Here is a 57,671-nt window from a genome sequence, read left to right as displayed (position 1 = left end):
ATTCCAAGAAGCGCCATCACAGGCAGACTGATGGCCTGACGGGGTAATACCCAACCAAAATGGTTTTGCCACCAATCGAAAAACGGCGAAAAAGCCTCGGTGAAAGCAATAACATAGAATGCGACAGAAATGGCCTGTGATGAGTAAAGTGCCAGTCCAATGGTTGCACCGATATTGAGCCCGAAACTTCTTGAAATGATGAAATACTCACCTCCTCCTTCTACTTTCCGGTTCGTCGCAATCTCGGATAAAGAAAGCGCTGTAGGAATGGTTACCAGGTGCCCGATAATGATAATACCGATAACACCGAAGAAACCAACTGTTCCGACGGCATATCCAAAACGGAGAAACAGAATAGCTCCCAAAATGGTACAAATAGCCGTAATAAAAACAGGAGCTGTACCGAAGCCTTTCCTGTTGGCCGATTGAGAGTTTTGAGTCGAGCTCATACAAGGATAAAATTTAGTTTGCCTTAACCAATGTCACCTCTTTTACAACAAAAAATCCGCGATGAAAGAAGATTTTTCAGGCTAAGCCGAATATCTTAATTTTACGCCCAATTTGGTCAGTCATGGAAAAGCAAGATATTGAATCGGGAGATGTTTACAAAGAACTTTGTGAAAAGTTTGAACAGGGAAAATCGAAACGGAATGTAGAGGTTCTGCGATCTTTTCTGAACGATGACCGCATCATCGATTTTCGGGGAAAGCACGCTGAATATCTGCATTTACGTTCACTTCGCGCGAAAGCATTCACCCTGTTTGGACAATACCTGAAAGCTTCGCGGGAATATCAATTGGCCGTTAACTATGCTCCTTCTAACAAAAAATGGGAATTCCTTCTTCAACAAAGCGAGATGCTGTTGTGGTATATAATCACTGCTCAATCAACCGATGAATCATCAGATATTTTTCTAAAATGTGAAAAAACGCTGAACAAGACGCTGGAGAATATCCCGGCAGGAAAAGACAAAATTTTTCAGCAAATAACCGTAGCCGGATTGAACGCTTTTCTGAAAGGGCTGAACCAACAAACCAGCGAAGGCGTCAGCCTATTGAAGAAGATGAATTTTCTGCCGGTTCCGATTCCTCAGTACAACGATAAAAATGAGTTGGTAATTCTATTCCGGCATTTTTTCATGGGCATGGCCGTTGCCATTGAGGCAAAGGATCGCCAGTTGCTCCTTCAAATGCTGAAAGTAATCTCTATAGATGATCAGACATTGTATGGGGAGAAAAATCTGTTCCGGTTACTTTGGGAAACCATGGACCAGACATTTGATATGAGGCCGGAGTTTGCCGAAGGTTTCAACCAATTGTTTAACCACCGGACTCATTTATCGCCTGCTTACCCCAATCTTCGGTATTTCCTGGATAGTGTAGGAGCCGGCATGCACACCGCGCTCGATCTTTTCTTCAGCGAATTCAAATAAGAAGAGAGTTTTACAGCGCAATCACACCTTTTATCTCGGCTGCTTTTTCGTACACATCGATGATGGAATCGGCGTCGGGCATCACTTCCTTACTGCTGATAGCAATGTAGCGGATATCGCGACTCGTTCGAAATGACAGGTTATCCCGGGTAGGAAGAAGTTCTTTTACTTTTTCGATTTTATCCGAATCGTTCGGGACGATAAACTTGAAAAAGTAAAGCAAAGGCCACTTTTCCTGCTCCAGCAAAGTTGTTTTCAGTTTCCGAAATTTTTCATCCATGATTGCACGCTTTTTTGGGTACAAAATTAACGTCAAAGTCTTTTTTATCAAGTTCTGCCGATATTCTTAACCCAAACCTTTTTCACGGCAGGGCGAACAAACACCTTTCAAATAGTAATGGTACTCATCAACGGAAAATCCTTTGAAAGGTATTTCCGGTAGCTGGTCACGCTCCAGCGAGAAATCAAATACACCATCACAAACGCGGCATTTAAAGTGGCCGTGGGTAGCTGTGTCGGCATCGTACCTGATTTCGTTATCTTCAATATTCAAGGCTACCGCGACGCGCTTGCTTGTAAACAGTTTCAACGTGTTGTAAACGGTCGTCTTCGACAATCCCGGAATCTCGTGTAACAGCTCAGAGTAAATCATATCCACGGTCGGATGGTTATGCTTCTCGATGAGATATTGCATAATCTTCACCCGTTTGGGTAACGGACTGATTCCGTTTTGTCCCAGGAAAGATTTTATTTTCGTATCGTCAATCATAATTTCTGAAATAATTACAAATTTAAATATTTTTGTTTACATCCTATCATGCCTATCTTTCTCGACAACAGAAGAAAAAACGACCACCAGCTTAATCCCAATAAAATATGCGGATTTCTACATATAAATTATCTCTATTACCCCATCAATATTATTCATAAAAATCTCCTTTCAAATTTAAAATTTATACATAATTTTGTAATCGTTACAAATTTTGAAAAACAGTTTATACACATAAAAAAAGAACATTATGAGTTTAGTAGGAAAAAAAGCACCTGTATTCAATGCAAAAGCCGTAGTAAACGGAAATGACATTGTAGAAAATTTCTCACTGGAGCAATTCGTTGGTAAGAAAGACGTTGTATTTTTCTTCTATCCACTCGACTTCACCTTTGTTTGCCCGACAGAGCTTCATGCTTTCCAGGCTAAAATCGATGAATTCAAAAAACGCGATGTTGAAGTAGTTGCCTGCTCTATCGATTCAGAATTCTCACACTGGGCATGGTTGAACACTGAAAAGAACAACGGTGGTATTAAAGGTGTAAAATATCCTATCGTAGCCGACTTGTCAAAAACCATTTCTGAAGCATATGGCGTACTGGCCGGAGAATACGACCTGGATGAAGAAGGAAATTCAGTATTCAAAGGCGAGCCGGTAGCTTACCGCGGACTGTTCCTGATTGACAAGGAAGGCGTTGTTCGTCACGAAGTGATCAACGACATGCCGCTTGGCCGTAACGTAGACGAAACTCTGCGTATGGTAGATGCATTGCACCACTTCCAGCAATACGGCGAAGTATGCCCGGCTAACTGGACCGAAGGTCAGGATGCAATGAAAGAATCAGCCGACAGCGTTGCTTCTTACCTGTCTAATCACTAATTGGGGGAATAACCAAATAAGACGTTACTGCAGCTCTTGAGCTTTATCAACCAAATCAACATCAATCTGCAAACAACAATCGTTGTTTAACACAAACGTCAAGAACTCCATATTTTCGATGAAAGCTGTTCCCGTTTTGGGGGCAGCTTTTTTATTTCCGCAGCGCTCTTTTAGCAGAATTTTGTATTTCGGACTGCTTTATTGCTGTTTTTAACAATACTGCTCATAATAAGCCTAATTCCTTAATATTCTTTAACCTCCGTTAGTTCGGCTTAACCAAAATCCGCTGCATATTTGTAGTGTAACAAGAGCAAGTTTTTTTCATAGAATTAGGTTAGTTAGGTTAAGCAGAAAAAGGATGCACGCACCATGCATCCTTTTTTCTTTTTAAAAGCAAGCATCAGGTAAGATAGTCCGAAAACTATCTATTAAACTTATTTAACCTCGCTTAAAACGAGTTCACACAAAAAGGTGCCACCTTTACAAGTGAAAAGCAGAAACAATTTTTTCATAAATGTAGGTTTGGTTAGATTGAATCGTAAAGAGAAAGGATGTCAGTTTTGGCATCCTTTCTCATTTTTATCTCGCGGTGTCCCGAAAAGGAAAAAAAGGAGCGCCGGAAATGGTTTTAGTTTTTATTAGCACACCTTACAACGAGTTAACGCTATCGATTGCTATCTTGCAAACAACAGGGACAATTTCATAGGATTAGTTGGATTAGTGAAAACAGGGAAAAGAGGCAGTTTGAAAAAAGCTGTCTCTTTTTTATTCTCCCCCGTTTTAAGGCACGAAGTTCGACGATTTCAATTTCCTTAACTTCGGTTATAATAAGCTAACACAATAATGACGCACCTTTGAAGGCGAGATAAGAGTTGTTTTTTTCATAGGAATGATTGATTAGGTTAGGTAAAGCTGAAAGGGAGAATCATCGGATTCTCCCTTTTTTAATGGCCCTACGGGCAAAATAATTTAGTATGCGGTTCAGTTCGAAAAAATTCGTCTTTTTATACTTTTTAACGCACATTGGCTATAATCAGATAGATTATTAAAACTCTTTAACCTCGCTTAAAACGAGCTAACACAATTTCGATGCATCTTTGTAATGAAAACAAGGAGCAAGTTTTTTTCATAGGACTAGTTAGTTAGATTAGGTTAGGTTAAGCAGGTTAAAGGATGTCCACCCGGACATCCTTTTTCTTTGTTACTGTTTCGTGTCCATCGGGTGTTTGGCCTGCTCGTAGAACTTGTTCTGCATCTCGAGAATCGTGTTATCGGCCTTCACTTGCTTCAGCATGGTAACCAATTCATCCACTTGCGCATTCAGAATCTTTTCACCCAGCTCTTTTGTGGCCAATGAGCCATCGCCGCAATAGTGATTCGGATATTTGGCGTACCACCAAATACCTTCGTAGTCGGAGTCGATTCCTTTAATCCTATCCTGATCTTTCCCCGATTGAGAAGTCGCTTTGTCCATGTGTACCAAATCGGGACGATGAGCCAACATCACCGAAGTTTCCGACTGTCCTGCATGTCCCGAACCACCGGGAACCAGTTCCTTATTTATTTCTTTATACGCCTCTGCATTTCTGCTGGATTGGAATAACACGACAGCATAATCCTTTTCCGATGCCAACTGGCTTTGGCAGAAAAACGGAAGAAAACTGCTGTTACCTCCATGTCCGCTTACCAAAATAATTTTCTTAATGCCGTTTCGGCCTAATTCGTCGCAGGTTTCCTGCAGCACATTCCAAATCAATTTCTGACTGTAGGCAATGGTCCCCGGCTGATGCCGTGCCTCAAAAATCTGGGAAAAGTAATAGGGCGGAAAAACAATCGCGTACTCTTTAGCGGCAGCACGCAAAACCACTTCCCGCACATCAATCAAATCCGTTCCCAACGGAAGATGCGGACCGTGTTTTTCCAATACGCCTATCGGGATAATACAGGTAGCATTCGACTGGTCTACCGCGTTAACATATTGGGGTGCGGTCATCTCTTCCATTTTCACCGGAAGGTTTTGAGCATACAATGAGAAAGTCAAGGCGCAGAGAAGCACCATCAAAAAAACCTTTTTCATGGTTCAGTTATTTAGTTAGTTTACGGGAATGAAAATACCAATTATTTTGAATAACGCCATGAACATAAAGCGAATAAAAAACCCCGACCATCCAAGGCCGGGGCAAGCTAAAACAATCCTATGAAAAAAACTATCTTTTGATAAACTGCCCGGCAAACCGTTTATCCCCCACCTGAATCGAGAGGAAATAAACACCGGAGGCAAAATCACTAAGATTCAATTGCAAAGGTCCGCCCAACGATTCGGTATTGAATCGTCTCAACAGACGGCCATTCATATCGTGAATGCTAATAATAGAAGCGCCATAGCTTTCCTGAGGCAGTTGAACCGATAAAATATCTTTTACCGGATTTGGAAACAGCGTAAGCCGATGACTTTTCAGGTCAGTAATGCCTGTCGTTATGTCTTCGCTGGTCAGTTCTACCGGCTTAATCCAGAATTTACCTGCACCAACAGTTCCCAGCACTCCATAATTGAAATAAAGGCGCATTCCCTTAATCTGGTCGAGCTTGAAGATATTATCCGGATTCTGACCAAAAATATGGGCATGAATGTGATACGCACCATCATCGTTGGGTGAATCAATCTTCAGCAAGTCGGCTGTATTCACGTTGCCGTTTACATCCACTAGTTCGAAACGCATGTTCGAAGGTGCGTTTCCCGCCTCGGTTTTCAACTCCAGCACAGCCGTCGACGAGGTTGTCAAATTGTAAACTCCATCGAACGGATAATAAATGGCCGGCGATGCACTGGGATTCTGCACGTCATAATCCACTTCCAACTCCTCGCCTGCCATCGAAAGCGATATCGTATTGTTGTTGGTCTGAACAACCTCCCAGTTGACCGACCCACCAACCGTGTGCGGCACATACCACGGATCGCTGGGTGGTAGTTTAACAACAGCCACAGTCAGCTTATTCGAATCATATGTTCCACAACTGGTTGTTACCGAAACCGAAACATCTCCCGAGGTATTTCCCCACTGAACAGAGATACTGTTGGTTCCGTCGCCTGAAACAATCGTTGCATCTGCCGGAATCGTCCAGGTATAAGTAGCATTGGGAATATCCTGAGTCGAAAACTGAACGGTAGCATCTGCTGTAGCGGTTGACGGCCCCGTAACCGTTGGATTGGGAGGCGTCCCGCTGTACACCCGTACATAATCCACTTCCATGGTTTGCGGGAAAACAGTTGTCGCGTCAGGATTACCCGGCCAGTTACCGCCCACAGCAATATTCAGAATAATAAAAAACGGATTATGGAAGGCAGACAACGAGGCAGGTGTAATATCCAGCGTGCAATATAAATTATTATCGAAGTACCACTTAATCGACTGGCTGTCCCATTCGATAGCGTAAACGTGGAAAGCATTGGCCAGTTTATCCGGATTGGTGTACGACAAACCATAATCTGCATTACCATTGTTATACCAGTGTGCCGTTCCATAAACCGTATTGTCATTATCACCACCACCAATCATCTCCATGATGTCCAACTCACCGCAGGCTGGCCACGAAGTACCCTCGAAGAAACTCTTGCCCAGCATCCAGAATGCGGGCCAGATTCCCTGTCCGTAAGGCAATTTCATTCGGGCTTCGATACGTCCGTAGGTCCAATACCCTCCTGTTTCGTAGGTAATTAAACGGGCCGATGTATAATCGCTCCCCTGATAGCTCTCTTTCCGGGCAGTAATGACCAAATTGCCATTTTTTACCTCAGCATTGGAAAGCCGGTCGGTGTAATACTGAAGTTCGTTATTTCCCCATCCACCAGCACCAGTTTCAAAGCTCCACTTTTGCTGATCGGGAGTACCAGTATAGTTGAACTCGTCGCTCCAAACCAACTGTTCACATCCCTGCGCTTCAACGCGCGCAGAAAACCAAGCCATCAGAAGGATTATGCCGAACAGGTACCTCATCATCTTGTTTCTCTCCGTTATTTACTTTTCTGATAGACTCTCACATAGTCTACATCCATCGATTGCGGGAATACCGAATCGTCAATTCCGTATTTTCCGCCCCAGTCACCACCAACCGCAACATTCAAAATAAGATGAAACGGCTGATCAAACGGCCAGGCTTCGAAGCCGGTATGTTCGTTATTAAAGGTAAAGTATTTCTGATCATCAACAAACATACTCATCTCATTTGCATTCCATTCCAGAGCATACACATGGAACTTTTCATGGCAATCGGGCACTGAAATGGTTTTCCCGACCTGCGTTCCGATGACGTGATTATACGCTTTGGTATGAACGGTGCCGTGAATGGAATCCGGATCATAACCCACATTTTCCATGATATCAATCTCACCACTTTCGGGCCAGCCTCCATATTTCCAATCGGTGGATAACATCCAGATTGCAGGCCACAAACCTTTACCATTCGCCAGTCTGGCCCGCACTTCGATGCGGCCATACCGCCAATCACCCTTGTGAATCGTCCGGATACGAGCCGAAGTGTATTTTTTCCCACCAAAATCTTCCTTCCGGGCCGTGATTGTCAACATTCCGTTGGCCACCTGCGCATTCGCCAATCGCCTGTCAGTATAAAATTCCGCTTCGTGGTTTCCCCAGCCGGTCTCATTGCCCTGGGTATCGAAGCTCCATTTCGTCGAATCGGGCAAACCGTTGTAATTAAATTCATCATCCCAAACCAGGTTCCAGTCACCTTTCTTTTGCGGAACAACATCCGCTTTGGTTTCAGCTTTTTTAGTTGTTGTTTGGCAGGCTACAACCACTAAAAGCAAGAGAATTCCTGAAAAAATCCTTTTCATTTTCCTTTATAAATAATATCGTTTAACGATCGAAAGTTTGTGTTTCATTCACTGAAAACGGCACCGTCAGATTTGCTACCGAAGCGACAAATTTTCCTTCTTCCACCACATATTTCAACTGATGATTGACAAATGCCAAATCACGGGTAGTCAAATGGAAAGTAACCGTTTTCGCTTCTCCCGGTTTCAGGTCCACTTTTTCGAATCCGCGTAAGCGTTTTACGTCAGGCGTAATCGACGCATACAAATCGGAAATATATAGTTGAACCGCTTCCTTTCCTTCCCGGTCGCCTGTATTCTTCACGGTTACCGAGATGGTAAAATCGTCCTTTCCATCCAGCTCGGACTTGTTAATCTTTAAATCTGAGTAAGTGAAATCCGTATAGCTTAAGCCGGCACCAAACGGGAATTGCGAAACAACATCACCTTCGTAGTTGTACATTCCTTCCATCTTCTTCTGTGACTCGGAGGGCTTATGATTGTATACCACAAGCGAGTTTGGATAGCGGGGATAGGTGTAAGGCAGTTTTCCACTGGGATTCACCTTCCCGTAAAGGACATCGGCCAGGGCATCACCACCGAAATTTCCCGGAAGGTAGATCTGTAGAATGGCCTGCATCTGGTCGGCGAATTTGCTAATCAAACGCGGACGACCTTCGTTCAGCACCAGAATCACCGGTTTCCCTGTAGCAGACAGGGCTTTTGCCAAAGCAGTCTGGTTATCCGAAATGTACAAATCGTTCAGGTCACCAGGCTTTTCGGTGTATGTATTTTCGCCCAAACAAAGAACAACCGCATCAACGTTAGCAGCTGCTTTCACTGCTGCATCGATATCCACATTTTGCTCTTCATTATAAGTACCATCCATTTTGTATTCCACACCGGGCACATACGTCACGTTCGATGCGTGTTTTTTAATGGCTTCAAGAATGGTGTTGTATTTCCCAGCAAACTCGTCCACTTTTTCGCCCTGCCAACTGTAGGTCCAACCACCATTCAGGGTACGCATTGAGTTAGCATTCGGGCCAGTCACCAAAATTTTCGCATTCGCGGAAAGAGGAAGAATCTGGTTCTTGTTGCGCAACAAAGTGATGGCTTCGGCAGCAGCTTCGTAAGCATCATTCTCAAATTTCTTTGAAGCAAAATCGGGATAGTCGGCCATCCGGGTAACCGGCGTTTTGAAGAGTCCCAACTCATATTTCACACGCAAAATACGCCGTACAGCATCGTCGATGCGCGACATAGGAACTTCGCCTTCTTTCACCAATTCGGTCAGGTAATCGCAGAAATCGAAGTTGTAAGGAACCATCGACATGTCGATTCCGGCATTGATGGCCATCTTAACGGCTTCTTTTTGCGTTTTGGCTACTTTATCGCGGTTGTGCAGGTTTTCGATATCGGCCCAGTCAGTAACAACCAGTCCGTTGAATCCTAATTCCTGTTTGAGCAATGTGGTGATAATATCATAGCTGGCGTGCACCGGAACACCGTTGATAATGCCCGAATTAATCATGACCGTGTGAGCACCTGCATTAATCGCTTTCTTAAACGAAACCAGGTGACGCTCCCGCAAATCGATTTCCGGAAGCCAGGCCGGTGTGCGGTCCTTTCCTGATTTGGCTGCTGAGTAGCCCAGGAAATGCTTCATACACGAAGCTACGTGCACCGAATTATCAATATCGTTGTTTTCTCCTTCATATCCTTTAATCATCTGGTATCCCATCTGGGCCACCAGGTACGGATCTTCTCCAAAAGTTTCCCACATCCGAGGCCAGCGGGGATCAATGCCTAAGTCGAGGACCGGAGAAAAAGTCCAGGGAATACCGCATGCGCGGGTTTCGTAGGCACTTACTTCAGCTTCTTTACGCACGAGCGTGCGGTTGCGGGTAGCAGCCATGGCAATTTCCTGAGGGAAAATGGTTGCCCCGGCGGTATACGTAGCTCCATGAATTCCATCAATCCCGTATATAATCGGAATACCCAGGCGGGTTTCTTTGGTAGCTACTTCTTGCAGTTGAGAGATAATTTCGTTCCACTTTTGTGGAGTGCGGGCGCGGTTGTTCGCCGTATTCAATATGGAACCGACTTTGTAATCGACCAATGCTTTATGAACCAGGCTTGTGTCCAGTTGTAAAGGTTCGTCGGACGAAAACTGATTGGGACCTTTGGTGATGACGTCGAGTGTAACCTGACACATCTGCCCCACTTTTTCCTCCAGGGTCATTTTCGACAACAACTTGTCGACTTTAGCCTCCACTTTCGGATCTACTTTCTGAGCGGCAGATACATAGTGCTGTGCCTGAATCGAATTCAGCCCACCCAGCACAAACAACAAAATCACCAACAACCACTTAAATCTCATAGCCAATATCCTTAAAAATTTAAACCACTAAAAAATTGCGTATAAAAAGGTCCCAAAATTTTAGAAATCCGGAGATGTACGATGACACCTCCGGATATTATTAATCACAAATCCAAATGTTAGAACTGTGCGGATTTAATTCCCTCTACTGACGGCCCCTGCAATTCATCGAAATAGAAATCGAAATCACCGGTGCCATTTCCCGGGTTCAGCATAATACGAACAACGTTGTAGTAATCATTGCTGTATGTTGGGTCAGTCGTCACATCGCCTGTCTGGCCTTGTGCTGTACCAGCTCCGGCAAACTCGAATGTAACTTTCTCCCAGGTGTTATCATTTTGAATGGTATAAGTTGGAGCCTCAACACCAGTTGTCCATGCATTACCCCCCAAGTCGGTATTCTCGAGTTTCAGCAGAACAACGTCTCCGGCTTTACCATAAACCATTAACGAGAAGGTGTGAACCGTGCGCAAATCGAAACGATAACCGGCAGGCAACTGCAGGTATGCGTTGGCCCATTGCTGATTTGATTTACTGTAATGGGCTACGTAAGCCGATTTGTTCGGGTAGATTTTCGATGGGTTAGCAACCACGTCAACCGAGCAATCCTGCCCAAGAACCGGCTCCATCTGTACTTCACTGAAATCGTTGTACATCACCATCACATTCGGCTGGAACGGCACATAATCCGGAGAATTCTGGGCCACGTCAACGGTACTGGTTTTTACTTGTTGCTCATTCGCTTCGAGCGTTGCTGTCACCGTATAGGTTCCTTGCCGCATGTAGGTATGAGATACCGACTGTGTATAATCACTTACGGTAACCGGATCACTTCCGTCGCCAAAATCATAGGTTACCTGGCTGATGCTGATTCCTGAAGGAATATCCACGTTAGCCAAAGAAATATCAAAGGTATTGGCGTCTGCTCCGGCTGCTACATTTAAATCCCATTTTACGGTGGGTTTCACGTATCCTTTGGGGATCAACAGGTAATGCCATGCATTACCATCACCTCCGGTAGCAACCAACTCAAGTTTATTCTCTGAAATGTTCAGAATTTCATACTTCCCGTCTACCGCACCTACGTCGAAGGTTGGGAAAATGGGAGTAGGACCGCTTAAAATCAGGTACTGCTTTCCATTCTCGGTAGAAATAGACCAGCTACCCGGCTCGGATGTGTAATCAACTGTCAGGTCGCCACCCGCATCAACAGGATTTGAATAAAATGAGACACCTGACTGATAGCTTTTGACAAAAGACTTTCCATGGTTCGTATAAGTAACCACAAATCCGTTCAGTTTGAAATTCAGCTCATCGTCATAGGCACCAAAACCACTTTTATCCATAGGAGCTGCACTCCACCAAGCAGTACCGTCGCTTCCGGCCGGACCGACACCGTAATGGCCCTGAGCCAGTGAATCGGCTACCCAGGTTTTACCGTTCAGGTTATCAACACCTCCGGAAAGAGCAATGATAGCCGGATCCTGGAAGTATGAATAATCGGTTACATCCTGCGAATATTCTTTTGTTACAGATGCAGAACCACCCGACGTATAAAGCGTCATTGTCACTGTATATTTTCCCGATAGAGGATAATACGGAGTAACAGATTCTCCTGTTCCCTTATTTCCGTTACCAAAATCCCATTTGGCAATTCCGGTAATATTGGAAGTATTGGCAATTACCGGATGAAAGTCATCCGCTCCCTGGGCAATTGTGAAAGACAACTGATCAGCCGAGGGCTTGGGCCCGAGTTGCGGACCGTCTACAACCTGAGGGTCGCATGACGTAAATGCCAGTGCAATAGCTCCCAGGATGAATATATAATTGAATATCTTATTGATTTTCATTTCAAATCAGTATTAATATTTCAAATAAGAATCGATAAATCAGAACACTGCTTAGTAGCCCGGATTCTGTTCCAGGGTTCTATTGGTGTTGTCAATTTCAGACTGCGGAATAGGCAGATACTCGTTACGGCCCGATTGCCAGTTACGATCACCCAGTACAGATGATGCACGTCCGGTACGAACCAGATCCCAGTAACGCTGACCTTCGAACGCCAGTTCGAAGCGACGCTCTTTCCAGATAGCCTGTACCAAATCAGTTCCGGTTGCTGTTACAGCAGGGAGTCCAACGCGGTCACGAACCTCGTTCAGGTAAGTCTGAGCTTTGCCGTCGTTACCACTGCGGGCATAAGCTTCTGCTCCCATCAGCAGTACATCCGAGTACCGAATGACGCGAACGTTGTTTGGGTAGTTGATCATCGGTTCACCGTCAGGAGCTACATTTTCCTTCAGCGGCGCATTTTTCCGGACAAAGTACCCGGTGTTCTGATAACCCGGCTTGTACTTAATCTGCTCACCACCGTCAAGCGTTGCGTTCATCATACCGGTTTCATCCATGGTACCGTCCGATACATCGATGATAGAGTATTGGAAACGCGGGTCGCCTTTCATATCGTTAGCCAGTTTTTCGGTTACAGGAGAGAATCCCCAACCAGCCTGGAAAGTAGGTCCGTTATAGTCGCGCATACCAATCATTACAGTAGCGATGTTTCCTTCGCCGCCTGGCAGCCACCCCCAGTCTCCCCACTTGGAGTTGTATGAGTGCTGAATTTCAAATACTGACTCAATATTGTTACGTCCTGCGTTGGTAAAGATCTGGCCATAATCCGGTACCAAATCGTATACGCCAGAGTTCACAACATCGTCAATCAGGTTAGCCACTTCCCCCATGCGGGCATCATCGTTTTCGAATAAGATAACGCGGGCCAGCAACGATTCAGCGGCACCTTTGGTGATACGTCCTTTCTCGCTATCCGATACCGTTAAAGGAAGATCAGGAATCGCTTCAGTCAAATCTTTTTCAATCTGAGCATAAATATCTGCGGGCGCGCTCTGCGGATAGTCATATTCCGATGGCTTCAGCGTTTTCAGAATCAATGGAAGATTTCCGAACCAACGCTCCAGCTGGAAGTAATAGAAAGCTCTCAGGAACTTAACCTCAGCAGTCGAACGCTTGGCAAAATCGTCAGAAACGGTTGCTCCGGGAAGCTTTTCCATGAACAGGTTAGCACGATAAATACCACTGTAATAGCGTCCCCAGATACTTGCCTGCGGACCCAGTGTTGGGGTCAGGCTGAAATTATCGAGCGCTACCCAAGCAGGCTGGTCACCAGCGTTGGCACCGCCGGCATATGCGTCGTCAGAAGCAACATTTGCGAGTGTTTCTTCAGGGATATAGCCCTGGTAACCGCCCCACTGCAATACATCGTATACAGCGACCATTGCATCATACATGTCCTGTTGATTCTGGTAAAAGTTCTCTTCAACCCGTGTGTTGAGCGGCTTCATGTCCAGGTAATCGGAACATGACGTAGAGAACAGGATCACCAGGGAGAAAAGGGCAACTTTGAGAATATTTTGAATTTTCATCTTTCTTGTCATTTTCCTGTTAAGCATTAGAAAGTAAGGTTTACACCCATCATGTAGGTACGCGGCTGCGGATAGATACCGCGGTCAATACCTCCGTTGATTTCCGGGTCAAAACCTTTGTAGCCGGTAATGGTGTAGAGGTTCTGTGCTGAACCATAGATTCTCAGTCTGGAGATATGCATCCAGTTGGTAGCACTCGTTGGCAATGAATAACCAATCTGCAGGTTTTTGATGCGCACGTAGTTTCCACTATGAACGTACAGATCCGACGAACGGTAGTTACGGTTCGTATCGTTCAGGGTAACACGAGCGTGAGATGTAGAAGTTCCCTCACCTGTCCAGCGATCCAGTACTTCAGTTGTGTAGTTGGCGTTAGCCAGATCATAACGATGAGAAGCATCGTAGATATCGTTTCCGGTAACACCCTGCAGGAAGAGGTTGAAATCCCACTGACGGTAGTTTGCTCCAATATTCAGTCCATATGTCCAACTTGGAGTCGGGTCACCAATCATGGTGCGGTCCAAATCGCTGATAGTTCCGTCGTTGTTGACGTCAACAAAACGAACATCGCCCGGAACAGCGCTTTGGCCGTAGGTTGAGTTATAAGCATCAGCTTCTGCCTGGTTTTGCAGAATACCGTCGGTTTTGTAGCCATAGAAATAGTTCATTGGCTTACCTTCTTCGATGCGGGTAATCTGCATGCCTTCCGGTCCCCAGGTTGCACCAGTAATATAACCAGATTCGTTACCGATTTTCTGAACCTCATTCTTCAGGTATGAAACTGTCAGTCGGGTGTCCAGACTCACTTCACCAATCTTGGCTTTGTAGCTGAATTCACCGTCAAAACCAGTGTTCAACATATCGCCCAGGTTAGTCAGCGGAGCAGCATTACCTACAAGTGCAGGAATCGGTGCAGTCACCAACATATCGCGGGTTAACTTATGATAATAGTCGAGTGCAAAACGGAATTTATTTTTCAGCAAACCGATATCCATACCAATGTCAGTCTGCTCAACAGTTTCCCATTTCAGGTCGGGGTTCGAAATTTTCGTAGGACTTGCCCCTGGAGTCAGTGTCTGATCAACACCGAAAGTGTAACGACTACCGCTACCAATCAACGAAGTATACGCATAATCGTCGATCTGCTGGTTACCGTTTTGTCCCCAGCTGGCACGAATCTTCAGGAAATTCACAACACTGCTTCCAGCCATGAAATCTTCCTGCGAAAGCACCCACCCAGCAGAGAATGAAGGGAATATTGCATAACGATTGTTCGGTCCGAACTTCGATGAACCATCCATACGAACCGTACCGGTAAACAGGTACTTGTCTTTGTAGCTGTAGTTCATACGGCCAAAGTACGACAGCAACGATGAGTGCCATGCGTAACCGTACAGATTTTCACTCTCTTCGTTCTGTGCATAGTCGAAATAGTTCATCGACGGATCGTAGAAGGGCATTCCCTGCTTTGAACCGCCCATGGTGTTTCCTTCGGCTTTGTAAATGGTATTACCCAACAGGAACGTGAAATCGTGCGTATCATTCCATAGGTTATGGTAAGTAATCGTGTTCTCCCAGTTAAAGTTCAACGCCTTACTGGTTTCACGGTGCATACTGTTGTAATCCTGGTAATTGGTTGCATTCAGATAATGAACCGGTGATGAACCATCATTTCCCCAGAAAGCGATATCAGCACCAAAGGTCGAACGCAACTTGATATTCTTCAGAATCGTCAATTCAGCATAGAGGTTTCCTACGAATTTATCGGAATAACCTTTATTGTGCAGAATGGCCAGTGCAGCCACCGGATTCACAATCTCGGAAGTCACGTAAGGAGAAATTCCGTAAGGTTGTCCTTTGGCGTTGGTCACTGCATTAGGATAGTTCGACAGCAAGGCTGCAGCGGCAGTTGAATCGGTTACTACGACCGGCGTAATCGGGTCCATGTTCAGTGCACGGCCCAGCGGAGAACCCCATTCCGTATTTTCATCAACGCCTTCGCTTTTGGTACGCGAGTAACCAAAGTTGTGACCAAATTTGAAAATCCTGGAAACATTGTGATCGGCATTGAAACGAAGGGTCATACGCTCATAATTTGAATGTCCCTTGGCAACAATACCCTGCTGATTGAAGTATGAGATAGAAGTCAGATACTTCGACTTCTCGTTTCCACCGGAAATAGTTACCTGGTGATTCTGAATCGGTGCATCGTAGTTAAAGACCTCATCCTGCCAGTCAGTTCCTTTTCCATAAGAATATGGGTCAGAGAAAATCGGCTGGCCACCACCATTCACAGAGGCTTCGTTCATAATCACCGCATACTGCGTTGCATCTAACACCGACAGCTTCTTCCACGGATTCTGAACACCATAATAACCATCGTATGAGACGGTCATTTTGCCGGCTTTACCATTCTTGGTGGTAATCAGCACAACACCATTCGCACCACGAGAACCATAGATAGCAGCAGAAGCAGCATCTTTCAGCACTTCGATGGATGCGATATCACCGGGGTTCAGGTAGTCAATTCCACCGTCAACCGGAACACCATCGACAACATACAACGGCTGTGTACCCGAGTTGATGGATGAAGTACCGCGAACTTTCACGTCCAGTCCGGCACCGGGTTGACCAGAGTTGCTGGTGATAGTCACACCGGCAGTACGTCCCTGAAGGGCTTGTTCGGTCCGAAGATTAGCTGTTTTATTGATATCAGAAGAGTTTACTTTGGCAATGGAACCGGTTACAACACTTTTCTTTTGTGTACCGTAACCAACAACCACTACTTCGTCAACGCCCATGGTCTCGCTTTGCATGCTGACGTTGATTTGCGATTGTCCCTGAACCGGAACTTCCTGCGTTTTCAATCCAATAAACGAAAACACCAGGGTGGCGTTATCGCCCACCTTAATTAAATAGTTACCGTTAACATCGGTAATGGTTCCTGTTGTGGTACCTTTTACCGAAATACTAACGCCCGGAATCGGCGAACCATCTTCAGCGCTGGTTACCGTTCCTTGTACATTCCGTTCCTGAGCAAATCCCAGTGTTGCCACCAGAACCAGAAACGTTAAAATGAAGACTTTTTTCATAGAGTAGGATCAAAGTTTAAAACAACATCGATTTAACATTGACTTTACAAATACAGTCACAAAAGAAGTCTTCATATAGTGTTCAGAAGAATTTCACCACCCAACAAAAACTCATCAAACACTTTTTAACAATACATCATTTTTTCATCATTCAATTTCTTATTTACTCATTTTCAATTCAATAAAATTTAAAAAACTAAAAAATTGCAATATCTCACACTGATTTTGACTACATCAAATTAAAAAATGGGGAAGGTTGACAGAGGTATGACCAATATTAAGCAAATGTGAACTACCAGGATTGTAGGAAACGCTGGCTTTTTGTTCAAAACACAAGTAAGATTCTCTCCAACAGCTAATCCGGATAAAGCGTATAGAGTAGGAAAGAAATGTATTGTCTTACAGTGAGAAAGAAATAAAAAGAAAGAGGCAGATTTTTCTGGTACGATTCTAAAAACGAAGAATAAAGTCGGTGAGATTATCGTGACGTTGCAGGCCTAGTTTTTTACGCAACCGGTATCGACTTATTTCGACTCCTCTGACGGAGATATTCATCAAGGCAGCAATTTCCTTACTGGAAATATTCATTCGCAGATAGGCACACAACTTCAGTTCTTTGGGTGAAAGCTCTGGAAACTGCTCTTTTATACGTGTCAGAAAATCTTCATGAACAGTTTCGAAATGTGTTTCGAATATCTGCCATTGCTTTTCGTTGTCTACCTGGCGGTCGATTCGTCTCAGAATGCTCCTTAGCCGGGCCTGTAAACTTTCGTCAGTTATATTCTCCGTCGCTTTCTTGAGATCGTTTTTGATTTTGTTGAGCATCTTGTTCTTCTGGATCATCTCCATCGAAGCATTTGCCAACTCTTTCTCTTTATGAACCATCTCATTGCGCAACTTATCGTTCCGTAAACGAATAATTTCTTTATCAGCTTCCAACTGTTTTCGTCCCAGTTCTTCTTCCCGTCGGGCATAGAGTTCCCGTTGCCGGTTAGCTTCCTTCTCTTTGGAACGTTTCATTTTCCAGCGAATGAAATAATAAATTCCCCACACGAGTAGTAAGAACAAAAAGCCATAAACAAGATATGCCCACACACTCCGGTACCAAGGAGGCAATATGGTAAAACGATAGGTAGCCGGAGCACTCTCAACTCCGTAGCGGTTGATTCCTCTTACCATGAAGGTATAGTCCCCCTCCGGCAGGTTGGTATAATCACGCATGGTACGCCCCGACCAATTATTCCAGTCGTCATCAAATCCCTCTAACTTCAATTGGTATGTCACATGCCCGATGTTTTCCATATCGGCAGCAGCAAAATAAAAACGAAGATCGTTTTCCCGGTAGGGAATAGACGAAACCTGCTTTTGCAGGCCGTTGCCGTAAAAAATCACCGAATCAGTTTTAATCACCGACACTTTACTGATCAACGTGTAAAACTTGTTATTCCACGATTTAATGAAAGTCGGGTCGTAATGAGCCACGCCGTCGTCATAACCGATAAAAACATCCTGCTCATCGACGGGCAAAACAAACTCGAACGTAGGAAGAAACCTTCCGGACAAACTCCTAAAAGGCATCTCAACACCACGGTAAGTTCCATCGGGTTGCTTCTGCATCACTCCGGCCTGATTATTCCGGAAATACCAGATATTACCTCTTTTGTCTTCCCGGATATAGCTTAATCCCTTCAATTTCCCGAATAGCTCGGAATAGGTCTGACTTTTACGGAAACTATTGGTACTTGGGAAATATTGGTATACACCATCGGTAGTCAGAAAAACCAGTCTTCCTTTCAAGCGATAAATTCCCACATTAGTGGCCTGAGGCAAACCTTCTTTCTTTCCGTATAGTTCGGTGCGAATGACATGCGTGTAATCCTCGCTGATTTCTATCCGGAAAACCCCGCGATAACCGTGTTCCATCCAGATATTTCCCTTGTCATCAAACTCGAACTGCCGCGATGACTCTTTAAACCCTTCAATTTCGCGCACATATTTCCAGCCTTTCGGACCTCTTTTAAAAAGCGACAAACCATTATAATGTCCTCCAATCAGCAGGTCAGGATGTCCCGGAACTTGCCTGAACCCCCAATATCCGATGACAGAAGAAATCTGCTGCGGCTTTCCGTTAACTATTTGAAACGCACCTGCATTGTGCCCAACAAGCAAAATATTATCGAACACTTCCAACGACCAGGCCTGGCCACGAGTCGCGTTCAGCATGGTAAATCGTCCCAAACGCTTAATTTTCTTATTCGGGTCCCAACTGTGGTACACCACTCCCTGGTTAGTAGCAAGATATATTTTCCCTTTATAAATTGCCGCGGAATAGGTTGCACCGACACCATTATTAAACCCGATGAGCGAAAGCGGAGAGTTTATTTTTATCTGTGAAATACCATTATCGAGTCCAAGCCAGAGATTGTGATCGTTGTCGACGAAAACGGAAAGAACCGTATTATTCTGTAATCCTTCTTCACGACTGATATTCTGAACAACATTTCCTTTCGAATCGGTAATGACAACTCCATGAGAAATAGTTCCAAACGCATAATGGTCACCATCAATCTGAGCAATCCCCATCACACGATTTGCTTTCAAAAGCTGGTCAGCTTCATTATCCCATGCCACCATCTCTTTGCCATCATACAGAAATACGCCTTTGTTCTGTGTCGCAATCATAAACCGGTTTCCCGGAAACGGTAATATTCCCCAGATTTCCTGTCCACGTATTTTCTCCGTACCCGGAAGAGCAACCAGTCTCCCGTTAACCAGCTCCTGCAATCCCTCAGCGCGATTGTCTATCCACAGTCGGTCATTCACTTTAAATGAAAAATGGAACAGCTCATCTTTCCCAGGATGCAAAATCCGGAACGTTTTGCCATCCCACAGCATTAGGCTGGTATATGACTGAAAAACCAGTTGCCCTTTAAATTTGTATATACGCCAAACCTCGCCAAAGTTTTTTTCGTCGTCCGGAAGATGAGAAGACAGAGAATGATAGACCATACGTCCCTGTTGGTCGGGATGGAAATAACCAAACTCATTGAACCCACCAACGTAAATCCGGTTTTCATCGCCAACCAATAACGAACGCACAATGGATGAGTTGGGTAACGGATAGGTGTTCCAATTGACGCCATCGAACTGTAAGAGCCCGTTATTATTGGCAAAATACAGTTTGTCATCCCTACCCTGGGCGATAGCCCAGCTTTGCGTGCCGGCGCTATAATCCTGCTTAGTGAAATTCTTGATGACGGGCAGACCAATGCTCTTTATCGCTCCCTGAAGCGATTCACCTAAAAATAAAAGCAATATGAAAAAAACGGATACTATCCTTCTATCCATTGTAAGCCTCCCATCATTCCCGACTTTTGCAAACGGGTTCTTTTCTTCAAGCTGGTTATTCGAAAAGTCCTTCATCCCTCACCAGCATCAGAATTGCTGAGTGCGGGAGAATCACGTACTTTTCCTGGTTAAATTCGATTTCGTAACCTGATTGACTAAGGTAAATGGCCAAATCGCCGGCTTGCGCCTGAAGCGGAACGTACTTCACCTCTTCGTGCTTCTCCTTCCACGGCTCATCTTCATCCGTCATGGCGGGAATAGGAAAACCCGGACCGACCTTGATGACATAGCCGGTCTGCACTTTTTCTTTCTCTACGGCCGCGGGGGGAAGATATAACCCGGATTTTGTCTGTGTATTCGGATTCTTGGGCTTTACCAAAACCCGATCTCCCACAAGGATAAATTTGGCAATATCCTTCTTATCAATATCCAGTGTCATGTCAAGTTAAATCGTTTATCAGCACAAATATAGCATTTTGCAAAAAACTATATCTGTGTATTCTTTTCTGTATGGCAGGAATGAAATATGGAATGAGCTTATACAGGCACTCCCAAAACAAGAAAGCCCCGCATAAATGCGAGGCTTATTCCGTTAATCAATGCGGAGAGTGAGGGATTCGAACCCCCGGTACCCCGAAGGGTACAACAGATTTCGAGTCTGCCCCGTTCGACCACTCCGGCAACTCTCCAAAAGCGGTGGCAAAGTTAAAAATATTCGACAATAACAGACAAATTCATCTCAAAAAATCGGCATCTTTCATCAGGCCGCTTTTCGCTCTGTCCATCGATGAAATTTAGGCCCGCTGAACGAAACCAGTTTGCTGAAATAGCATAAAAAAAGAGGTAACTTTCATGATTGATATCCGGAAAAACCGTTATTTCGCAACAAATATTTCCTCAAATGGAGTCCATCAAAGAAATTTTCCGAATTGGTAATGGCCCCTCATCCAGTCACACGATGGGACCGAAAAAAGCGGCCGAACGTTTTCTGGCTCAAACCCCCAATTCATCAAGCTATCAGGTCACGTTATACGGAAGTCTGGCTGCCACAGGCAGAGGCCACTTAACCGACGTCGCCATTCAAAATACATTAGGTCCCGACCGAGTTACCATATTGTGGGAGCGGGAGACGTTTTTAAAACGCCATCCAAACGCTCTTAAGCTGGAAGCTCTCGACGGTGACGGAAAGGTCACCGACAGCTGGACGGCATACTCGGTTGGTGGTGGAGCCATTGTTGATGATCAAACAGAGTTGGAAACCGTTTCCATTTACCAAGATTCCAAAATGGATGCCATCCTGAACTGGTGCTACGAAAACGGAAAAAGCATTTGGGAATATGTGGAAGTAAACGAAGGTCCCGAAATCTGGGATTACCTGGCAAACGTGTGGCATGTAATGGAAGCCGCCGTTAAACGGGGGCTCGATACCGAAGGAACGCTTCCCGGTGTACTGAAGTATCCGCGAAAAGCTGCCGGTTATTACGCAAAAGCGAGAAATTTCAAACCGGCTATCAAGAAACGTTCGTTGCTGTATGCTTATGCTTTAGCTGTTTCAGAGGAAAATGCTGCGGGTGGTGAGATTGTAACCGCTCCAACATGTGGCGCCAGCGGTGTTTTGCCGGCCGTCCTTTATTACATGAAGAAATACCACAAAAGTTCGGAGCAAAAAATTCTGCATGCACTGGCTACCGCGGGATTAATTGGGACATTGGTGAAAACCAACGCTTCCATTTCCGGTGCTGAAGTGGGGTGTCAGGGCGAAGTAGGAACAGCCTGCGCCATGGCATCGGCTGCTGTGACGCAACTCAGCGGTGGCAGCATATTCCAGATTGAATATGCAGCGGAAATGGGGCTGGAACATCATCTCGGCCTCACCTGTGACCCGATCGCCGGTTTGGTTCAGGTTCCTTGCATCGAGCGAAATGCTTTTGCCGCTGCCCGTGCGTTAAACCACAAAAACTACGCTCTACTTTCCGACGGACGTCATCTCATCAGCTTTGATAAGGTAGTACAAACCATGAAACAAACCGGCCACGATTTGCCTCATCTCTACAAAGAAACATCTGAAGGAGGATTAGCTCACTTCCATGGCTTGAAATTGTAGCAAACCGTCATCTGAAAACATCCACAAAAGGATATCTACATATCTCGATTCATCTATCTAAAAATCAATTGCTTCTTTAAATTGATTTTGAATTAGTGACATGACATAGATTTATATGTTATAAAACATATAAGCCTGAGAAAAAGTATATTTTTGCCGCCGAAATCAAACTTTAATCAGGCTTTAATCAATGGCATACGTCAATAATACCATGATCGTCAGGCGGGAGCTCCTTTCCCGATTGGCGGGACTTATCAAAGAAGACCAGTTAGAGAACCAGATTGACCGGATTCCGGTGGAAATGTCACCACGGGAACGGGGAGCCCAGCGTCGTTGCTGTATCTATAAAGAGCGGGCTGTTTTGAAATACAAACTGATGCCGATTCTGGGTCTCCTTCCGGAAGAAGAAACGGATGAACTGATGCCACTCGCCGATTATGCGAACGAGGCACGTCAACGCACAGCTCCCCGCAAGGAAATCCTCACGGTAGTGGACGAAGCCTGCACAGCATGTGTAAAGGTGAATTATGTGGTTTCCAATCTTTGTCGTGGTTGTGTGGCCAGTCCTTGTAAAATGAACTGTCCGAAGAATGCCATTACCTTCAACTGCAACGGACAAGCTCAGATTGACCCAAAAAAATGTGTCAACTGCGGTATTTGTAAGAATGCCTGCCCGTATCACTCCATCGTACACGTGCCCGTTCCGTGCGAAGAAGCCTGCCCGGTTGGCGCCATTTCCAAAGACGAACAAGGTGTTGAGCACATTGACGACGCAAAATGCATCTACTGCGGAAAATGCCTGAATGCCTGCCCGTTTGGTTCTATTTTCGAAATTTCACACATCATCGATATTTTCAAAGCCATTCAGGCCGGTGAACAGGTAATTGCCCTGCCGGCTCCATCCATACTGGGACAGTACAATTACGAAGCAGGAAAAGTATTTGCTGCCATTAAAGAACTGGGCTTTTATGACGTAATGGAAGTAGCGCAGGGTGCGATGATTACGACCACCAACGAAGCAGCTGAGCTAAAAGAAAAGCTGGAAAGCGGCCAGTCGTTTATGACCACCTCTTGCTGTCCGGGGTACGTACAAGCCGTCGAGAAGCATGTTTCGAACATGAAATCATACGTTTCGCATACCAAAACACCGATGTACTATGCGGCAGAACTGGCCCGGGAAAAGTATCCTGATGCCAAACTGGTATTTATCGGGCCATGTATCGCCAAGCGGAAAGAAGCGATGATCGATCCGAATGTTGATTATGTGATGACGTTTGAAGAACTGGATTCCTTCTTCACAGGATTTGAAATTGACATTGAGAACTGTGAGCCGGTCGAACTAACCTACAGCACACCTGAAAGTCGCGGATTTGCTCAATCGGGAGGTGTGGTTGAAGCAGTGAAGGCCGAAGGCCTGGCCGTCGATGTCCGTGCCATCGAAGTGAATGGCATCAACAAAAAATCAATTGGTTTGCTGAAAGCGTACAGTAGAGGAAAAGCGCCGGGTAACTTTATTGAGGTGATGGCTTGCGAGGGTGGATGTATTGCCGGACCGAGCGCACATGTCGATACCGGCCAGGGGAAAAAACAACTGAAAGCGACGTTGGAATCGCTTCAGGCATAACGAAAACGAATCAAACTACAGCCAGAACAATCACGAGCCGGAATCTTGACAGGAATTCCGGCTCTTTTGTTATCTCTTATCAACTCGTCAATCAATAAATTTCGCTTCCACCAATACGGGAAGATGATCGGAAGGATAGTGTTGATCCTTTGAATCGGAGAGAACACCGTAGCGCAACACCCTCACCTTATCGTTGACAAAAATATAGTCAATCCGGTTTTTTAACGGAGAGTTGAAATCAAATCCCTCGAACGTACCAACCGGTCCGTAAGGTGGCGAAAGTGTCGCCAGACGAGAGTCTTTCCACTGACTGCGAATCAAAGCAATGGCATTCGCTTCGGGTGTCAGGTTAAAATCGCCGGTCAGGAAAACCGGTAGACGGTCGCCTCCAAGCTCCTGCACTTTTTTATAAATCAGTTTTGCTGACTCTTCGCGGGCTTTTACCCCGACATGATCGAAGTGGGTCGTGAAAACGAAGAATGATTGGTTGCTCTCCTGATCTCTCAACTTCGCCCACGAGCAAATCCGTACACAGGCTGCATCCCATCCTAAACCAGGTTTGTCCGGAGTTTCCGACAACCAGAAATGTCCCTGCTCCTGCAACCGGTAACGACGTATATCATAAAAAATAGCTGAATATTCGCCAGCTTCCTTGCCATCATCGCGACCGACGCCCACATAATCGAACGTCGGCATTCCCTCTTTCAGATCGATAATCTGATCGTGCAAAGCCTCCTGTACACAGAAAACGTCAGCTTTATGAAATTTCAAGAGAGCAATAACATCTGCTTTTCGGTTGGGCCAGGCATTCACTCCGTCATCAGGATTATTATACCGGATATTGTAGGTGATGATGTTCATGTTTTCCTGCCCGAAAACCGGTGTGGTCAGTAAAAATAAAAGAAAGTAAGTCAGGAGTTTTCGCATGATAAAATGGATTTTTATTAGGAAACTATACAATGATCGCGGTTTTCATCCATTTTTCATAATACTTTAAAAACTAAAATCGATATCGTCGCAAAACAAAAAAGGAAGAACTACCGTACGGCAATCCTCCCTCTCTCAACATCTCGAATATACACTTGTGGACTAATCAAGTTTTCTTTTTATACTACATCCAACCGGTGGTGTTTCATTTTTTGCCACCATTTTTCCGGCTGCCAGTTGTGAGATCGCATTTTTCAGGTATGGATTTTTCACATTATCAGCACTTCGATAGCTATCATCAATTGCGCCTTTATACACTAACGTGAAGTCTTTGTCAAAAAGAAAAACATGCGGTGTGGTCTTCGCATCGAAAGCATTGGCCAACCGGCTGTCTTTATCGACCACGTACGGCATTGTATAGTTATGTTCCTTTGCGTGTTTCTTCATGGCTTCGAAGGAATCGACACCATCCCGTTTTTGGTAGTTGGAATTTACCAACACCATTCCAACCTGGTGTTCATCGGCCCACTTTTTAATTTCCGGGTACCGACCTTCCCACATTTTCACAAACGGGCAGGTATTGCAGGAAAATATCACAACAAGGCCATTGGCCTTTTTCAGATCATTCAGACTGTATTCATTACCCGAAACAGCTTTCATTTTCACATCCGTGAGAACAGCTTTGGAGCCCACCTTCATATCCGGCAAACGAACCTGCGCTGAAGCATACAATAACGCAGTAAAAATCAGGGTTACAAGCAAAATCACTCTCTTCATAAGCGTCAATTAAGAATTTATACTACAAGCGTTTACGGCTATCTATTTAAAATGTTTCCGAATAAGAAAACAAAAAAGCAGCCTCCGTTTCCGAGAGACTGCCTTGCTTATGCCTTGCTATTTGTCTGCTTAATTGTCGCAAAAATCATAAAGGGAATCACCCTTTTTGTAATTCGGGCTCTTGTCGATGGTATGAATCTGCGCTTTCTTGCCCAGGATGATGTAGTTGTAAGCAAAATCGACAATGTCACCCACCGATTGTGTCATAGGCAGGCCCGACATTTCGTGTCCGGCACCGCAGCGTGTTTCCAGCCAATAGGTTTTTCCCAGCTTTCGCAAACGGTTAGCAATGGTGTACGAGCCATCCAGCATCATGTATCCGGGACTGTCGATGCCGCAATAGTGGTGAGGCGCTGTAGCATACGGCACCAATTTATCAGCCGTTCCGTGGAACATCATCGTCGGGATGGCGGTTTCGGCCGTGATGTTGGCAGCATTTACCATCGCTCCCGCGAAGGAAATAACTCCGGCGTAACGGAAACCGGTAGGCAATTCCTGTTTTCCTTCTACCCACTGCGTTACCGGACGGTAGGCTGCATCTAAAACCGTTTCCGCCCCGGCACTGCTACCGGAAATAATGATCCGGCTGGTATCGATACCAAATTCTGTATGATTTTTCAGCATGAAAGCCGTAGCACTACGCAAATCGCTGACTGCTTTTCGGAAAGTATCCATCTTCTTATCGGCCGGAACATCGCACCCGAAACCATCCTTCTTCCGGGTTAACCGGTACGAAATAGAAGCCGTTACATATCCCTTCTTCGCCAGATGAGTACACAGGTTCACATCGGCTTTCGCATCCCGTGTTCCTCCTGAAAATCCACCTCCATGAACATGAATCCAGGCAACCCGGTCAGGCGCTTTATCTCCTTCCGGGAAGTAGATATCCATTTTCAAATCCTCACCATCTTTCACGGCATAGGTGTAAGTTTTCTTGACAAACCCACTCGCGATATCGTCTTTGTAGCGGGTTTGTGCCGATACACCAACAGCGATGAACAACGTTAGCAATAGTGCAAATACTTTTCTCTTCATGCTTCGATACTTTATCTGATTTATGATTGGATTCAACGTTTTTCGATACGGATGCCGCTAAGCAGCGTTTTTCCCTGCTCAGGCAGAAACTCAACTGAAAGTCCTTCGCCTTTGTTTACATTTACCACGAAAGTTTTTTCCACCGCCCACAGTGCACCGCAGTCACGTGCCAGATTGAAATGACTGATTTCTTTCTTTCCGTTGATCGAAATCCCAAAACTCCTGACGTTAGCCTCTTGCTCGTTCTCTTCGTTGCTCAGATTATAAATCAGCTTCGGCTGCCCCGCTTTCGAATTGGGCTCGGCAAACAACAATGTCACCTTGTAACAACCATCCGGCACATCGAACCGATAGCTCTTCACCCCTTCGCGCATCGTTTGATACAGCGGATCATCATCAGTCCCTTTAATGTTCGATTGTGTACTCAATGCTTTCCAGGAAACTGAATGATAGATATCGCCTCCAACGTATCCAAAGCTTCCCTGCTGATAAGGTTGGTCGGGAATCCAGTTTTCACCGGTCAACTCATCGTGGAAATTGCAATTGCTGCCCACGTTGACCCGGATGGTATGAAATTCGCCGGTTGTCAACTTTCGAGGAATCATTTTCACATTAACCACCAGCGAATCTTCTGCCATGTCAGTCACCGCCAAAAGCTTATTAGGCCCCGAAACGAAAGGAACCTCCATCTTAACGATGCCGTCGACCGGTTTTTGCGAGTTGATCCACTCTCCATTTCGGTACAGCGTCACCTGGCCTGAGTTGGTGAACATCCAAACCTCATGTTTCGATTTTTCGTTCTCATCCGCCACGTACGTCCGGTTGGTGTAATTGGTCCCGGCAATAGCGATGTTCGGCATTTTATCGTTCATCACCTGGTAGTAGTCGTAAACATCTTTCGGTTTCCGGTCGTAAGTCACCAACCCTTTCTGGTTGATGTGCGGAATGGCATCAGCACGTCCTTCGGAGCCAAAATCGGCGAAAATCCATGCAGCCATTCCCATCACATATGGGCGTTCGTCAACCTGAAAGCGATAGCTGGCATGGGAAAGGAATTGATATTCTTCCGAATAATCCCACACTTCCGGATGATCGGTATGCAGCCTGACATCGCTTCCGGGACCATATTCCGAAAGCATGATGCAGCGGTTAGGATGTTCAGCGTGCTGTTTGTCGAGAAAAGCGCCCAAATCAGAGTATTTTCCACCGTACCACCCCATGTAGAGATTCCAGCCAATTACCTGTGGAATGTCGGCAATTCCTGTTTTATTGTAGATTGGATTCTGATGCAACGCCATCACGGTTAGCCGGCCCGGCGCCTCGCTTCGGGTTAACGAATCCAGTTCTCGCGCTAGTTTTAGGGTACTTTCGATTTTCCGGTTACGTACGCTGTCGGAAAGTTGCTTTGCATAGGCCAACCGGATAAACACTTCATTCATGTAACCATACATCACCACCGAGGGATGGTTGTAGGTTTGATGAATCTGCTCCCGCTGCATATTCAGACAGTTCTCTGTAAAATCTTTCGATTCGGTAATTTCGTTCACCACCGGAATTTCGCTCCACACAAGCACCCCCAGCCGGTCACATTCACGGTATACTTCCGGTGCTTGCGGGTAGTGCGCCAAGCGGACGAAGTTGGCCCCCATTTTTTTAATGAGTTCAAAATCCTTTTTATGCAAAGCGTTGGGCAAGGCATTTCCCAATCCCGAATAATCCTGATGACGGTTCAGTCCGTGCAGTTTTATTGATTTTCCATTCAGGAAAAATCCCAAATTCGGATCGGCTTTGAACCAACGAAATCCGAGCGGACTCTCCACCCGATCGAGAATGCTGTCGCGGTGGTAAAACTGCAACGTAGTTTTTACGGTGTATAAGTTGGGAGCGTCAGGAGACCAAAGCTGCGGTTTATTGATGGTCTTTGATGCCATCTCAAAATCGCGGTCGCTATTTCGTCTTACAGTAAACACCTTATTCAGCACTTCTACAAGTTTCCCTTCCGGTGAAAAAATCTCAGAACGAATGAGCAAGCGATCGGTTTTTCCGGTCTCATTTCGAACGGTTCCCCGAACCTTCACCTGGGCAGATTCAGCAGAAACCTGTGGCGTGTTCACATAAACCGCGGGCGTCGCATATTTCGCGAAAGCAAAATGAATGGGATTCTCAACTTTGAGCCAAACATCCCGGTAAATTCCTCCGTAAAAAGTAAAATCGGCATCCAGCGGTGGGATTTCCGGATCGGGCGCATTGCTCACTTCTACACGCAAGTCGTTAACCGAACCATATTGAACATACGGAGAAATGTCGAAACTAAAGGCTGTGTAACCGCCTTTGTGTACACCAATTTTCTTTCCATTGATAAAGACGGTTGCTGTTTTGTTGACTCCTTCAAAATCGAGAAAAAGCTTCTGTCCTTTCCATCCCGCATCCACGTATAAATTTCGCCGGTACCAACCCGTTCCCCGGTAATAGCCCCGCTGATCGTCAAAGGCATCTCTCGCATTCCAGGTATGAGGTACATTGACCGGTTCCCATTTTGTACTGTCGGGATGATCGGTTTGTTGGAAAAACCAACCACTATTCAAGCTGGTTTTGATGATGGGAGCAGCCCAAATTGAAGCGCTCAGAAACAGGAAAAAAGCTAGACCTAGCAGTCGTCGGCTCATGGTTTAAGTTGATTTTATTGAAGGTCTGAATTTAACAAGAACGGGGTTTCCCGGCAAAAAAAATCCCCCATAATGCGTTCCATGGGGGAATTGAAATTGTAAACGTCAATGCGACTATCGGGTTTTACTTATCACTGTTGGTAAAGGCCACCTCTACAAAAACCGGAAAATGGTCGGACGGGAATCGATGATCGCGGCTATCGCGCAAAACGGCGTATTTCTTCACAGCAATCGGAGCCTCCTTTTTGACAAAGATGTAATCGATGCGGTTGGCCGGCTTCACATCCCACTGAAAACCATTGAACGTGGCATCAGGACCAAACGGCTTGATTTCGCTGAGCGACTTGGATTGGTTGAAGCTCTTGTCGATTTCCTGAATAACATCACTTTCCGGCGTTGAATTCAGGTCGCCCATTAAAATCACGGGCAGATTGGCAGTGTTGACTTCATTTACTTTTTTCAGCACCAATGCTACGCCATTTTTACGAGCCAGCTCCCCTTTATTGTCCAAATGGGTATTGAAAACCCAGAACGATTCATGCGTCAACTTATCGTAGAAAAGGCCATATGTACAAATCCGAAGGTAAGCAGCATCCCAGCCTTTCGACACTTTATCGGGGGTTTCCGACAACCAGAAAGTGTGATGCACCAATACCTTAAAACGGTTCGTATTGTAAAACACAGCGACATGTTCTCCTTTGCTACCACCTTCGCGACCCTGACCAATCGACCGATACCCTTTCAATTCTTTATTCAGGTATTCAATCTGATTGGGCAATCCTTCCTGCGTACCAAATATATCGGGTGCATAAAAATTGAGCTGGTCGACCATAAAATCCTTCCGGTTTTCCCAGGAATTCAATCCATCGGACGCCAGTGCTAACCGGAGATTGTAGGTCATCAATTTCACATCCTGAGCCTGGACCAAAGTTGCCAGGCATATGAATGCTGTTAATAAGAAAATACGTTTCATCGATCTTGATTTTGGTAAACTCATAGAAAACAAAGAACAAGTTGCCGTCATTTGGCCAGTTCAAAACTGTCTTTCAGCCGAATATCTCTCGATGAAGCTCCGATCATCAGATCGAATTTTCCGGGTTCGGCTACCCATTGTAAATCATGGTTATAAAACGACAGCTTATCTTTGTCAATCGTAAAATGGATGGTTTTCGATTCACCCGCTTTCAGAAAAATCTTTTTGAAATCCTTCAGTTCCTCAACAGGACGGGACAGCGAGGCGACCAAATCTCTCAAATAAAGTTGAACAATCTCTTCTCCATCGTATTTTCCGGTATTGGTAATCGTTGCGCTGACTTCGATGGATGAGTCAGGTTTCATCTCCTTACTACTCAGCTTCAGGTTACTGTACTTGAATGTGGTGTAACTCAACCCGTAACCGAATTCGTATTTGGGATAAATGGACAAATCCAGATAGGAAGACCGGTAGTTCTTGTCTTTATCACTTGTTGCCGGCCGGCCCGTGTTTAAGTGGTTGTAATAAATTGGTATCTGTCCAACGCTTCTCGGAAAAGTCATCGTCAGTTTGGCTGAGGGATTATAATCTCCGAACAAAACATCTGCAATGGCATTTCCGGCCTGATTGCCCAACCACCAGGTATATAGAATAGCAGAAGCGTGATCGGCCGTGTAGTTGAAGACCAGTGGTCGCCCGGCATTGATTAACACCACGACGGGTTTGCCGGTCGCCAGCAATGTTTTCTCCAACTCTTCCTGAACACCCGGAATATCAATATTGCTCCGGCTCTTGGCTTCTCCACTCATGTCTCTTTTTTCGCCGATGCTCAGAATAACTACGTCGGCTTTTTTGGCAACGGCGACCGCTTCGGCAAATCCCGCCTTACTATCACCTTCAATATCACAGCCCTTTGCATATAGCAATTTGGTATGCTTACCTACTTTATTCTTCAATCCCTGCCATTGAGAAACGATGAACGTCGAATCAACTCCGGGAACATCAACATCCCAGAATCCTTTGTTTTGCTTTAGCGACTTCACCAATGGACCAATAAACGCAATGGTCTTTACATCCTTCGACAAAGGCAGTAAATTATTTTCATTCTTCAGTAAAACAATGCTTTTTTCAGCCACTTGTCTTGTTGCTTTATCGTGTTCCGGATTGAACAGTTCTTTTTGTTGTCGTTCGGCGTTGCAATACCGGTAAGGATCGTCAAACAAGCCCAACTCAAATTTTTTCCGCAAAATTCTTCTAACCGCATCATCGATAAGGGAAACCGGCACTTTTTTGTCTTTCACCAACTGCGCCAGGTGATTCTTGTAATCGCGGCTTTCCATGTCCATGTCACAACCAGCCGTTATGGCTAATAATGCAGCATCAGAACCATTTTTCGCAACTCCGTGATTGATCATTTCACCGATCGAACCCCAGTCGCTGACTACGAATCCCTTAAAACCCCATTTTCCTTTCAGGACGTCACGAAGCAAATATTTGTTTCCCGTTGAAGGAATTCCGTTAATCGTATTAAAAGACGTCATAAACGTAGCGACACCTGCATCTACTGCAGCTTTGAAAGGTGGCAGATAGACTTGCCACAAAGTGTGATCGCTGATATCAACCGAGTTGTAATCGCGCCCGCCAATGGCGGCACCATAAGCAGCAAAATGTTTGGCACAAGCCATCACTGAATTGACATCACTTAATTCGTTCCCCTGGAAGCCTTTCACCTGGGCCGCTGCAATTAATGAGCCCAGATAGGTATCTTCACCAGCACCTTCCATCACTCTTCCCCAGCGAGGGTCACGGGCAATATCCACCATCGGAGCAAACGTCCATTGGATGCCACTGGCACTGGCCTCGGTTGCTGCCACTCGTGCCGCCAATTCAATCGCCTTTAAATCCCAGCTACAAGATTCGGCCAGCGGAATAGGGAACGTGGTTTTGTACCCGTGAATAACATCCTGGCCAAAAAGCAGCGGGATTTTCATTCGCGATTCCATGGCAATTTCCTGCCAGCTTCGGGTGCGCTCAACGCCCTTGCAATTCAACAACGAGCCTACCTCCCCGTTTCGAATCTGAGTTGCTTTTTTATCGTCAACCGTTACCGGACCGGTAGCAGCACCGTCGTCCGTGTATTGATTCAGCTGACCAATTTTCTCCTGAAGGGTCATCAGACTTAATACTGAATCGACTTTCTGATCGAGTGTTTTCGGTTGCGAAAAAACTCCGGTTACGGAGAAAACAAAAAGTGAAATGAGAGCAATTTTTTTTATCATCTTCCCAGTTTATTTTTGATATACTTTCACCCAATCAACAACCATATCGGTTGGAAAACAGCTGTTATCAACTTTTGAACCTCCCATGTTACCACCGATAGCGATATTAAAAATCAGAAAGAAAGGTTTGTCGAACGGCCAGTTCTTCATGTTTTTCTCCTTCGGTTGATAATGGTAGATTTTTTTGCCGTCCACGTAAAAAGTGATAAAATATTTCGTCCATTCCATACTGTAGATATGAAATTCAGTGTAAGGGTCCTTTATTTCCACAATTCCCGTATAAGGTGTTGCTCCGTAACCCGACGGATTGTGAATGGAAGAATGAATAAAGCCCGGTTGTTTACCGACATGCTCCATGATGTCCAGCTCCCCGCAGGCCGGCCATCCCACCTCTTTAACGTCCGATCCCAACATCCACAAGGCTGGCCATGTGCCCACACCTGCCGGCAATTTCGCGCTCATTTTAACAATACCATAAGTGAATTCGCGCTTGCCTTTGGTATTAATTCTTCCGGAAGTATATTCATTATTTTCGTGCCGGGCTTCGATAATCAGCTTCCCATCTTTCACTTCTACGTTTTTGCCGTCGGTGTAACGTTGCAATTCGTTGTTCACAGTTCCGGGTTTCATTACCCGATTGTTCCACGATGTGGTGTCGAGCGAATTTCCATCGAAATTGTCCTGCCAAACTAGTTTGTAGCCTTTTGTAGACTGGGAAAATACATTGAAGGAAACAAGGACTAAAATGATTGAAAGGAATATTGCTTTGTGTTTCATTGCTTTGTTGTATTTAGTTTCATTGCGATTTACCCCAAAATAATCTGAAATCCCATTGGGTCAAACCTATGAAAAAAAGGGGGAAACATAATGCTCCCCCATTTAAATCACATTTTTACTAATCAAGTTCAGCCTTTACTTCAAATACCACGGAACCTGATTGATTCCGTCATATCCATTATACTGTTCGTCAATAGCTTTTTGATAATTGACCGGGTTTTTAGTTTGTTCATCCGTTGGGTACATCCAGCGCTTCGGATATACAGTGGGATCGTCCGGATTCAAGCTCGTTGAAGGATTCAGCGGGTAAACCGGGTAGCCTGTACGCAGGAATTGCGGGTAGTTTCCTCCGTTCCCCTGGAAGAAATCAATCAACCAGCGCTGTGTCCAGATTTGATGCAAGCGATCCTCTTTTGTTCCGCTGGTGGCATAAGCTGCAGCGCCGGTAAAGTAGTTATCAATATAGTTTTGATCAATAGCCATTCCGTGCACATAATCAGCTGTGTGAGGAAGGTTCATGTAATATTCCAGCTGGGCTTTCACTCCATTTTGATAATACTGCTGAGCATCACCCGAAACCCAACCTTCTTCAATGGCTTCCGCAATAATGAAACACTGCTCCGAATAAGTGAAATAGAGCATCGGATCGTTATCCATGAAAGCGACGTAACGTTTATTCAGCAAAGAATAGTCACCGTCTGCATTGTTCAACGCAAGCTGCTCGGCAGCCATGGATGAAGGAGCTCCCACATAGGCGTCCCAATCCGACTCGGTCAGTCCACCGTCAATTTGTGCCTGTGCCGGTTCTGCAAAATAGAACAAGCGGCGATCATTGAGATTCTTCAGCGCATTAACAACCAACTGTGTTACACCCGTATTCTGTCTGCGCTCCTCGCCGTTATACATCGGATATGTTGCATTCGGATTATCAGAGTAGACCAGCTTAAAGTTATCGTCGTTACCGGTCATTAAATTTCCGGCGTTAACAATGGCAGCAAACCTTGCTTTCTGCTCCGAAGTTGCCTGCTTACTCATGGTTTGAATAACTTTCAACTGCATGGCATTACAAAGCTTTCTCCACTTGGTCACATCGCCACCATACATAATGTCCCCATCGAAATTCGTGCCTTGTGCAAAATCAGCCTCTGCTTTCTGGAGGTCGCTCAGGATTTCAGCAAATACATCGGCCTGTTTATCATATTTGGGTTGGGTGATACCTTCCGTCGCCATTCCGGCTTCCGAGTAGGGCACATCACCCATATCCAATGTAGCAGAGAATCCAAACCAGGCTTTCATGAACAATTGCAATCCTTTGTAGGATGATTCAAATTTTGAACCTTCTGCATATTGGGTCATATACTGGAGATCCGTCAGTCTGGAATAGGCCCCAAAACTGCCGTAAGGCCAATATGAATAATAATATTGGCCAGGGTTGGGATTGGTTTCCAGCATGGCAATGTGTTTATTAAACAAGTTACCGGAAGTAAAATCAGACGGGTTCGGGTTCCAAAACCGGTACGTATCTTTCAATACCTGCGTAGCAAGCATCGAGGACGTCACCTGATTCGTTTTATTTGGGTCTGTATTGATTTCCTCGAAGTTACTGCAGGAAACCGCAGTAAAGAGAGAAAAAATCAATAGAAATATATATGTTAGATTTTTCATAGTTCTGTTTTATTAGAATGTAAGTTTAACATTACCTCCAAGATATCTCACTGACGGGTCAGAAAAGTCTTCATTACCGCCATCCGGATCAGAATATTTAAAATCCTTGGCCCAGAACAATACATTCTGTCCGACAAAACCAATGGATGCCCCTTTGATAATTCCTCTTCCCCAATTATTCAGGAATCTATCCGGAACAGTGTAAGTCAGCGACACCTCGCGAAGTTTCAGGAAGGTTCTGGCATATATATCATTAGGATTGGGGCTCCCCCCCCATGCACTGGAGTTATGGAAATCCTGTACTGCCTGCTTGTATGTTTCAGGTACATCATTGGGAGCGTATTGGCGGTTATCGGTAAGAATATTACCATTGGGATCATAAGTAACCGACCCGGATATGACCTGAACACCATCTCCGATGTAGTGTCCCTTACTCGGATCCTCAACATCCAATTTGCGTGCTTCAGTTACCGAATTGGGATGCACCCCGGCTTGCCACATATAACTTTCGGTCCTGGTAGGCATTAAACCACCGACAACCCCATCAAACGACATATACAAGCTGACGTTCTTGTACCGCAAAGTGGAGTTCAAACCCCAAATCCAGTCAGGGTCGCTGTAACCGTACAAGGTAGTATAGCTGCTCCTCACAACGCGGCCGCTGGTATTGTAAATCAGCTGTCCGGCATATGGTCCGTCAGGAACGCGGAGGTAATCTTTGGTTGTAAAAGCGTCTGTGCGTTCTCCAACCTTCACCCAGGGTTTTCCATAGTTGGATGTATAGGTTGAATCGAGCTTCGTATAAACTTGTTTATAGGTCGACCAGTTGGCACCGACGTCCCACTGCCAGTCTTTTGTCTTCAGCGGTGTAGCCGTAACAGCGACTTCCCATCCGCGGTTGGAGCGTTGTTCATCCGTATTCAAATAAATACCGGTATATCCGGTGGCTGATGACAACGGCCCCAGCTTCAGTATATCAAAAATATGCTTCGCATAATAAGTCACATCCACGGTAAAACGCTTCTTGAACGTCATCGCCTGAAAACCAACTTCTGTTGTGGTGTAAGAGTTCGGGCTATATGTGTTCAGATATAACGAACTCGGTGCTGTTGCTCCGTTCAAAGCATTCCAGGTACCCGGATTAACCGAGAAAACACTGTTAATGGCATACGGATTCGGTGGCGTTTTGGCTTGTGTCCAGGAACCTCTGAATTTCATCAGGTCCAACCAGCTTTTGGTAGACGGCAGAAGCTCAGATACGACAAAGCTACCGGAAATGGACGGATAGAAATAAGAGCGGTCCGCTTTCGGTACATTCGGATTGGCCAACATGGAAACCCAGTCATTACGACCGGTCACATCCACGAAGAGCATTTTCTTCCACGAAAGTGCGACCCGGCCAAACAGCGAATTGACTTGTCGCTGCGAAGTGCTTTCACCAACAGCTGCCGGATTTACAGAAGCATTCAGTGAGAAATACTCCGGTATTGAGATACCACCGACGGTCTCAGCGTTGATGTTGTCGCTACGGTCGTAGAACATGGTCCCCCCTGCCAAATAATCCACATCGAAATTATCCAGGAAAGTCCGGCTACCGGTCAACAGGAAATCACTGTTGATACTGTATCCCTGCGTCCGACCAGTCAGGTAAGCTCCGGTCCGGCTACCGTTCCAGGTATAAGGATTTCCGGGAATACCCGTGTTACCTGAAGAAGTATATGATCCCTGCGATATCCTCAACTGCCCACGGTTAATAAAGAAATCGAGACCTCCACGAAGTGTGGCAGTCAACCACGGGGCAATATCATAACTTGTCGTCAGATCGGCGTTGAAAATATCACGCGATTGCTCATTGGTACGTTGATACCGGTCAAAATACGGATCGTTCTGATTTTTACCACTGTAGGTATTGGTATCAAAATGGTATCCGAACTGGTTGTTCTGAAGCTGGCCCGGTATCAGCCAGTAGTTGTTTTTATAGTCGAGAATGTTGAAATCGGCAGAAGACCAGATAAGCAGCGTGTACATCGGGTCGTATGAAGTATAACCATTGGAACCCATATTAGGTGTTTCCCGTTTGGTATACGACATATTCGATGAAAATTTAAACTTATCGAGTGTAATATCGCCACCCAGTGTATAGGTGTATTTATTCAACATCGAATTAGGATACTGTCCTTTATTTTTTGTCCAGTTCAACGAACTCCTCAACGCTATTTTGTCTGTTTTAAAAGCGACACTTACGTTGTTGTTAGTAACATAACCTGGCTCCAGGAAGTTTTTGAAGTTATTTTTGCCAACAGGCAGGTATGGATAATCCCGGAATTCCTTAGCAATTGGATCCCATTGCGTTCTTACGGTTCCATCCATAAAGGTTCCCCAGGACTGATCGGAGTTGATATTATAAACATAAGCGGTACCACGACCATACACACTCTGCTTCTCGGGAATGGCCAGGAAGCCGGCACTAAACATGGTGTTCGAGGAGACATCAACAGATACTCCCAAATTATTTGTACTACCATTTTTAGTTGTAATCAGAATCGCACCGTTTTCTCCACGGAAACCGTAAAGAGCGGAAGCGGTCGCTCCTTTCAGAACGCTCATTGACTGAATATCATCTGCTGCGATATCATTGAGGGATTTATTGGCGTAAGCAACCCCGTCGATCACAATCAACGGACTTTCACCGCGGACTGAGATGGTCGGTGCTACGTTAAAGTCGGTTGAGTTTTGAACCAAAACCCCGGCTACTTTACCGGTCAATGATGTTCCTACATCGACACCGGAAACTTTCTGCAGGCTCTGTCCCTGAACAGTCTGAACAGAATATCCCAGCGCTTTCTCTTCACGCTTGATACCAAGTGCTGTTACAACTACTTCACCCACACCAATCGATTCTTCTACCATTGTAACATTGATATTGCTCCTGCCCTGAACGCTGATTTCCTGTGGCTTCATACCAACAAAGGAAAAAACAAGCGTTGCATTGGCCGGAACATCATCCATCTCGTAGTTACCATCCGCATCGGTAATGGTACCTTTCGATGTACCTTTAATCACAATGGTCACACCGGGCAGCGGCCCGCCCGTCTTGTCGACTACGTGACCTTTTATGCTCATATCTTGCTGAACGCCGGAGGTTGTTGCCGGACTTAATACAATGTGCCGGTCTTTAATAGTATAATTAATTTTTTCCCCGTTGAACAGCTGGTTCAAAACCCGATCGATACGCTCATTGCTGGCTGAAATACTTACCCTTCTGTTGACATTAATCAAATCGCTGTTGTACAGGAAATAAAACTCACTCTGCGATTCAATTTCTGACAATACCTGCTTAACAGTGGCATTGTTCATATCAAGAGAGAGACGGGCTGACTGTGCATAACCTTCGAGAGCAAAGGTCTGCAACGTTGTAAGCAATAGTATTACTGCTGTAAGCCTCATGATAACAAGAAGTTTTTTGCAGCTGTGATACCACAACGGCAAGTTGTTAGCTTTTTTTTTCATAGATTTGAATCCTTTAGATTATTACTTTTCAATAATTTAACCCTTAACCGGGTATGAAAGGGAGTGTTGGCGCACTTCCTTTCTTCTTTACAAGTTGTTTCTCATTGGCAAAATCTATTTTGTTTTCTTTTTGATATAGACGATTGATTTTGAATATGTTTTTTTACCGCCCTCATCATAATGAGCCGGTTGATAGTCAATTTCGATAGGCGAAGAGAGCTTCAGCAACTCAAGCACCTGGTAAAGCGATTCATTCTCGAACGTGGTGGAAAAGTGGTAATTGAGAATTTCCGGATCTTCAATAACGACCTTTACCCCATACCATAACTCCAACTGTCGGGCGACTTCCTTCATCGGCGTTTCATCAAATACCAGGCGACCGTTATGCCAGGCGATGTATTTTTCAATATTTCCTTCTGAGAGTTGAATATCGCCCTGCTGACGATCGACAACAGCGCGTTCACCCGGATGTAGAATTACCGACTTCGACGAAGTATGATCCTGATTTTCCGTTGTCAGACTAATTTTCCCACGGGCCAGTACAACCCCGACCTTTTCCCTGTCCGGGTAGGCGTTCACATCAAACCGGGTGCCCAGAACTTTTACCTGGACATTGTCTGCCTTTACGATGAAAGGAACTTCGGGGTTTTTCTGCACACTGAAAAATGCTTGTCCAATCAGCGAAACATTTCGTGTTTTTCTGGAAAATGGTATAGGAAAGCGAATGGTACTCTCGGCGTTAAGCCACACTTTACTACCGTCGGGTAGAATAATTTGAGAACGGGTTCCGGGCGGACTGGTTATCTGTTGCATTGAAATCTGGTCTCCGGAAATTCCTCTCTGCGAAAAATAATATTGCCAAAGGGCAAATAACAGTACGGGGAGAAACAAAATTGCGGCAGCTTTGCTCAGGTACCCAACATAAAGTCTCCACTTGCTGTTCCCCGGCAACCGATTATTAACCTTGACAAAAGCGCCTGAAACATCGACATGATCTACCAGGTCGATAACATTGACCGCCTCAGACACCTGCTCCAGCGTATCCATGCGCTCACGCTCTTCGAGCAAGGCAACAACTTCTTTCTTTTTATCTTCTATATGCATACGAATGCGATTCCCTCTTCTTGTATCGTTTATATCAAATACAATCAACTCTGGGGGCACACGTAATAAAAGACAAAAAAAGTTTAAGAGGATTATTGAAACTAAAGTCTAAAACCAAGTAGAATGAGCAAAGGCAGGTAATCCTTGAGCTTTACGCGGAGGGTTTTTAGCGCATGACTGATATGCGTCTCAACTGTCCTTTTGGATAGATTTAACTTTTCAGCAATCTCATCATTCTTCAGTTGCTCCAGGCGACTCAAAACAAAGACTTCCCGGCACCGTTCCGGTAGTTCGTCAATAGCCTGGCGAATAATGTCCTGAAGTTCCGATGCGATGTAAAGGTTGGGCTGGTATAGCAGGTTCTTCTCCGACATCTCGTATAGCTGCCCGATGTATTTGCTCTCGACCTTTTGATGTTTCAATGAATTCAGGCAACTATTCCGTACCGATGTAAAAAAATAACCTTTCAACGAATCAACCAATTGCACACGCTGACGCTTTTCCCAAAGCTTTACGAACATATTCTGTACAATATCTTCGGCTAGCCCCCTGTCAACAGCAAACTGAGTGGCATAGATAACCAGACCCGGATAATAAAACTGAAACAACAGTTCAAAAGCAGTTCGGTCCCCGCTCCGTAACCGTTCGATAATATCTTTCTCTTGTATGCCCTTAATCAGCTGCATAAAACCAAAAATATTATTTTAGAAATAGAAAAATTTCCTCTTTACAGAAATAAAAGTAGATGCACATGCCTCCCCAATAAGCAGATGAATTTCAGCAAAAATAAATTACTACTCGCTTTTTGCAGCACATTGGTCGCATTCGATGTTGTAAAACATAAACATAACGAAAAAGAAGAAAAAAATACAGTCCAAAAACAAAGCCCGCCGGAAATTACCAGCGGGCTTTCATTTTTTTACCGAAATGTGTTTACCAGATTTGCACGCGCAAACTGTCAGGCCGCCACATGGCGTCGCCTTCCTTCACATTGAAAGTTTTATAGAATGCAGTCATATCCGACAGCGGGCCATTCACCCTGAATTTGGCCGGAGAGTGCACATCGCTTCGCACCTGGTTGGCAATCGCTTCCGGACGCATGTTTAGCATCCAGGCCATGGCATATCCCAGGAAGAAACGCTGGTCAGGCGTTAAGCCTGCAATCTTTTCATTGTCCTTATACTGTTTGGTCTGCTGGAAAGCCTGATATCCCATCATGATACCGCCCAGGTCGGCAATATTCTCACCCTGCGTCATCGAACCATTGATATGCAGACTATCAACTGCTACATAGCCATCAAACTGCTTCACAATCATCCGGGTTTTGGCATAAAACTTCACGCTGTCTTCAGGCGTCCACCAGTTGTTCAGGTTTCCCTGCGCATCGTACTTGCTCCCCTGGTCATCGAAGCCGTGCGTCATCTCGTGTCCGAAGGTCGAGCCGCCAATGATGGCATACAGAATCGCATCGTCGGCCATTTTACGCTCGTAGCCCGGAACCATGATGTTACAACCGGGAACCACAATCTCGTTGTTCGACGGATTGTAATACGCATTGTAGGTTTGCGGCTCCATGCCCCACTCGGTGCGATCGACCGGTTGACCATATTTCGAGATCATGTAATTCGTGTACCACTTGTTGGCGTTAATCACATTCTGCACATAGGAAGTGCGGTCGACATGCAATGAGCTTAAATCTTTCCACTTATCAGGATACCCCACTTTCATAATCATAACGTCCAGTTTGTGCAGCGCTTTCTTCTTGGTACCTTCTGTCATCCAGTCCAGATTTTTGATGCGCTCGGCATACACCTTCTTAATGGCGTGACCAATTTCCAGCAGTTTCTCCTTGGTACCTGCCGGCAGGTAATCTTTCACATACACCTGCCCCACCAGGTCGCCCAGGGCGCTATTGGTATGGCCAACCACACGTTTCCAGCGCGGACGCGGTTCCTGAATTCCCCGTAAGGTTTTCGAGTAAAAGTTGAAAGCCGTCATGTAGGTGTGATCGTCCAGCGAAGAAGCCAACCCATTCAACAATTGGAATTTCAGGTAATCCTTCCAAACACTCATCGGGAAACTCTTCAGATAGCCGTTCAATGCGGTCAGGAATTCCGGCTGCCCAACAATCACCGAATCGACCTTAGCGAGTCCCATATCTTCGGTAAAAACGGGCCAGTCTATATTCGGTGTATCCTGGTTGAGCTGCGCAAACGACATTTTATTATAATTCTTCAACGGGTCACGGGTATCTTCACGCTTTCGCGAAGATTTTGCCAGCGCCGTTTCCAGCTTCATGGTATTGTCAGCAGCCTTTGTAGCTTCTGCTTTATCGTACCCCATAATGGTGTACATACTATCGAGATATGCCACAAATTTTCCGCGGATCATCCTGGCGCGGTCATCGGTAGCAAAATAGTAATCACGGTCAGGCAAGCTCAATCCGCCCTGCGAAATAAAGACGGCATTCTTGCTGCTGTTTTTATCATCCTGGCCTACGTAAAAACCAAACATCGGCGAACCGGCCACCGTTTGAATATAAGCCAGCTCTTTAAACAAATCCTTGCCGTTACTGATGTTGTCAATGCGTTCGAAATCGGCCTTAAGTGGCTTGATTCCGTTCTTGTTCAGCGATACGCTATCCATTCCTGAATAGAAGAAGTCGCCGATTTTTTGCCGGTTACTTCCTTTCTCTGCGTTGGTCATCGCCGCAGACGATTCACAGACATCACGAACCTGGGCGCTGACGGTATCCTGGATAATCTGGAAAATACCGTTGTATTGCTCGCTGGCCGGAATGGGATGTTCCTTGAACCATTTTCCGTTGGCAAACATAAAAAAGTCATTGCCCGGCTTCACGGTCGAGTCAATGTGCGATACCAGGGCATCGCTTTCGGATGACGATACATTGGGCTGACACGATGCCAAACCCATAGCCATCACTCCGACAAACATGTAAACAAGATTGCGTTTTCTCATATATGATAAGCAGATTAATAGATATTCGTGGAATACCGATAGGTCGGTTACTGGAAGCTAAAATTACAAGTTTCGCCCGGTTTTTCTTCCTTTCGGTAGAATAATCCCCTTACCTGACCCCCATTAAATGAACACAAAACACGTTTTTTGAACATACTCACCGACAGTCGTTCAATACGCGTTGACATTCATTGAACAGGCTTTAACAGTCGTTGAACGCACTTTAACAGTCGTTGAACGCACTTTAACAGTCGCCAGATTGACATTAACACTCGTCAAATACACATTAACAGTCGCCAAATGCACTTTAACAATCGCCAAATACACATTGACAGTTGACCTACCCTAAAATAGCTTGACAGATTTATACTTAATTGGTGAGTCCGGTTGCTTGTTATTTCGTAACAACTGGATTCCAAATATACTTCTTTTTATCTTCCTGCCCGGTCCGTCGTTTGTAAGAGTAAAACCTGAAAACAGAGTTCAGATTGTTTCTAAACCCTGAAGTAGCCGGAAACTCTCCCTGTTATTCCTGTTCTCTCATCACAGGTTTTCTCTTACACCGGGTTCGTTCGACAGATTTTTATGTATCACCTGATTCACGCTTCAACGGATAGGAACGCTTTTTCCAGTGTTTCTTTAATGTTCCGGTTTGCTTATGTGCATCAGTGGGGAACATCATGTCCACACTACGATGCGGCCGTTTATGATTGTATTTGTATACAGCGATTTTTACCGCTTCCAGGGCTGCGTGATAATCGGCAAAGGTATCCTGTAAGCTGTACTCTCCCTTTAAAATACCGTTGACACGTTCGGCTACCGCATTTTCATAAGGGTCTCCGTTTTCGGTCATTGATATGCCGATTTTAGCTCCCTGCAGGTAGTTCACATAATCATTGCAGCAATACTGAATCCCCCTGTCGGAGTGATGAATCAGGTTCGGCTTTACACCTTCGCCGGCAACGGCCATTCTTAGGGCATTTAAGGCCCCTTCACTGGTCAGGTCGGGCCAGAGGCTCCATCCGACAATTTTCTTCGAATAGGCATCAGTTACCAGGGACAGGTAGACAAACCCTTTTTCAGTTCGCAGGTAGGTAATATCACTGACCCAGAGTCTGCCTGAACTGACCAGTTCGATATCCCGGATTAGATTGGGATACTTACGGTAAAAATGGTTCGAATTAGTGGTTTTCGGACCCCGCTTACGGCGCCGCACCAACAAACCGTGCTCCCCGAGCAGGTTGAAAAACTTGTCTCTTCCGTATTTGATATTGTGTTCCTGTAGTGTGGAAGCCAGTAACAAAAGGAGTTTCTCTGCTCCCATGCGGGGATGTTCGCGGCGAAGTATTTTCACCTGCTTTAAAATGAACACCTCCTGCATTTGTTTTACTGAGTGACGCTTTTTGCTATCGTACCAGGCCTGGCGGCTAAACCCAAACAGTTCACACAGTACCGATTTGGATACCAACGGGTACATGTGTGCCAGTACTTCTACTGTTTGGGGCCAGACTTTTTTCGAATCTCTAATTTGTAGTCCTGCTCAGCAATGTCAATTATCGTATTCAGGCCCACATTTTTCATCTTCGCCAGTTCAAGCTGTTTTTCCAGCTCTTTGATACGCTTCTCCAGCGCTTTTACATCTGTTCTTTCTTTTCCACTCATCGCCTGTAAAGATAAGTGAATATCATCGGAATAACGTTCCTGCCAGTTCCTGATAATGCGCCGGTACTGGGAACCTAAATCAAACCGGTCGCGTGCCTGCTGAAAACTCATCTTTTCTGCATCTATCTGGCCGACCAACCAGCGCCTGAAACTAACTTCGTAAGCATTGTAATTAATCGGTTTTTCCTGAAATCCTTCCATGTGATCGCTTAACATGGCCTCTTTTCCTTTCTTCATTTTCCTGACTTTTTACGTCAAGCTATTTCAGGACAAGACAAGTCGCCAGATGCACATTGACAGTCGCCAGATTGACATTAACACTCGTCAAATACACATTGACAGTCGCCAAATGCACTTTAACAATCGCCAAATACACATTGACAGTCGCCAGATGCACATTAACAAAAAAAACCGGCTGACATTACGCCAACCGGTTCAGTGTTTAGTAGTCTATGATAAAAAATCCAATCTATTTCACTAATGTAAATGCTGCTTCTTTCACATCGTCGGAAGCGCCGCCGACAAATACCTTGAAGTCGCCGGGTTCGGCCCCCCAGGTCATATCCTTGCGGTAGAAAGAAAGATCGTTCATGGTCAAATCGAAAGTGACGGTTTTGCTTTCACCCTTTTTCAGGAATATTCTCCGGAAACCCTTCAGTTCTTTCACCGGACGGGTAACACTACCCACCATGTCGCGGATGTACAGCTGAGCCACTTCGGTTCCGTCGTATTTACCGGTATTGGTAATGTTCACACTTACGTGAAGAGTGTCGCCCATGGCCAGTTTCGCCGTACTTAATTCCGGTTCGGTATAACTGAATGTCGTATAACTCAATCCATGACCGAAGGCAAACTCCGGCGTATTCGGTGTAAACAGATACCGTGAACGGTATTTCTGTTCTTTTCCGGTTTTGGTATAAGGACGACCGGTATTTTTCGCGCTGTAATAAATCGGAATCTGACCGGTAATCCGCGGGAAAGTCATCGGCAATTTACCCGACGGGTTGTATTTTCCCGAAAGGACATCGGCCAAAGCAGGGGCTCCTTCTGTTCCGGGGAACCAGGCTTCCAGCATCGCATCGGTCATGGGCACCTCTTTGTCGAGCGCCAACGGACGACCACTCATCAGTACCACAACCACCGGCTTCCCGGTTTTGTGGATGGCTTCCAGCAATTCGGACTGAATATGCGGCAGATTGATGTGCGCACGACTGGCAGCTTCACCGCTCCATTCAGCCGATTCGCCCAACACCATCACCACCACATCGGAACGACGAGCAGCTGACACAGCGGAAGCAAATCCGGAACGGTTATCGCCACGCAGGTCACATCCTTTGGCATACCGGATATTCTGCCTGCCAAACTGGTCTTCCATCGCTTCCTTCACGGTTTTGTTGATTTTCCAGTCGCCGGCTGCATGCCACGAGCCCAGCAGGTCGCGCTGCGAATTAGCCAACGGGCCAATCAACGCAATTCGCTGACCTTTTTTCAACGGAAGTGTTTCCTTATCATTCTTCAGCAATACCATTGACTCGCGGGCCATCTGGCGGGCCAGTGTCATATGATATTTCGAATAGGTCAGCTTCTTCTCACGCTTGTTACTGAAATATTTATACGGATCGGCAAACAGTCCCAAGCGGAATTTAATCCGCAACACACGACGTACCGCATTATCAATTTCCTCTTGCGTTACGCGGCCTTCCTTTAGCAATTCTTTCAGGTATTTAGAATAAGTTCCGCCCTGCATATCCATGTCTACACCGGCGTTCATCGCCAAGGCAGCTGCATCTTTCTCATCTTTGGCAATGCCATGAGGCACCAGCTCGTTAATCGCCGTGTAGTCGGTTACCACGAAGCCATTAAAGCCCCACTCCTTGCGCAGAATATTGGTCATCAGGAAATGGCTGGCCGTTGCCGGAACACCGTTCAAATCGTTAAACGAAGTCATCACTGTACCGGCACCGGCATCAACTGCAGCCTTATAAGGAGGCAGATAAACATCCCGGAGTTTCCGTTCCGACATATCAACGGTATTGTAATCGCGGCCGGCTTCCGGGGCACCGTAAGCAGCAAAGTGTTTCACACAGGCCACAACCGTAGTGTCTGAGGCCAAATTGGTTCCCTGGAAACCATGCACACGCGCGGCAGCAATTTTACTTCCGAGGTACGGATCTTCACCAGCACCTTCCGATACGCGCCCCCAGCGAGGGTCACGGGCAATGTCACACATCGGGGCATAAGTCCACTGAATACCGGCAGCAGCAGCTTCGGCAGCAGCAGCAGATGCCGTTTTCTGAATCGATTTTAAATCCCACGAAGCCGCTTCACCCAACGGAATCGGGAAGATGGTTTTCTGTCCGTGGATAACATCGTAACCAAACAGCAACGGAATTTTCATCCGGGTTTGTTCCATCGCAATCTTCTGCAATTTCCGGTTGTAATCCGGCGAAAAAGCGTTGAAGATATTTCCGCATTTCCCGGCTTTTATGTCATTAATGTAATTCTCGTTCATGCTCGGCCCGGTTTTATCCCAGCCGCTGGAGTACAGCGTAAGCTGCCCAATTTTCTCATCCAGCGTCATCATCGACAGTACCGAGTCGACTTTGTGCGTAATTACCGGCTCGTCGAAATACTTCGATGCTTCGTCTTTTTTCGCAACCTTATTATTAACAGGCTGCTGACAGGACGACAGGAACAAAACCGCTCCCGCAGTCAGTAACATCGTCAGTTTTTGTGTCATCTTTTTCACTATTGTTCTAATTTCAGGTTCATAATTCATCGTTGTCTTCTCACCAGAAATATCAAGGCTTTTTCAGTGTAAAACCGGCCGAATTGGTCACTTCGGAACTGCTTCCTACCATCACGTCGAAAGTACCCGGTTCGGTCTTCCACTTCATATCTTTATCCAGAATTGCCAAATCCTTTCGCGTCAACCGGAACGTGATTTCCTTCACCTCTCCCGGAGCTAACCGGACTCGTTTAAAACGCCGCAATTGTTTTACCGGAGGACTCACATTGGCGACTTGCTGATGCGTGTACAGCTGCACCAGCTCCGTACCCACGCGTTCCCCGGTATTGATAACAGAAACCGACACTTTCAGTGTATCGTTCCAATTCAGATTCTGTGTATTCAGTTTTACCGGCGAAATAGAAAAATTCGTATAACTCAATCCGTAACCAAACGGATAAAGCGGTGTATTGGGCATGTCCACGTAACGGGTCGTGTATTTATCATTCGGATTAAACGGCCGCCCAGTATTCAGATGACTGTAAAAGATGGGCACCTGTCCGACACTTCTCGGGAAAGTGACCGGCAATTTTCCCGACGGATTGTAATCGCCAAACAGCACATCCGCAATGGCATTTCCACCTTCGGTACCCGGAAACCAGGTTTCCAGAATGCCCGGCACATGGTCATTCAGCCAGTTTACAGCCAACGGCCTGCCATTGACCAAAACAGCTACCACTGGTTTGCCGGTCTTCACAACAGCTTTCACCAGGTCGAGTTGGTTACCAGGCAACTGCAATGAAGCACGGCTGTCGCCTTCTCCGCACATGTCGTTGTTTTCCCCGAGCACCAGCACTACCACATCAGCGTTTTGGGCTGCCCGAACAGCTTCCGGGAAACCGCTTTCCGAACTGGTATTGTAATCAGTTCCTTTCGCATAAATTACTTTCGTCCATGGCGAAACGGCCTTTTTAATTCCCTGCAGCACGGTCACCACATCTTCCGGCCGGGCCAGTGCATGAACCGGCCCTAATAAGTTATCCTGAGTATCAGCAGCGGGACCAATCACAGCAATAGACTGAAGTTTCTTGCTTAGCGGTAAAATATTTTTTTCGTTTTTCAGCAATACAAATGTCTTGCAAGCCACTTTCCTCGCTGCTTCGCGATGGCTTGCCGGCAGAACATTATTGGCCACCAATGTGGAGTCGCTATAGCGGAACGGATTATCGAACAATCCCAGTTCGAACTTCATGGTCAGCACTTTTCGCACCGCATTGTCCAACACCGATTCCGGTATTTTACCTTCCTTTACGAGTTTGGGTAAATTCTCGAGGTACGAACCACTGTGTAAATCCATATCGACACCCGCTTTCATCGCCAGTTCGTCGGCTTGTGCCGCAGAAGCCGCTACACCATGCTCCTGAAGTTCTGTCACCGCATCGTAATCCGAAACCACAATTCCATTAAAGCCTATTTCTTTGCGGAGAATATCCTGCAGCAAAAAGTGGTTGGCCGTTACAGGCACACCGTTGAATGATACAAAGGCTGGCATTACGGCTCCAATTCCAGCTTTAACAGCCGCTTCGAACGGAGGCAGGTAAACGGAACGCAACTCCCGTTCCGACATATTCACCGTGTTGTAGTCACGGCCTGCTTGCACTGCGCCGTACCCTACGAAATGTTTCGCGGTAGCCATCATGGTATGAGGTGATGCAAGGCTTTCGCCCTGATATCCTTTCACAGCAGCCGCTGCCATTAGCGAACCGAGATACGGATCTTCGCCGGCGCCCTCTACTATTCTGCCCCAACGCGGATCGCGGGCTATGTCAATCATCGGGTTGAACGTCCAGCTCACACCTGATGCCGTTGCCTCAACGGCCGAAATACTATCGGTTTTTCGGGTTAAGTCGGGGTCCCACGAAGCAGCCAACGCCAACGGAACCGGGAAACCTGTCTGGAAACCGTGGATGACATCCCCCATGAACAGCAACGGAATCTTCAGCCGCGACTGCATCGCCAGTTTTTGCATTTGGCGGGTGTAACGGCCCACATTTCTACCTGGAAGAACTCCGTTAGTTCCACCCAGTTTACCTTCCTTAACCAGCTGTTTCAGGTTCGGATGATCTGCTCCCAAAATACAGAGTTGACCAGCCTTCTCTTCCAGCGTCATCAATGACAAAATGGAATCCACTTTGTGCGCAATCACCGGATCGGTGAAGTACCGCCGCCCCGGTTGGACCGTTTTCGACTCCTGCTTCCCGGAAGGCTGGCAACCGACCATCGCCAACATGATTACGGCTAAAGCAGCAATCGCCCGCACTCCGATTCTTCGACTCTTCCCCGGTTTACTTGGTTTCATTTACTTGAATGGGTTTATTATCAATGGTAAAATCCAAACGTTTCAACCCTCTCAGCACATCTTCATTTTTCATGAATGAGTTCCAGACCAAGCCTGAACGGTAATTTTCGATCATCACCACAATCGGCCCCTGATCGATGGCCAGGTAGGTTTTGCGCACGTGGTCTTCCGGCTTATTTCCAACCGAAAGATTAATTCCATCGTAGAAGCCGAACGGGCCAAACAGATACTTTCCGTAATTCCGGTAGAGGTTTTTCAATACTTTCATCGATTCGTTCGGAGTGTACGGCATTGATGACAGTGCTGCCGTTGGTGTGATTGTTCCCAAATCACGTTGGAAACCCGGAGCGTGCGCCGTGTATCCATCCGGGACTTTATCGCCGGCTGTGAGTCCCCAGAAATCAGGGCCGTAGCCTTTCCATCCGTATGGGTTATCGATGCAGTACGCACGATTAATCAATGTCTGCCGCCGGTTTTGCTGCCAATAATTGGCATACCGGTCGCGCAAGCCTTTTGGATTCAATCCCATGTACGAATAGTGAGCAAAGAACAACGGACCGCCCATCCATTTGCGGTTTCCCAATGGAAGCATCATGCCGTAATAAGTGGAATTATTGGCGAATGTGTCCCAGTTGTTCCCGGCCCAGCCTTTGTGATAAACGTCCGGAGAAATGGCATGGTCGGGTGACGAAGCCGCCAGAATATAGGTAATCAGACATTCGTTGTACCCATGAATGGGATGATTCATTTTCCAGCCATAATCGGGAGACCAGTGCCAGTACAGAACATCCTGACCACGGGTATAGAAGTCCCAATCCATCGATTTCCACAGATCGGTAATTTGCTGTTGCAGAAATTTCTCTTTGGGAGTCGAATGATTGAAAAACTGACGGGCTGCCAGCAGGCCTTCCATCATAAAGGAAGATTCGACAATATCGCCACCGTCATCGTATTTACTAAAATGATAAGCTTTTTGTGTATCGGCATTGTACCAGTGTGCCCACATTCCATGAAAACGGTCGGTTGTTTTGAGAAATTTGGTGAGGTTCAACAACCGGTCGACCGCCTGTTCGCGGGTAATCCAGCCGTGTTTCACTCCCACCATCAAGGCCATTACGCCAAACCCGGAGCCGCCGATAGTAACGATATCGCCATCCGGATGATTATCGCGTTCGCGGGCCATTCCCAAATCGGCCCGGCCAAAGTTCCAGAAATAACGGAAGGTATATTTTTGCACCATGTTCATGAGCTCCTTATCGGTAAAATCATGAATCGATGCATTGGCCTCTACCGTTTCGGAAGTGAGTTCTTTTCCTTTCCGGCTAACCGGAACCAGTTTATATTTTAGAGAGATGTTTCGCCCCAAATCCGTTACAAAATCGAGGTAATAGTTATTCTTCGTTTCAGTGCGCAACTGGTAAGCGCTGTCGGTTGCTGCATACAAACGGTAGGAGACAGCATTTTTCAAATCGGGCCAGCGTAACTCGACGTGGCTGTCATATCCTTTAGCTGTAAAATGGTCAGGTTTGGTGAGGTATTGGTTGAGATGATCCTGTGCCGAAACGCTTTTCACCAGCAGGAGAATGATAATGATACTGAAGATTTTTTTCATTAGATGAACACTTTTTCTGCCCAAAAGGCGATCATTTCAATGACAAAGAAGCCGGCTTCCGGCTAAAATTTTTGTTGGTTTTTCTAATTGTTTGTTTTCTCAAATCCCAGCTTGCTAAACATGGTCTGAATATCCGGATCCTGCATGAAATTATCCCATAATATTCCGCTGCGATGGTTTTCAATCATCGCAATAATTGGCCCCTCGTCTATCGCCAGGTAAGAAGGAGCGTACCAGTTTTCATGAATGTTAAAGGCGTCTTTAAAACCATACTTTCCCCAGAGTCCCTTTGAACCATAATTATCGTAGAGATAATGCATGGCCGCCAACGATTCGGTAGGCGTGTAAACAATGGACGAGATAGCGGCTGTTGGAGTAATCGTTCCGTTATCGTTGGCTGTGGTTGGCTCGTGTGCCATGTAACCGTTTACCGGATCGTCGGAAGCTGTTAGCCCCCAGCAATTCTTGTTGTAGTATGAATAAACCGATGCACGGTCGATACACCATTTCCTGTTCAGCAACGTTTGTTCCTTATTCCGATCGAAATAGGAAACGAACCTGGATGCCCGAATGTATTTATCCGAAAAGTGCGGGTTCATTCCCAAATAAGAATAGTGTGTAAAAAACAACGGACCGCCGTAATATCCATATTGGTCAACGATGAGTGTCGCGTTATAATTATTTCCGGCCCAACCCGTATCGTAAAGCGACGGAGCAATCGGATGCGTGGGTGACGCAACAGCCAGCATGTAGGTAATCATCGTCTCGTTGAAACCGCGTATGGGCATGTTCATTGCCCAGCCATAGTCTGGCGACCAGTGCCAGTAGAGATAATTCTGCCCATTGGTATACCATCCCCAGTCAACATCCTGCCACAGCCCGGTAATAATATCCCGCAACTGCGTTTCATCTGCAGATGAGCCATTAAAAAACTGCCTTGCCGTCAACAGCCCCTGAATCATATAAGCTGTTTCCACCAGGTCGCCGCCATCGTCCTTTTGCGAGAACGGAATTGTCTCTCCGGTTGATCCGTTGAGCCAGTGCGACCAGGCCCCATGATAACGTGTGGTTTTATCGCGCAGGAAAGTGACCATCTTTAACAACCGTGTCACCGCTTCCTGACGGGTAATATAGCCCCGCTTCACACCGACAATAATGGCCATCACGCCAAAACCGGAACCACCAATGGTGACGATATCGTTGTTCCCATTACTTCGTTCACGGATAAGACCGGAAACCGGATGAGCGAAATCCCAGAAATACTGAAAAGTTGCTTGCTGAACAGTATCCATCAACTCACCATCCGTCAAAGTAGGTGGGGGCTTCGGCAGCGTTCCTCCTCCATTCGGCGGCACATAATTATCGCCTTTCTTTGAACAGGAAACTAAAGTCAAAGCTACCCAGAAGGATATGAAAAGTAGATACTTGTTCATTTGTATTGGCATGAATATGGCAAACAGGAAGAAACTTCCCGGAAGGTAAATTTACACCATACCGGGAAGTTCATCCTAACATCTATGAATAATTTTAGTATCCTGGATTTTGAGTCAATGCACCGCCACTCAGCTCGATCTGACGTTGCGGAATGGGGAACAACTCGTTCTTACCAGCCACAAATCCTTCTTTGGCCAATACGGTTGCCGCCCGTCCCTGACGAATCAGGTCGAACGTACGGTCGCCTTCGAATGCCAATTCTACACGACGTTCGTGGTAGATTTTCATCCGCAGGTTATCCTGATTGGTGTCGGTGTAATCGGGCAAGCCGGCCCGCTCGCGAACCTGGTTTAATGCCGCCAGTGCTGTACCCGGGTCGCCCATTTCATTAGCCGCCTCAGCTTTCATCAACAACACTTCAGCGTAACGGAATATCCGTACATTCTTGCTCGATTCCCAGGAGTTTCCGTCATACGTTTCCTTTGTACGACTCAGATAAGCTTTCTGGTTGTACATCGGGTTCGGTGTGTTGGAATTAATCACCGTACCGTCCCACATGGTTTCTCCCGGATAGATAATCGTTGCATCTTTCCGGAGGTCACCAGGCTCGTAGGTATCAGCCAAATCCTGTGATGGCACGTTGAAGCCCCATCCAAACTGGCCTCTGACACTCTGAACGTCGACATATCCCTGAACTCCTTTGTTCGGTGTCTGACCACGTCCCTGGATTTCGAAAATAGACTCGGAATTGTTCTCTCCGATTTCACGCCAAATCGTTGAGTAATCACTGACCAGTGCATATTCATTGGAATTGATCACCTCATTGGTCAGGCGCAATACTTCCGACCAGTTCTTTTGATACAGATTTACCTTTGCCAGGAAGGTTTGCGCAGCTCCTTTGGTCGCGCGACCTAAATCTTTTGCAGCGTATTCGCTCTTCTTCGGAAGATGATTAATAGCAAACTGCAGATCCGTTTAATAAACGCATAAATAGAATCCTTTGTTACACGGGTATTTCCCATCGCCACATCAGCCGGATTGGTTGGGTCGGGAACTTTGTCAACCAACGGCACTGCGCCGAACGTACGCACCAGATTCCAATAGAAATAAGCGCGGAGGAAACGGGTTTCCCCTTCCAGGCGGTTCTTCAGTGTATCATTAATGGTCACTTCACCCAGCACTTTCATTGCCTGATTGGCACGGGCAACTCCTTCGTAGTTACCCTGCCATACATCGTTAAACGACAAGGCATCCGCTCCAAATGTGAAGTTATCCAACAGATTTTTGTCGGTTCCGGTATCACCCGGAGAACTACCTTTATCGGCATCGTCGGAAGTGATGCTGGAAATACCAAGCCACGAGAAAGAGCTTTCGTTCCAATCGAGTAGCTTGTTATACACTGCGTTAACTACTTCAGTCGGATGATCAGAGTAATAATCTTTTGGCGTCATATTTCCCTCCGGCGGAACGTCCAGGTAATTGCTCGAACATCCCGAGAAGGTCAGCAGAGCTGCTGCCAACGCAGCCCCCATATATAATAATTTCATCTTTCTGGTTTTCATATCCAATACAAATTAGAAAGTTATGTTGAGACCCAAGAGGTAAGAAGCCGTTTCAGGATAAGAGCTCAAATCAATTCCAGAGTTAAGGGTTCCGGAGTTGGTCGTGTTGGCTCCATTGTCAGAGTTTCCGGAAATCCGTGATATCTGTCCCGGTAATTCAGGATTGTAACCACTATAACCTGTCAGTGTAATTGCGTTCTGGGCTGCCACATAGAAACGACAGCGACTTATCGAGAGCTTTTCGGTCAATGTTTGGGGAGCGTATAACCCAATGTCAGGTGTTAAACCGGAAGAAATTACCAGACTCAATATAGTAATCCGAAGCCACAGGTACAGCATCGGAAGCTCTTGGGATATTCGTGTTCGTGTGATCCGGTGTCCAACGGTTGGCCAATGACGCCTCGATATTTTCACCACCCCAGCGCTGAGCTTTCTTACCGTTGTAGATTTTGCCACCAAAGTTACCATAAGAATCTACCGAGAAATCCCAGTTCTTATAGTTCACTCCGAGGTTCAACCCGATCATCAGTGGGGATTGTACGACCCAGCATAATAACGGTCTTTATCATCAATAACGCCATCATGATTCCGTCTACCAGCTTCAGATCACCTGGCTGAGCATTTGGCATCAAAGGCTGACCATTACTATTCACGTAAGCGTCCCAGTTCCGATTGGTTGTGGAAAATACCGTCGGTCTGGTATACCCAGAAGGAACCAATCGGCTGGCCTTCTGCCGTCTGTGTTGTTATCTGACCGTTGCCCCAAACTACCGCTGTTGATTGGCAAACCACCGCCGACTTTCTCGATGCGGTTTTTGTTGGTCGTCACATTCAAACCAATATTGTAGCTGAAATCGGAGGTGACTTATTCGCGCCAGTTGGCAGAGAATTCAAAACCAGTATTTCGGATATCAGCTTTGTTGGTCAGAAATTTTCCCATCGTTATCTCCAAATATTCGGCAATCGGAGCAAAAATCAACGCATCCGAGGTCAGTTTGTTGTAATAGTCAAACTCACCGGAAAGGCGATTGTCGAACAATCCGTATTCCAATCCCAGGTCGGGTTTCTGTTGTTACCTCCCACTTCAGATTCGGGTTCTTTGATATCGGTTATCGTACCACCATTGGTATAAGCCTGATCCGGACCAAACACATACGCCAAATCAGAGTGATGGAGATAAGTAAACGCATCAGCAGGTATATTATCGTTACCGATTTTACCCCCAGCTGGCACGCCAATTTCAGATTAGTCAGCCACGCATTGTCTTTCAGGAAATTCTCCTGGGTCAGCACCCAACCAAGTCCAACTGAAGGGAACGTTGCCCAACGATTATTGGATGGAAACATCGAAGAGCCATCGTAACGAATAGTACGGTAAACAGGTACTTGTTGGCGAAGCTGTAGTTGACACGTCCCTAAGTAGGAGTTACGGGTATTCTTTGTGCCATTACTGCCGTTGGTTGCAGATGCTGCATCGCCCAAAGATCGAGATACCAGTAATTCTTTTGTGCAGGTACATTCTGACGGGCAGCATCAATATATTGCGTCCGGTATTTTTCAGCCGTTGTACCTCCCATCAGTTTCAACCGGCTATTTCCCCAGCGGTTGTTGTAGGTAAAGTAATTATCCCAAATCCAGTGAGCATTGGTGTTTTGATGCAGACTCAATTTGGATATTTCATTTTTTTGAGTTGCGGAAACTGTGTAAACCGGGTTGTATATAACGCCCGTGATCTTCCGATAAGTCAACTCCCATATTCGATTTAAACTGGAGAGATGTTGGTGAAATCAACTTTGGCGTAAACCGCCCCCCTGAATACGGGTTCCCCAGCTTTGATCATTCGTATAATCAAGTGTTGCTTTCGGGTTACCAACGTTATTGATGTCAGTGAAACCATAATTTCCGCTTTTATCCTTCACCGGAACAGTCGGCGCCTGACGATAAGCTGCGGTGAAAGCCGAATAAGGCTTGTTGTCCGAATTATATCGGGACAGGCCAATGTTGTCACCCACTTCGAGGACTTGGTCACCTTATACGTATTATTTGAACGGAGTGTCAGACGATCGTAATTGTTTCCGTCAAGGATTCCCTGATCGCTTTTATAACCCATGCTGAAATAATAGGTTGCCTTATCATTTCCACCACTTACCGAAAGGTTATGATTCTGACTAACTCCCTTCCGGGTAATTGCGTCGAACCAATCGGTATTGTATGGAGGCAGGTTGTTCAAATCAAATGCCGGAGCTTTTCCATCGTAGCCCAGAGCTTCGTTGGTATATTCAGCATACAATTTCGAGTCTGCCATTTTTACCTTGGCTGCTACATTAGTGCCAACATAGCCGTCGTACGAAATTTTTCATTTTACCTTTCTCGCCGGCACGGGTAATAATGATCACACCATTTGCACCACGCACACCGTAGATAGCGGCAGCCGAAGCATCTTTCAGCACATCTACCGAGACAATATCCGAGTTATTGATATTGCGAATATCGTCGGTAATAACTCCATCGACAACATAAAGCGGCTTCGCTCCACCCAGAATGGTCCCTGTTCCCCGAATACGCACCTGCGGAGCAGAACCCGGGGCCCCGGAGTTCACAACTTGTACACCGGCCACTTTTCCCTGAATAGCCTGGGTAGCTGTCAGAGCCGGTTGCTTAATCAAATCGGCTCCTTTCACCCCGGCAATGGAACCAGTGATGTCCTGCTTCCGCTGAACACCATAACCTACCACCTGAACTTCACCCAGATCTTTAGTAGAAGTTGAAAGGGTCACATTAATTTCTTTCTGTCCGTTCACCGGTTGCTCTACGGTCTTCATTCCCAAAAACGAGAATACCAGCGCACCGTCAGCCGGAACTTTTAACGAGTAGTTACCATCAAAATCGGTAATGGTACCGGTTGTGGTACCTTTTACTAAAATACTGGCTCCCGGTATGGGCTTTCCATCATCCGCGCCAGTTACCTTCCCTTTAACGGTGATGTTTTGTGCCATCACTACTGTAAAGCCAAGAAGGACCACCAAAAGGGTTAATAAACTCTTTTTCATTCGTTCAGTCTTTTTTTGACAATTTGAATATGCTACAAAAGAACCCCTGGTGGAGTAAAAAGGAAAAATGCCACCCCTACCTACCTACATCATGTTAAAAAACATCCAATTTTCGACTTTCACATCACTACATCACAAAAGAAATACACCTCCATACCGAGCTAATTATCAGCCGTTATAAAAAGATATGTTTTCTAAAACTTAGATTAAATAAATGCTAAATCAGACTAAGGAATGATAAGATTATACAAGGAATGTTTAACGTTCAGGAGATGGAAACAACCGCAAATAGCAAAGAATTTATTTTTAAACAAGGGTGAAATGTCATCAAAACGTCATAAACCGACGTATCAGATTCCAAAAGCGGTTTAAAATTCCATCATGAATTCCACCAGGTTTTTCTCCTGGGGCAACTCCAGTTTTTTGCGCAAACGGTATCGCCGAATCTCCACTCCCCGAACTGAAATATTGAGCAGCGGCGCAATTTCCTTCGTTGCGAGATTCAGTCTGAGGTAGGCACACAATTTCAAATCGCTCGGAGTCAGGGAAGGATATTCATTTTTGAGTCGCCGGAAGAAGTTTTTCATGAGCCTGATCGAAATGAGATTCGAAA

At 45.8% G+C, this 57,671-nt stretch carries 43 protein-coding genes and 1 tRNA gene (1 of these 44 running past the window's edge); 5 read left to right on the top strand and 39 right to left on the bottom strand.

Annotated elements, in window-relative coordinates; all coding sequences use genetic code 11:
- Positions 1-449, bottom strand: the 5' end (the start) of a protein-coding gene (locus GJU87_RS00215; protein ID WP_153637672.1) for an amino acid permease. It extends 1,786 nt beyond the left edge of the window; 449 of the gene's 2,235 nt are visible here — the first part of the coding sequence; it begins with the start codon at positions 447-449; the stop codon falls past the left edge of the window.
- Between the two features lie 122 nt (positions 450-571).
- On the opposite strand from GJU87_RS00215, the gene GJU87_RS00210 reads away from it, so the two are divergent.
- Positions 572-1,432 (top strand): hypothetical protein, encoded by an 861-nt coding sequence (locus GJU87_RS00210; protein ID WP_153637671.1) that lies wholly within the window; start codon positions 572-574, stop codon positions 1,430-1,432.
- A 10-nt stretch (positions 1,433-1,442) separates the two neighbouring features.
- Here GJU87_RS00210 and GJU87_RS00205 read toward each other — a convergent pair whose 3' ends face one another.
- Both GJU87_RS00205 and GJU87_RS00200 read right to left on the bottom strand, forming a co-directional pair.
- A complete protein-coding gene (locus tag GJU87_RS00205) occupies positions 1,443-1,712 on the bottom strand; it encodes a hypothetical protein (protein ID WP_153637670.1) in 270 nt (89 codons plus the stop codon).
- Positions 1,713-1,778: 66 nt separating this feature from the next.
- Positions 1,779-2,201: a Fur family transcriptional regulator gene (locus tag GJU87_RS00200; protein WP_153637669.1), complete on the bottom strand. Its 423-nt coding sequence runs from the start codon at positions 2,199-2,201 to the stop codon at positions 1,779-1,781.
- 247 nt (positions 2,202-2,448) lie between these two features.
- On the opposite strand from GJU87_RS00200, the gene GJU87_RS00195 reads away from it, so the two are divergent.
- On the top strand, positions 2,449-3,081 hold the full coding sequence (locus GJU87_RS00195; RefSeq protein ID WP_153637668.1) for a peroxiredoxin: 633 nt from the start codon (positions 2,449-2,451) through the stop codon (positions 3,079-3,081).
- Positions 3,082-4,282: 1,201 nt separating this feature from the next.
- Here GJU87_RS00195 and GJU87_RS00190 read toward each other — a convergent pair.
- The 10 genes from GJU87_RS00190 to GJU87_RS00145 all read right to left on the bottom strand — a co-directional run bounded on the left by GJU87_RS00190 (position 4,283) and on the right by GJU87_RS00145 (position 20,861).
- Positions 4,283-5,158, bottom strand: coding sequence for a creatininase family protein (locus tag GJU87_RS00190; RefSeq protein WP_153637667.1), 876 nt, complete (start codon positions 5,156-5,158; stop codon positions 4,283-4,285).
- Between the two features lie 130 nt (positions 5,159-5,288).
- Positions 5,289-7,046, bottom strand: a complete 1,758-nt coding sequence (locus GJU87_RS21305; protein WP_228491783.1) for a family 16 glycosylhydrolase — start codon at positions 7,044-7,046, stop codon at positions 5,289-5,291.
- Positions 7,047-7,093: 47 nt separating this feature from the next.
- Complete coding sequence (locus tag GJU87_RS00180; RefSeq protein WP_153637666.1) at positions 7,094-7,933, bottom strand: family 16 glycosylhydrolase; 840 nt, start codon at positions 7,931-7,933, stop codon at positions 7,094-7,096.
- Between the two features lie 22 nt (positions 7,934-7,955).
- Positions 7,956-10,295 carry a glycoside hydrolase family 3 N-terminal domain-containing protein gene (locus GJU87_RS00175; RefSeq protein ID WP_153637665.1) on the bottom strand — a complete coding sequence of 780 codons (2,340 nt, stop codon included), beginning with the start codon at positions 10,293-10,295 and terminating at the stop codon, positions 7,956-7,958.
- A gap of 119 nt (positions 10,296-10,414) precedes the next feature.
- Complete coding sequence (locus GJU87_RS00170) at positions 10,415-12,145, bottom strand: PKD domain-containing protein (RefSeq protein WP_153637664.1); 1,731 nt, start codon at positions 12,143-12,145, stop codon at positions 10,415-10,417.
- Positions 12,146-12,196: 51 nt separating this feature from the next.
- Positions 12,197-13,732 (bottom strand): RagB/SusD family nutrient uptake outer membrane protein, encoded by a 1,536-nt coding sequence (locus tag GJU87_RS00165; protein ID WP_170108964.1) that lies wholly within the window; start codon positions 13,730-13,732, stop codon positions 12,197-12,199.
- Positions 13,733-13,758: 26 nt separating this feature from the next.
- Positions 13,759-16,824: a TonB-dependent receptor gene (locus GJU87_RS00160; protein WP_153637663.1), complete on the bottom strand. Its 3,066-nt coding sequence runs from the start codon at positions 16,822-16,824 to the stop codon at positions 13,759-13,761.
- A gap of 450 nt (positions 16,825-17,274) precedes the next feature.
- Entirely contained in the window at positions 17,275-20,172 is a 2,898-nt protein-coding gene (locus tag GJU87_RS00155; protein WP_194831397.1) for a triple tyrosine motif-containing protein, read from the bottom strand.
- A gap of 55 nt (positions 20,173-20,227) precedes the next feature.
- A complete protein-coding gene (locus GJU87_RS00150) occupies positions 20,228-20,611 on the bottom strand; it encodes a co-chaperone GroES family protein (RefSeq protein ID WP_153637661.1) in 384 nt (127 codons plus the stop codon).
- 163 nt (positions 20,612-20,774) lie between these two features.
- Positions 20,775-20,861 (bottom strand) — tRNA-Ser (locus GJU87_RS00145).
- 212 nt (positions 20,862-21,073) lie between these two features.
- On the opposite strand from GJU87_RS00145, the gene GJU87_RS00140 reads away from it, so the two are divergent.
- On the top strand, positions 21,074-22,276 hold the full coding sequence (locus GJU87_RS00140) for an L-serine ammonia-lyase (RefSeq protein ID WP_153637660.1): 1,203 nt from the start codon (positions 21,074-21,076) through the stop codon (positions 22,274-22,276).
- Between the two features lie 190 nt (positions 22,277-22,466).
- A complete protein-coding gene (locus tag GJU87_RS00135) occupies positions 22,467-23,900 on the top strand; it encodes a monomeric [FeFe] hydrogenase (RefSeq protein WP_153637659.1) in 1,434 nt (477 codons plus the stop codon).
- An 87-nt stretch (positions 23,901-23,987) separates the two neighbouring features.
- Here the strand turns inward: GJU87_RS00135 and GJU87_RS00130 are convergent, their stop codons facing one another.
- The 22 genes from GJU87_RS00130 to GJU87_RS00030 form a co-directional block, all read right to left on the bottom strand.
- Positions 23,988-24,827, bottom strand: a complete 840-nt coding sequence (locus tag GJU87_RS00130) for an endonuclease/exonuclease/phosphatase family protein (RefSeq protein ID WP_153637658.1) — start codon at positions 24,825-24,827, stop codon at positions 23,988-23,990.
- Positions 24,828-24,989: 162 nt separating this feature from the next.
- Positions 24,990-25,604, bottom strand: coding sequence for a thioredoxin family protein (locus GJU87_RS00125; protein ID WP_153637657.1), 615 nt, complete (start codon positions 25,602-25,604; stop codon positions 24,990-24,992).
- Positions 25,605-25,733: 129 nt separating this feature from the next.
- Positions 25,734-26,699: an alpha/beta hydrolase gene (locus GJU87_RS00120; protein WP_153637656.1), complete on the bottom strand. Its 966-nt coding sequence runs from the start codon at positions 26,697-26,699 to the stop codon at positions 25,734-25,736.
- A gap of 32 nt (positions 26,700-26,731) precedes the next feature.
- The gene (locus GJU87_RS00115) at positions 26,732-29,365 is read right to left on the bottom strand and encodes a glycoside hydrolase family 2 TIM barrel-domain containing protein (protein ID WP_153637655.1); all 2,634 of its coding nucleotides are present in this window, start codon (positions 29,363-29,365) and stop codon (positions 26,732-26,734) included.
- Positions 29,366-29,489: 124 nt separating this feature from the next.
- On the bottom strand, positions 29,490-30,338 hold the full coding sequence (locus tag GJU87_RS00110; RefSeq protein ID WP_153637654.1) for an endonuclease/exonuclease/phosphatase family protein: 849 nt from the start codon (positions 30,336-30,338) through the stop codon (positions 29,490-29,492).
- A 47-nt stretch (positions 30,339-30,385) separates the two neighbouring features.
- Positions 30,386-32,617, bottom strand: coding sequence for a beta-glucosidase BglX (bglX, locus tag GJU87_RS00105; RefSeq protein ID WP_228491782.1), 2,232 nt, complete (start codon positions 32,615-32,617; stop codon positions 30,386-30,388).
- A gap of 9 nt (positions 32,618-32,626) precedes the next feature.
- Positions 32,627-33,394, bottom strand: a complete 768-nt coding sequence (locus GJU87_RS00100; protein ID WP_153637653.1) for a family 16 glycosylhydrolase — start codon at positions 33,392-33,394, stop codon at positions 32,627-32,629.
- 135 nt (positions 33,395-33,529) lie between these two features.
- Positions 33,530-35,059 (bottom strand): SusD/RagB family nutrient-binding outer membrane lipoprotein, encoded by a 1,530-nt coding sequence (locus GJU87_RS00095; protein ID WP_153637652.1) that lies wholly within the window; start codon positions 35,057-35,059, stop codon positions 33,530-33,532.
- Positions 35,060-35,071: 12 nt separating this feature from the next.
- Positions 35,072-38,506, bottom strand: a complete 3,435-nt coding sequence (locus GJU87_RS00090; RefSeq protein ID WP_194831396.1) for a SusC/RagA family TonB-linked outer membrane protein — start codon at positions 38,504-38,506, stop codon at positions 35,072-35,074.
- Positions 38,507-38,683: 177 nt separating this feature from the next.
- Positions 38,684-39,673 (bottom strand): FecR family protein, encoded by a 990-nt coding sequence (locus GJU87_RS00085; protein WP_153637650.1) that lies wholly within the window; start codon positions 39,671-39,673, stop codon positions 38,684-38,686.
- A gap of 101 nt (positions 39,674-39,774) precedes the next feature.
- The gene (locus tag GJU87_RS00080) at positions 39,775-40,359 is read right to left on the bottom strand and encodes an RNA polymerase sigma-70 factor (protein WP_153637649.1); all 585 of its coding nucleotides are present in this window, start codon (positions 40,357-40,359) and stop codon (positions 39,775-39,777) included.
- 247 nt (positions 40,360-40,606) lie between these two features.
- The gene (locus tag GJU87_RS00075) at positions 40,607-42,652 is read right to left on the bottom strand and encodes a M13 family metallopeptidase (protein WP_153637648.1); all 2,046 of its coding nucleotides are present in this window, start codon (positions 42,650-42,652) and stop codon (positions 40,607-40,609) included.
- A gap of 583 nt (positions 42,653-43,235) precedes the next feature.
- Entirely contained in the window at positions 43,236-44,129 is an 894-nt protein-coding gene (locus GJU87_RS00070) for an IS3 family transposase (RefSeq protein ID WP_153637041.1), read from the bottom strand.
- Between the two features lie 14 nt (positions 44,130-44,143).
- Complete coding sequence (locus tag GJU87_RS00065) at positions 44,144-44,551, bottom strand: hypothetical protein (protein WP_153637647.1); 408 nt, start codon at positions 44,549-44,551, stop codon at positions 44,144-44,146.
- 232 nt (positions 44,552-44,783) lie between these two features.
- The gene (locus GJU87_RS00060) at positions 44,784-47,054 is read right to left on the bottom strand and encodes a glycoside hydrolase family 3 N-terminal domain-containing protein (protein ID WP_228491781.1); all 2,271 of its coding nucleotides are present in this window, start codon (positions 47,052-47,054) and stop codon (positions 44,784-44,786) included.
- Between the two features lie 61 nt (positions 47,055-47,115).
- Positions 47,116-49,401: a glycoside hydrolase family 3 N-terminal domain-containing protein gene (locus tag GJU87_RS00055; protein ID WP_228491780.1), complete on the bottom strand. Its 2,286-nt coding sequence runs from the start codon at positions 49,399-49,401 to the stop codon at positions 47,116-47,118.
- The gene (locus tag GJU87_RS00050; protein WP_194831395.1) at positions 49,388-51,013 is read right to left on the bottom strand and encodes a glucoamylase family protein; all 1,626 of its coding nucleotides are present in this window, start codon (positions 51,011-51,013) and stop codon (positions 49,388-49,390) included. Before GJU87_RS00050 ends, GJU87_RS00055 begins: the two co-directional genes overlap by 14 nt.
- Before the next feature lie 83 nt (positions 51,014-51,096).
- Positions 51,097-52,446: a glucoamylase family protein gene (locus tag GJU87_RS00045; protein WP_153637646.1), complete on the bottom strand. Its 1,350-nt coding sequence runs from the start codon at positions 52,444-52,446 to the stop codon at positions 51,097-51,099.
- A gap of 94 nt (positions 52,447-52,540) precedes the next feature.
- Positions 52,541-53,284 (bottom strand): RagB/SusD family nutrient uptake outer membrane protein, encoded by a 744-nt coding sequence (locus GJU87_RS21375; protein ID WP_228491779.1) that lies wholly within the window; start codon positions 53,282-53,284, stop codon positions 52,541-52,543.
- A 74-nt stretch (positions 53,285-53,358) separates the two neighbouring features.
- Complete coding sequence (locus GJU87_RS21370) at positions 53,359-53,994, bottom strand: RagB/SusD family nutrient uptake outer membrane protein (protein ID WP_228491778.1); 636 nt, start codon at positions 53,992-53,994, stop codon at positions 53,359-53,361.
- A 289-nt stretch (positions 53,995-54,283) separates the two neighbouring features.
- Complete coding sequence (locus GJU87_RS00035) at positions 54,284-54,535, bottom strand: hypothetical protein (RefSeq protein ID WP_153637645.1); 252 nt, start codon at positions 54,533-54,535, stop codon at positions 54,284-54,286.
- 339 nt (positions 54,536-54,874) lie between these two features.
- Positions 54,875-55,060: a hypothetical protein gene (locus tag GJU87_RS00030; protein WP_194831394.1), complete on the bottom strand. Its 186-nt coding sequence runs from the start codon at positions 55,058-55,060 to the stop codon at positions 54,875-54,877.
- A gap of 119 nt (positions 55,061-55,179) precedes the next feature.
- On the opposite strand from GJU87_RS00030, the gene GJU87_RS21300 reads away from it, so the two are divergent.
- A complete protein-coding gene (locus GJU87_RS21300) occupies positions 55,180-55,371 on the top strand; it encodes a hypothetical protein (protein WP_194831393.1) in 192 nt (63 codons plus the stop codon).
- Positions 55,372-55,423: 52 nt separating this feature from the next.
- Here GJU87_RS21300 and GJU87_RS00020 read toward each other — a convergent pair whose 3' ends face one another.
- From GJU87_RS00020 to GJU87_RS00005, 4 genes are all read right to left on the bottom strand, one after another.
- Positions 55,424-55,675 (bottom strand): hypothetical protein, encoded by a 252-nt coding sequence (locus GJU87_RS00020; RefSeq protein ID WP_153637643.1) that lies wholly within the window; start codon positions 55,673-55,675, stop codon positions 55,424-55,426.
- A gap of 248 nt (positions 55,676-55,923) precedes the next feature.
- A complete protein-coding gene (locus GJU87_RS00015; RefSeq protein WP_153637642.1) occupies positions 55,924-56,313 on the bottom strand; it encodes a hypothetical protein in 390 nt (129 codons plus the stop codon).
- Positions 56,314-56,332: 19 nt separating this feature from the next.
- Positions 56,333-57,058 (bottom strand): carboxypeptidase-like regulatory domain-containing protein, encoded by a 726-nt coding sequence (locus tag GJU87_RS00010; protein ID WP_153637641.1) that lies wholly within the window; start codon positions 57,056-57,058, stop codon positions 56,333-56,335.
- 368 nt (positions 57,059-57,426) lie between these two features.
- Positions 57,427-57,671 (bottom strand): helix-turn-helix transcriptional regulator (locus GJU87_RS00005; RefSeq protein WP_373921469.1); only part of this gene is annotated, 245 nt, incomplete at its 5' end.

Source organism: Prolixibacter sp. NT017 (genome assembly GCF_009617875.1).
Lineage (GTDB): Bacteria > Bacteroidota > Bacteroidia > Bacteroidales > Prolixibacteraceae > Prolixibacter.
The sequence above is the reverse complement of the archived record's forward strand: the minus strand, read 5'-3'. Positions and strand labels throughout refer to the sequence as shown.

Coding starts and splice junctions, on each gene's coding strand:
- GJU87_RS00210 (WP_153637671.1), top strand. CDS start 572: ATGGAAAAGCAAGATATTGAATCGGGAGATGTTTACAAAGAACTTTGT.
- GJU87_RS00205 (WP_153637670.1), bottom strand. CDS start 1,712: ATGGATGAAAAATTTCGGAAACTGAAAACAACTTTGCTGGAGCAGGAA.
- GJU87_RS00200 (WP_153637669.1), bottom strand. CDS start 2,201: ATGATTGACGATACGAAAATAAAATCTTTCCTGGGACAAAACGGAATC.
- GJU87_RS00190 (WP_153637667.1), bottom strand. CDS start 5,158: ATGAAAAAGGTTTTTTTGATGGTGCTTCTCTGCGCCTTGACTTTCTCA.
- GJU87_RS21305 (WP_228491783.1), bottom strand. CDS start 7,046: ATGGCTTGGTTTTCTGCGCGCGTTGAAGCGCAGGGATGTGAACAGTTG.
- GJU87_RS00180 (WP_153637666.1), bottom strand. CDS start 7,933: ATGAAAAGGATTTTTTCAGGAATTCTCTTGCTTTTAGTGGTTGTAGCC.
- GJU87_RS00175 (WP_153637665.1), bottom strand. CDS start 10,295: ATGAGATTTAAGTGGTTGTTGGTGATTTTGTTGTTTGTGCTGGGTGGG.
- GJU87_RS00170 (WP_153637664.1), bottom strand. CDS start 12,145: ATGAAAATCAATAAGATATTCAATTATATATTCATCCTGGGAGCTATT.
- GJU87_RS00165 (WP_170108964.1), bottom strand. CDS start 13,732: ATGAAAATTCAAAATATTCTCAAAGTTGCCCTTTTCTCCCTGGTGATC.
- GJU87_RS00160 (WP_153637663.1), bottom strand. CDS start 16,824: ATGAAAAAAGTCTTCATTTTAACGTTTCTGGTTCTGGTGGCAACACTG.
- GJU87_RS00155 (WP_194831397.1), bottom strand. CDS start 20,172: ATGGATAGAAGGATAGTATCCGTTTTTTTCATATTGCTTTTATTTTTA.
- GJU87_RS00150 (WP_153637661.1), bottom strand. CDS start 20,611: ATGACACTGGATATTGATAAGAAGGATATTGCCAAATTTATCCTTGTG.
- GJU87_RS00140 (WP_153637660.1), top strand. CDS start 21,074: ATGGAGTCCATCAAAGAAATTTTCCGAATTGGTAATGGCCCCTCATCC.
- GJU87_RS00135 (WP_153637659.1), top strand. CDS start 22,467: ATGGCATACGTCAATAATACCATGATCGTCAGGCGGGAGCTCCTTTCC.
- GJU87_RS00130 (WP_153637658.1), bottom strand. CDS start 24,827: ATGCGAAAACTCCTGACTTACTTTCTTTTATTTTTACTGACCACACCG.
- GJU87_RS00125 (WP_153637657.1), bottom strand. CDS start 25,604: ATGAAGAGAGTGATTTTGCTTGTAACCCTGATTTTTACTGCGTTATTG.
- GJU87_RS00120 (WP_153637656.1), bottom strand. CDS start 26,699: ATGAAGAGAAAAGTATTTGCACTATTGCTAACGTTGTTCATCGCTGTT.
- GJU87_RS00115 (WP_153637655.1), bottom strand. CDS start 29,365: ATGAGCCGACGACTGCTAGGTCTAGCTTTTTTCCTGTTTCTGAGCGCT.
- GJU87_RS00110 (WP_153637654.1), bottom strand. CDS start 30,338: ATGAAACGTATTTTCTTATTAACAGCATTCATATGCCTGGCAACTTTG.
- bglX (WP_228491782.1), bottom strand. CDS start 32,617: ATGATAAAAAAAATTGCTCTCATTTCACTTTTTGTTTTCTCCGTAACC.
- GJU87_RS00100 (WP_153637653.1), bottom strand. CDS start 33,394: ATGAAACACAAAGCAATATTCCTTTCAATCATTTTAGTCCTTGTTTCC.
- GJU87_RS00095 (WP_153637652.1), bottom strand. CDS start 35,059: ATGAAAAATCTAACATATATATTTCTATTGATTTTTTCTCTCTTTACT.
- GJU87_RS00090 (WP_194831396.1), bottom strand. CDS start 38,506: ATGAGGCTTACAGCAGTAATACTATTGCTTACAACGTTGCAGACCTTT.
- GJU87_RS00085 (WP_153637650.1), bottom strand. CDS start 39,673: ATGCATATAGAAGATAAAAAGAAAGAAGTTGTTGCCTTGCTCGAAGAG.
- GJU87_RS00080 (WP_153637649.1), bottom strand. CDS start 40,359: ATGCAGCTGATTAAGGGCATACAAGAGAAAGATATTATCGAACGGTTA.
- GJU87_RS00075 (WP_153637648.1), bottom strand. CDS start 42,652: ATGAGAAAACGCAATCTTGTTTACATGTTTGTCGGAGTGATGGCTATG.
- GJU87_RS00070 (WP_153637041.1), bottom strand. CDS start 44,129: ATGTACCCGTTGGTATCCAAATCGGTACTGTGTGAACTGTTTGGGTTT.
- GJU87_RS00065 (WP_153637647.1), bottom strand. CDS start 44,551: ATGAAGAAAGGAAAAGAGGCCATGTTAAGCGATCACATGGAAGGATTT.
- GJU87_RS00060 (WP_228491781.1), bottom strand. CDS start 47,054: ATGACACAAAAACTGACGATGTTACTGACTGCGGGAGCGGTTTTGTTC.
- GJU87_RS00055 (WP_228491780.1), bottom strand. CDS start 49,401: ATGAAACCAAGTAAACCGGGGAAGAGTCGAAGAATCGGAGTGCGGGCG.
- GJU87_RS00050 (WP_194831395.1), bottom strand. CDS start 51,013: ATGAAAAAAATCTTCAGTATCATTATCATTCTCCTGCTGGTGAAAAGC.
- GJU87_RS00045 (WP_153637646.1), bottom strand. CDS start 52,446: ATGAACAAGTATCTACTTTTCATATCCTTCTGGGTAGCTTTGACTTTA.
- GJU87_RS21370 (WP_228491778.1), bottom strand. CDS start 53,994: ATGAAATTATTATATATGGGGGCTGCGTTGGCAGCAGCTCTGCTGACC.
- GJU87_RS00035 (WP_153637645.1), bottom strand. CDS start 54,535: ATGATCGGGTTGAACCTCGGAGTGAACTATAAGAACTGGGATTTCTCG.
- GJU87_RS21300 (WP_194831393.1), top strand. CDS start 55,180: ATGGAGATAAGTAAACGCATCAGCAGGTATATTATCGTTACCGATTTT.
- GJU87_RS00015 (WP_153637642.1), bottom strand. CDS start 56,313: ATGGCAGACTCGAAATTGTATGCTGAATATACCAACGAAGCTCTGGGC.
- GJU87_RS00010 (WP_153637641.1), bottom strand. CDS start 57,058: ATGAAAAAGAGTTTATTAACCCTTTTGGTGGTCCTTCTTGGCTTTACA.